Raw genomic sequence first — 57,671 nt, forward strand, 5'->3', positions numbered from 1 at the left:
GGCGCGCGGCGGCTCAGAGCGCCGATCTCGGTCGCCCACGTATCCGCGTTGACCGAGGCTATTACCCCGACGAACGCGAAGACGATCGCCGGTTGCGGCCATACGGAATATGCCGCGCAGAGCAATAGGCCCGCTCCGCCGTTCGCCCATACCTGCACCGCATCCCTCCTGCCCGTCTTCGCATAGTTGCGCTCGGCGGACGATTTGCTGCGGTGCCGCCGCTTCCATTTGGACCACAGCGAAGAAGAAACGAAGAAAGCGAGCAGAACGCCATACCAAAGCGGGCCTCCCAATCCGACATAGGCGGTGCCCATCGCGAGCGCAGACCAGGCGCCGGAGCCCGACAGCGACCGCAGCCGGTAAGCCAGTCCCGCAACCGCTCCGCTGCCCGCCGCTCCCGCAACCCAGCGCGCCCAATCCGACTGAAGCCATTCAAAAACATATTCGCTCATTTTGCATTGCTACCCCTTTCGAAAGCTATTCGCCCGTTTTTCAGCAAGCAGCAGGAAAATCCGACAATCATGTCGAATAAACAGAAAAAAATTCCAGCTATTCGTTCGTTTTGCGACTTTTTACTACACTTTCAAAGCTGATCCCTTATGCAGATCGGTTTTTTTAGGCACACCTACAACCTTCACCTCAACCCGCAAAAGTTCATCCATTCTGTCGTAAAAGGAGTGTTCGTTTTGTCGTTACCGGAAAAACCAGACCTGACATTACTGCCTGATGACATCAGGCCGGAGCAGCTGCTCGGAATCGTTTTCGATTACACCGCCCAGATTGCTTCCGAGTGCCGGCTCGGTCGGGTACTTTCCTTATTAGCTGATATGGGATGTGAAATGATCGCGGCGGAACGCTGCAAAATCTGGCTGATCGATAAACGAAGCCGGGAGCTTTACACAATCGGCCAATCCCATTTCGAACAGACCCGCATCCCGCACGGAAGCGGAATCGTCGGTTATGCGGTCGCCACAGGTGAAATTGTCGTTACGGATCACGCCAAAGCAGCCCCCCGGCGCAATGCCCAAAACGACCGCAGAACAACGTGCCAGCCGACGAAAGGCATGATTATTATTCCGTTCTCCGGTGCCGACGGTCAGCCGCTCGGCGCTTTTCAGGCCATCAATAAACGGACGCCATCCGGCACCTTCTCCAAAGCGGACGCCAGTCTGCTCAGCCTGGCCGCCTCATATGCCGGCAAATCGCTTGAATCGGTCATCCTGCAAGAGGAGATTGCGGCGACGCAGCAGGAAATCTTATATATTATGGGACAAGTCGGCGAAACCGGCAACCATGTGAGACGTGTGGCGGAATATTCCTATTTGCTGGCGCTCGGGCTGGGACTTCCGAAGGGAGATGCGGAACGGATCAAAGTGATCTCCCCGATGCACGATATCGGGAAAGCCGCGATTCCGGACGCGGTGCTGAACAAACCCGGCAAGCTTACCGACGAAGAATACCGCATCATGCAGAGGCACGCCGAAATCGGATACAAGATGCTGATCAGTTCGCAGCGGGAGCTGATGCGGACGGCGGCCCTCGTTGCCTACCAGCATCATGAGAAATGGGACGGTACCGGCTATCCGCAGCGGTTGAAAGGTGAAGATATTCATTTGTACGCCAGAATAACGGCCGTCGCCGACGTCTTCGACGCGCTCGGAAGCGACCGCGTGTACAAAAGAGCATGGGAAATGGATCAGATTTTATCCTTGTTCCACAGCGAGCGGGGCAAGCATTTCGACCCTGATGTCGTCGATGCGCTGATGAAGCAGCTGCAGCCTGTTCTGGAAATCCGAAGCCTGTATCAAGACTAACTTAAGCCGATCCTGAAGACCGGCAGCAGCCGGCTCGCCCTAGGCCGCCAAGCTGCGAAACGGCAGCAGCCGGGCAGCGGCACCGGATCGCCTTAACAATCTCCTTCCGCCCTGCTTACAGCTGGGGCACGCTGCGCAGCGCGGCTCGCCAAAGATCCGGATGATTCGTGCAAATCATCAGTCCCGGATCCATTAATGCATACTTGCGGATGAGACGCACTTCATTTAATGTCCAAACCATTGTCTGAATGCCCTCGCGGTTTAGCCGTTTCAGCCGTTCTTTGTTGATCGCTCCGTAACCGATGGACAAAAACCGGCATCCGAGCGTATTCAGCCTATCCGGCAGCCGATCGCTCCAACGATCGACGATGAGCCCGCACGTCACGTCCCGGGACAAGCTTCTGACCTTGTGCAGCGCTTCGGCGCTGAACGACGTAATGACGCAATTCTGCTCCATATTAAGGCGGCGGAGAAGCTCGACCACCTTATTTTCCAGATCGGGATAACGTTTCCCGTCGGTCTTCAACTCAATATTAACCCGGACTTTTCCGGAAGCCATCAGCAGCGCTTGTTCCAGAGTAGGCATTTTTTCCCCAGTGAACTCCCGTGAGAACCATCTTCCCGCATCCAATTTGGACAGCTGCTGCGCTGTATATTTACTTACTTCGCCGCTGCCGCTCGTCGTCCTGCGCAGCTTGGCATCGTGAATGAGCATCGGAATCCCGTCCCGTGAAATCCGGACGTCAATTTCAATCCAGTCCACATCCGGCGCATCCGCCGCCAGCCGGATCGCAGACAGCGTGTTTTCCGGCGCGGCTCCGGACCAGCCCCTGTGTGCTACACACGGGTTTCTCATGCAAATTTTCGACCGCCTTTCCTGATGTGAAATACGTACGGCGTTCGTGCTGGTCAGCGGGACGCCAGCACGCCGTCTCGGTCAAATGCGGCGTTAATCGACAATTTCGACAGCCGGGCAAGCAGTGCGGCACCGTCCTCCGCGTTCATCGGAACCGGCTTCGATTTGTCGGCAAACATCGGATGCAGCTGCAGTCCGCACTGGCCGTCCTTTGAGCAGACGGCATCCAATACGCCGGTCTGTTTCGTTTTCACGTTGGATGTGTTATTGAAAATAAAATTGCCGAGGCTATACGCGATCCATTTGTTTTTGTAATATTCAAACCCCTGCATCACATGCGGATGGCTGCCGATGACAAGATCCGCTCCGGCATCTACAAACGTATGCGCAAGCGTTTTTTGATGCTGGACGGGATAATCCTGCCTCTCCACGCCCCAATGCACCATGACGACGACGAGATCCGCCCGCTTTCTGGCTTCCTTAATGGCTGCCACGGCCCGAGTGGAGTCGTAAGTTTCGGCAACACCGGGGCGGTATTTGTCCGCTTTCCACGACGTTTCCGGAACGACGCGGCTGACCCCGATGTAAGCCACCTTGACTCCTTTCGTTTCCAGGTATTCCGGGGCAAACGCTTCCGTATCGTTATGGCCGCCGCCGACGTGCGGAATTCCGGCTTCATCCAAATATTTCATTGTATCGAACAGACCTTCTGTCCCCTGGTCCAACGTATGGTTATTGGCCAGCGTAACGACATCGAATCCCGCTTGTTTAAGCGGGGGGAGCAGATCCGGCGAACCTTTGAATACAAACGATTTGTTTTGGGCCGGGACCCCCCGTTTCGTGATGGGGTTCTCCAAGTTGCCGGCGGTCAAATCAGGCCCCTGCAAATAAGAAAGCGCACCCTCAAACGGATATTCCAGCCCTTTTTGCCGCATCAGCTTCTCGACGGAAGAACCCATCATAATGTCGCCGACAAAAGCAAGCCTGACCGTTTCCCCCTTCGGCATGCCGCCGGAGTTCCGCCCGGGAACGCTTCCTCCGCCTTGTCCGGACCCGGAACCCCCGTCATCGGGCGCTGTTCCTGGAGCGCCGCTCTCGTTCGGCAGGCCGTCTTCCGCGGCATCGGAAGGCGATTGCGCGTTGCCGCCAGACGCCGGCGGCTCATCCCCGGCGGAACTGCTTCCGCCGCTGCCGCCACTGCCAGCACTTCCGCTGCTGTCCGGACTGCCGCTCTCGCTTCCGACGCTTCCGCTGTTGCCTGCATCGCTGCTGTTGTCTCCGACGCTTCCGCTGTTGCCGCCTGATCTGCCGGCATCGTCAGCTTGGCCGGGAGGATCCGCAGGTTCAATCGCGCCGCCCGGCGAATTGCCGTGCGTTTCATTTCTTTGATCGGCGATTCTCTCTTCCCCGGAGCCTACTGAATGCTGTTTTGTAGTTGCAACGATAACCGAGATTAAAATAATAATGGCTGCGAGCAGCGTCAAATTAACGGCCAACAGACGGCGCATGCGCCGTTTTCGTTTTTGTTTGTCGTGCCGTCTGGATTCCGATCTGGACATAGACATTACAACAGCTCCTCCTGCTCTACTGGATGATACCTGCTAAGGGAGTCAGAACCTCTCCCATTATAGCAGGTTCACCATTCGAAGCGAAGAAGAGCTGGAATTGGGCCTTCTCTATTCCCAATATAACCCACCGCAATGCGGTTAATGAACGACAGCTTCCAGCATGTCAAGCAGCGCGGCCGCCGCTTCCTTCCCTTGGCGGATGCAATCGGGCAGACCAACTCCGTCAAAGGCGGCTCCCGTTACCCAAACGCCCGGAAGCCGTTCCTGCAGCATGCTGCGGAAAGCGGCCGTACTTTCCGTGTGTCCGACGGGATACTGCGGCATGGAGCGGTGCAGACGGGTAATTTCGGTGAACAACGGTTCGGCCGTTATCCCCATCGTTTCCTGCACATCGCACCGAACCGACGCGATCAGCTCGTCATCCGGCAAATCCACGACCTGCTCGGTGCCCGCCCTCCCTACGTAACAGCGCAGCAGCACTTTATCCTGCGGACTCGTATGAAGCCATTTCGCCGATGTCCACGTACAAGCCGTAATGTTCATGCCTTCCGAACGGGGAACAAGAAATCCCGAACCGTCAAACTCCAGTCCGAGCGCCGTTTTCTCGAACGCCATCACAACGTTGGCCACCGATACGTAGCGGACCGCTCGAAGCGCGGATACATCCGTCCACTCCTCCAGCAGATCGGCCGCGTTAAAAGCCGGTGCCGTTACAATGATGCCGTCCGCAGCGAGCGTTTCCCCGCTGTCCAGCATCACAGAGTACCGTGCTCCGCCGCCAGCGCCGGCACCCGGACGGATCTGCGTAACGTTAACGCCCAGCTTGCGGGTTACGTCCGCCAAAGCGCGGTCGAGTCCGTCCACTAGCGTGCCAAGCCCGTTTTTGTACGTTATAAAGACGCTTTTTCCGGCTTCTGCAGCTCGGGCCGATTGGCCGCTTGAACGGTCTTCCGGCTGAAGCGAGTCTGCTGAGGGAACCACCGCAGCTGCCGGCGTCGCATTCCCACGCAAGCGCCGCATGCCGCGAATCAGGCTGCCGTGCTCCTGCTCCGCCTTTTGAAACTGCGGAAAGGTAGCGCGCAGACTTAATTCCCGCAAATTGCCGGCATAAATGCCGGCGAGCAGCGGCTCGGCTACCCGGTCCACCATCTCCGGACCGAGCCGCCGCTCCAGAAATCCGCCGAGCGATTCGTCCCCCTGCTCTTTGCGGGGAGGAAGAAGCAGATCCATCGTCGCCCGCAGCTTGCCGCCGAAGCTGATCAGTTCCGACTTTAGAAACGATTCGACATCAGTCGGAATGCCGAGCATCAGTCCCGGCGGCATCGGATGCATCGTTCCTTCCCGGAAAATATAAGTATGTTTCGCGTCCGGATTCGTCGTCGTCAGCTCGTCCTCAAGCCCAAGTTCCCGCGTCAGCTCAATAATCGGCAGCTTGCGCGCCAAAAACGAATCCGGCCCCTTCTCGATCACAAATCCGTCCTTGGCGAGCGTTTCGATCTTGCCGCCAAGCCGCGGCAACCCGTCCACGATCGTAATATCCGTTTGGCGGCCTCTTTTTGCCGCCTCCCGCTGCAAATAAAAAGCGGAGCTCAGTCCGCTGATCCCCCCGCCAATAATGACGATCCGCTCCATACGTCCGCTGCTCCGCATATTTCTCATTCCTTCCGTTATCTCTCAAGCATATGCTGTCTTTCAAGCATCCGCCGTATTGCATCCGCCGTATTTCAAGCATACACCGCACTAAGCTTTCGCCGTTTTCCCGTCCTCCGCCATAACCGATTCCGCCAGCGTTTCCATGTAAAGCGGGTCGGAATTAAGCATTGCAATCCGGTCCAGCTGCATGCCAAGCTCCGCAGCCTCCGCTTTCGCTTCAATGTCCAAATCGTACAGCACTTCCAGGTGATCCGATACGAAGCCGATCGGAGCAGCCAGAACCGCACGCTCTCCTTCTTCCGCAAGCTCCTTCAGCGTATCGAGTATATCCGGCCCGAGCCAAGGCTCCTTTGTCCGGCCCGCGCTTTGCCACGTAAACTGCCAACGGTTCGGCAGGACGCCTGCCGCTTCCGCTACCGCCGCCGCCGTCTCGTTCAGCTGCCGCTCGTAAGGATCGTTCAGCTCGCGAATTTTTTCCGGCAGGCTGTGCGCACTGAATAGCACCTTCACGGGATGCGCCGCCCCCTGACCGTTGTCAACCAGCTTTGCTAAACCGCCCAGCACACGTTCGGCCAGCGCCTGGATCAGCTTCGGATGCAGATGGTACTCTTCCACAAATTCCATTTCCACCCCAAGCCGCTCCGCCGCCTCCCGCGCGCGCTTAATGTAGGCGCCCACGCTCATAACCGAATAATGCGGCGCAAGCACGATGCCAATTGCCCGGGAAATACCTTCTTTTGCCATCGATTCCACGCCGTCTTCAATGTAAGGGCGCGCATGCTTTAGTCCCTGATAGCAGCGGTATTGCCCCGGCGCGAGCTGCTCCAGCTTGTCCTGCAGGCTCCGCACCTGGCGATCCGTATTCTCGCGCAGCGGGAACACGCCTCCCACTATTGCGTTATACCGCCCTTTAAGGTCAGCAAGCTGCTCGGCCGTCGGGGGATGTCCCCGGCGGATATGGGTGTAATATTGTTCCACCCCTTCCATACTTTCGGGGGTTCCATATGACATGACAAGGACGCCTGTCGGATGTTTAGACATGATTCGACTCCTTCTCCATGCGTGCGGCAATCGTTTCGGAAGAATAATGATGGATATAAGCCGTCAATTGTTGCAGCTTGTCAAGCGACGCTTCCGGAAACAAGCCGTGACCCAGGTTGAAAATAAATCCGGGCTGCTGAATACCTTGATCGATAACCGAACGCGCATACGATTCGATGACCGGCATCGGAGCGGTCAACACGACCGGATCCAGATTGCCCTGCACGGCAAAACGGCCGCCAAGCCGGCGACGGCCTTCCGTAATGGATACGCGCCAGTCCAAGCCGATCACATCGGCCTTCACTTGGGTCAGTTCCGGCAGCAGCTCGCCTGAGCTTACGCCCGGAAAATAGATTTTCGGCTGCGGCAGATCCGACAGCTCCGCGAAAATACGTTCGATCGTCGGCAGCACAAATGTCCGGAAATCTTCCGGCGCCAGAGATCCGACCCAGCTGTCGAACAGTTGGAACGCCTTGCCTCCGGCAGCCATATGGCTCCGCAAATAGGCGATCACCATGTCGCCGAGCTTGTCCATCAGCTTGTGCCACACATCCGGCTCCCCGTACATCAGCGCTTTCGTGCGCAAATACGATTTGGAAGGCTTGCCTTCAATTAAATAGCTGGCGATCGTGAACGGAGCCCCGGCAAACGTAATGAGAGGCACGGTAAGCTCGCGCTCCAGAATGCGGATCGTCTCGAGCACGTGGCTGAGGTCGCCTTCCACATCAATCGGGCGAAGACGCTCCACATCTTCGGCGCTGCGGATCGGGTTATGAATGACAGGCCCGACACCCGCCACAATATCAAAATCGATGCCGATCGAAGCGACCGGATTCATAATGTCGGAATACAAAATCGCCGCGTCCACGCCGAGCTTGCGCACGGGCATCATCGTCACTTCCGCGGCCAGCTCGGGCTGCCGGCATATTTCAAGCAGCGAATACTTTTCTTTTATTTTGCGGTAATCGGGATCGTAACGCCCCGCTTGCCTCATATACCATACCGGAACCCGGTCAATAGCTTCCTTCCGGGCGGCCCGGAGGAACCGGTCGTTTGCGATCATATCCGTTCCCCATTTCTGTCTGACTGTTTTCTCTCCTCCCATTATGCCCGTTTTCATATTGGCAAACAACCGTCATCCTTCTATTATCCATGACAATAGTTTGACATTCGGCGTAATTAATTACCACTCCATACAGAAAACGTAATCGGCAAGAAACGTGAAAAGCCCCCCACTTTACAAACAGTGAGAGGCGTATAGCAAAATGCCATCTTCGGTTAAATTAGGAATCAACTTTCGTTACAAAGACTCTTTCAGTTCTGAACAATCGTTATACGAATCATCGTAACCGTATTAGTTGAATTCCGGTTGGCATTCCAACAGTTTGCTTTAAATGGCGATCTTAATGCTCCTTGCTTAAATTCGCCGTCCGTTGTCATCAGCAGCCGCCAGTAACCAAAATAACGACTGCTCGGCATCCATCGTCGACTAATCCGCCATTTGAAATTTCGCTCGGCGTAAACGGCATTTTCCAGAAAAATAGCCATTTCAGTTGTGGAACCTCCTGACCACCGCGTTGTTCTCTGGTCCTCTCTTCGAACGATTTTAATGGAAAAACTCATCGGGGAAACCGCCTTTTAAGCTCTTTCCGTCATTTCAGCTTGCTTTGCCATTTTTCAAACAGTCGATCCACTTTCGATACGATTGATTTCTCCGCAACCGTTCCAAGAATTCCGTTTTGAACAATCTTCCTGCCGTTTACAATTACATCACGAATGGCATTTGGCTGCAAGGAATAAACGACGTTCGCAAACAATTCCGTTTTGGGAGAAAGCGACATGTCGTACAGATCAAGCGTAACGAAATCGGCTTTATATCCTTCCCGAATAACGCCTACCGGCAGGCGAAGCAGCTCACCGCCAACTTTCGTTCCCATGTCGAATACTTGTTTCGCATTAATGCACGTCCCGTCCAAGTGGGTAACCTTTTGCAGCAAGGAGCACATTCTCATCTCTTCGAAAACGCTGATCCGGTTGTTGCTGCATGCGCCGTCCGAGCCGAGCGAAATGCGTACGCCGGCTTTCAGCAGATCCGGAATCCGCGTCACGCCATCCGATAGAAACATGTTGCTCGAAGGACAGTAAGCCAGCGTCGCCCCGCGCTGTCCCAGCAATTGAATCTCCGCATCCTCCAGCCAGACGAGATGGATCGCGATCATTCGTTCATCGACAACGCCGAGTTTGTTAAGATAATGAACGGGTCTTAAATTGTACTTCTCGAGCGTTTCTTCCACTTCAAACATTTCTTCCGCAACGTGAATATGGAAAGGTGTGTCCAGCTCTTGCGCAAGCCGATGTCCGGCTTGGATCATTTCCGGCGAAGCGCCGTGAGGGCTGTGCGGAGCAGGATGAATGTCAACCATCGGATTGCCCTGGTATTTTACAGCCAGATCCCTGGTTCTGCGTACCGCGTCGCTTACCGTTTCCTGATAGCTTGCCGGCGCGCCGTCCCAATCGTACATCGTACGCGCAAGCACGAGGCGGATTCCAAGATCCCGGGCGGCCTGAATGACGGCCTCATCGGTCGCCGTTCCGCCGTTATGAACATAAAAGAAATCGCTGACGGTTGTCACGCCGTATTTGAGCATTTCGCCGAACGCAAACAGAGCGCCGATATAAATCGCTTCTTCATCCAGCAGAGGCGTGTATTTATAAAGTGCATTATCGCGCCACTCCAGGAAAGGGCGGTCGACCGCAATTCCTCTTAAGAGGCTTTGAAAAGAATGGTTATGGGCATTAACCGTGCCGGGAACGATTACCTTGCCGCTAAATTCGACTTGCGTAGCGCCAGCGTATTTCGCTTCCATCGCCTCTTGTTCGCCAACCTCTATAATCGTCCCGTCTTCAACCAGAATCGCTAAACCTTTCTGAAACTTCTCCTGATAATAAATTGCATCGGCTTTAAACAATTGTATCATGCAGTTTACCTCCTAAAGGCTTTGCGGCAGCAAACACCTTCTTCATAAGTCTGCTTAATCCAGACGTTGATCCAGTTCCAAAATCGTTTGCAGCAGCACGTTCGCCACTTTCTCGATATCTTCCATTCGGCTTTCTTCATCCGGACAATGGCTTTTGCCGCCGATACTCGGGACGAACAGCATGCCGCTTCTCGTAATGGAAGCCATGTGCGTCGCATCGTGTCCGGCCATACTTCCGAGCAGGTACGACGGGTAACCTAGCCGATCTGCCTGCTCCTGACTAACCCTAATGACCGTTTCATCCATCTGGGCAGGATCCTGATCCAGCATCACTATGCGCTTCACCCGCGCATGCCTCGAAACCGTTTGGATCCTTGTTTCCCAAGCGGCGATAGCCTCGCGAATTTCTTCACGGCTTTTACCGCGAATTTCTACGATAAACGAGACTTCCTCGGGAATGATATTGGCCGCGTTAGGCTTAACGGTCATTCTTCCGACCGTGCCGACAACCTCGCTGGCCGGATGCCGGCGGCAAACGTCCTCTAATGCCAATACAATTTCGGATGCGGCTGTCAGAGCGTCGTTCCGGTCTTCCATCAGAGTCGTTCCGGCGTGGTTGGCTTCACCGCTTACGATAACCTCCTCGCGGTATATCCCGGTAATGGCGGTGACCACGCCAACCGGGATATCGCGGTTTAGAAGCCGTTTCCCCTGTTCAATATGAACTTCCATAAAGGCGCTCAATTGCGCTAGGCTAAGAGCGGCGTCTTCGAAACGATCCGGATCTCCCCCGGCGCTGCGCAGCGCTTCTGTCAGCGGTTGGCCCGACGGATTCGTTACGCCGATTATATCCGTCCTCTTGAGCTTGCGGGTCACGGCCCTGCTGCCGAAGGTGGATAATCCGAACGGATTGGGCTCCTCGGCGCTGAATGAAACCAGCTCCAGCGGATGTCGAGTCCGAATGCCATGCTCGTTCAAGAGCTTCATTACCTCAAGGGCTATCAATACGCCGAGTGCGCCATCGTACTTTCCCCCGTTAGGAACCGTATCGATATGCGAGCCAAACGCGATGGATGGAAGCGCCGGTTCTGTACCAGGACGCTTCGCCCAAATATTGGCTGCCTGATCCACCCGCAGCTCCAAAGACAAGGATTCTAGTTCCTGTTTCAGCCAATCCCGGGCTGCTAATTCAGCCGGCGTAAACGTCGTCCGATCAAGTCCGCTAGATTCGTTCTTTCCATATTCAGCCAATGTAAAAATACTGTTCTCCAAACGTGCAGCATTAATTCGAAGCTGCTTGATTTCCAAGTACAACTCCTCCTTGAACCGCGATCTTCCCGTTTTTGATAACCGTATCGACCAAATTGACTGCAAAGTTGTACTGCAGCTTCTGGTAATTCGATGCTTCAAACAGAACAAGATCCGCTTTTTTGCCTACTTCTATGCTGCCGATTTGATCCGCTCTGCCAATAGCATGCGCCGCGTTGATCGTCGCTGCCGTTAACACTTCGGCAGGCGTCATCTTCATCGTCAAGCAGGCTGCATTCATGACAAAGGGCATCGACTGCGTCGGAGAAGAACCGGGGTTGCAATCTGTCGAGAGGGCAATCGCCACTCCCTCCTCAATCATCTTGCGGGCACGCGCCGGCTTCTCCATCAGGAAAAAGGCGGTTGCGGGCAGCAGGACGGCAATTGTCCCGCTCTGTGCAAGCGCCCTGATCCCTTCATCGGACGCCTGCAGTAAATGTTCAGCCGACACTGCCCCTACCTTGGCGGCCAGCTCCGCTCCGCCGAGTTGAACGATTTCATCGGCATGGATTTTCGGTTTCAAGCCGTGTTTTTTTCCGGCTTCCAGAATACGCTCGGACTGCTCGACCGTAAACACGCCTTCCTCGCAAAACACATCGCAAAACTCGGCAAGTCCTTGCGTCGCTGCGCGAGGAATCATTTCTTCAATGACCAGCTTAACATATTGATCCGGTTGTTCTTTATATTCGGCAGGCACCGCATGAGCGCCCATAAAGGTTGATACAATGTCTACCGGATGGATATCGTTCAATTTCCGGGCCGCTTCCAGCTGCTTCAGTTCGTCCTCGGTCGTCAATCCGTATCCGCTTTTGGCTTCCACCGTCGTAACGCCATGTTCAAGCAGACGGTTTAAGCGGACAAGGGATTGTTCGACCAACTCCTCCAGCGTCGCTTCCCTCGTGCTTCGGGTCGAACTGAGAATGCCACCGCCCTGCTTTAAAATATCGATATATTTGACCCCTTGCAGCCGCATTTCGAATTCTTTCTCGCGGCTGCCTGCAAATACAAGATGGGTATGGGGATCGACGAGCCCCGGTGTGACTACTTTGCCCGAGGCGTCAATCGTTGTTACCGGGCCTTCCAGCGAATCCAGGTATTGGGTCGCTTCCAAATCCGGTCCGACAAACGAAATCCGGTCGTCCTCAATGATGACGCTTCCATGCTCGATGATGCCGAGCTCGGACATCTCTTTTCCTTTCTTAGGGGCAAGGCTCGCCCCCTTAACCGTCAAAACCTGCTCAGCCGACTTCACATAAATGACCGTTTTCATCCCTTTTCGTCCCTTTATGCCAACCCGGGAATTTGAATGCCTTTTTCTTTTGCCGTCTGAATCGCCAACTCATAACCCGCGTCAACGTGGCGAACAACTCCCATGCCAGGATCCGTTGTCAATACGCGTTCAAGTCGCTTGGCGGCATCTTCCGTACCGTCTGCAACGACAACCATGCCGGCATGAAGCGAATAACCCATACCTACACCGCCGCCGTGGTGAACGGATACCCAGCTTGCTCCCGCAGCCGTGTTGACGAGCGCGTTCAGAATCGGCCAATCCGCCACCGCATCGCTGCCGTCCTTCATCGCTTCGGTTTCCCGGTTCGGGGAAGCGACCGAGCCTGCATCGAGATGATCGCGTCCGATAACGATCGGAGCTTTCAACTCCCCGGAAGCGACCATTTCATTGATAATTTTGCCGAATTTCGCGCGCTCTCCATATCCGAGCCAACAAATACGTGCAGGGAGGCCCTGAAAGGCAATCTTTTCGCGAGCCATCTTAATCCATTTGCACAAATGCTCGTTATAAGCGAATTCACGCAGAATAACTTCATCCGTTTTGTAAATATCTTCCGGATCTCCGGACAAAGCGACCCAGCGGAAAGGCCCTTTGCCTTCACAAAATTGCGGACGGATATATGCCGGAACAAATCCGGGGAAATGAAATGCATTCGTAACCCCTTCATCAAGCGCGACTTGACGAATGTTATTTCCGTAGTCGAACGCAATCGAACCTCTGCTTTGCATATCAAGCATCGCTTGGACATGAACGGACATGCTGGCTTTCGATTTGCGGACATATGCATCCGCATCTTGCTTCCGCAATGCCTCCCCTTCTTCCATCGTCATTCCGGCCGGCAGATATCCGTTAAGAGGATCGTGGGCGGACGTTTGGTCCGTAATAATGTCGGGAATAAAATTCCGTTTGATCATTTCCGGAAGTATTTCAGCCGCGTTGCCCAGCAAGCCGATTGACAGTGCTTTCCCTGCTGTTTTTGCTTCCACAGCCATAAATATCGCTTCGTCGAGCGATTCGACGAGCACATCGCAATAACGGGTTTCAATCCGTTTCTCGATCCGCGACCGGTCTACATCGATACCGATGACAACGCCATCGTTCATCGTGACCGCGAGCGGCTGCGCCCCGCCCATGCCGCCCAAGCCGGCCGTTACTGTAATCGTTCCTTGCAGCGTTCCGTTAAAATGCTGTCTTGCGCATTCTGCGAACGTTTCATAAGTGCCTTGTACAATTCCTTGGCTGCCGATATATATCCAGCTTCCGGCCGTCATTTGACCGTACATCATCAAGCCTTTTTTATCGAGCTCATGGAATTTATCCCAAGTCGCCCAGGCAGGAACAAGATTGGAATTCGCCAGCAGCACCCGCGGCGCATCTTTATGGGTTTTGAAAATGGCAACCGGTTTTCCCGACTGAACAAGGAGCGTCTCGTCTTCATTCAAATTTTTCAAGGAGGCCACGATACGATCAAATGCTTCCCAGGTTCTCGCCGCTTTGCCGATTCCGCCATAAACGACCAGCTTCTCGGAATGTTCGGCAACCTCCGGATCCAGGTTGTTCATCAGCATCCGAAGCACCGCTTCCTGTACCCATCCTTTTGCTTGCAGTTCAACGCCCCGTTGGGCTCTAATTTCTGTTCGATTTATTGTTGTCATACTTATATTTACCTCCATTAAATCTTTATTTTAAATCAATGTGCCGTATACAATAGCAGTCTGATGATCTAATCGTCCCGCAAAAAGAGTGGGAACCTGAACCGCTAGTGTTCCCTGATTTTCGGATTGCTTCCAAGCGGAAAAATCAGGGAACAAAGCATTGTTCCAGACTGGCTTCTTTAACAGAAAGCTATTAGGCTAACTCAGCCGTTCCTTCGCGCTATGCCTTTTTAAGCAGGCTTATAGAGTGCCTATTGTCGATTCGATTCGTTCCATTGCTTCATCATGCGCGACAAATGCGACCATTCGCTTCAGATCCGGATAAAATACCCGGTCCTCTGTCCATTCCGGCACATGGCTGCGAATCATGTGATGAGCAATCGCCGTTCCGGCACCGAACTGCTTCGGCTTATGAAAATCCAACCCCTGCGCAGCCGACAACAGCTCGATTGCAATCACCTGCGCTGCATTCCCTACCGCTTTCACCGCTTTTATCGCGGCCGGCGTGCCCATACTGACATGATCCTCCTGAAATGCCGATGTTGGAATGGAGTCAACGGAGATTGGATGCGATAATACTTTATTTTCCGCCACTAACGATGCCGCTACATACTGGACAATCATAAACCCGCTGTTCAAACCGCTGTTCTTGACCAGGAAAGCCGGTAATCCGCTGACATGAGGATTAACAAGCCGGTCGATTCGCCGTTCCGAGATATTGGCCAATTCAGTAACGGCCATCGTCAACATGTCCATCGTTAACGCCAGCGGCTCGCCATGAGCATTGCAGGCCGAAATCGGCCGCCCTACTCCCCCGTCATCGAAGATGAGCGGATTGTCGGTTGCGGAGTTTAATTCGATCTCCACCGTTTCAAGCGCATGAGATATTTTATCTCTACAGGCTCCATGCACTTGAGGCATAGAGCGGATGCTTAGCGCATCCTGAATACGCAAATCCTTAGAGCCTTCGCTTATTTCACTGCCGGCGATAAGCCGGCGCAAATTATCAGCAACCTGCCGCTGCCCGCGGAAAGGGCGGACCTGCTGGATCCGTTCATCAAACGCATAATAAGTTCCCTGCAAAGCTTCAAAGCTCATTGCTCCCGCAATATCGGCCCACTTCGATAACTGAATGCTGTCATAGATGGCAAGAGCACTAATTCCAATCATACAGACCGTTCCATTTACCAGATTGAGTCCTTCTTTTTCTTTCAACGTCACGGTTGGAACTCCGGCCGCCCGCATCGCTTCCGATCCAGACAGCAAATTCCCCCTGTAATTAGCCTCGCCAAGCCCAATCAACACAAGTGCGATATGGGCCATATGCGTCAGGTAACCGACTGAACCTTGAGATGGAACGAAAGGCGTTACACCTTCGTTAAGCATTTTTACAAGCGTTTCAACGGTTTCCAAGCGGATACCGGAATACCCTTGCGCGAAATTAATAATGGCTGCAAACATAATGGCGCGCACTTGATCGGTTTCCAGCGGTTCGCCAACGCCGCATGCATGGCTCATCACGACGTTTCGTGAAAGTTGCGCAGCTTCATCCGGCGTCAGACGAACGTTGACCAGGTCGCCAAGTCCGGTTGTAATGCCGTAAACCGGTTTTTGCTCCTCTACGATTTGGTCGACGAAACGACGGCATTTCATGATCTTATTTTTTACTGTTTGGGCTAGTTCTACTTGAGCTGCCTTTCTTGCGACAAGAATGACGTCATCAATACGAAGTGCCGATCCGTCAATAACAATAGTGGTCACATAATCATCTCCCGGGGCAGCTTCATCAACGTTTATAATGAATTCGCCACTTTTTCCTTGGCGGGAGACCACAGCTTCTGCAAATCAGAAAGTGTCACCCTGCCGACTGCATATCCTGCTTCATTCACAACATGGAGAGCTTCCTCACCTTCACGCAGCAAAAGCGTCAATACCGTTTTAAGATCGCTATTTTCGGAAACCGCCGCTTTCTCCGGCTTCATGTAAGGCGCATCCAGTTTTTCCATTACGTCGGTCACATTAATCAGACTAATCTGACGAATCAAATCATGCCCGCCGGTCAAATTTTTAACAAAGTCATTTTTGGGATTGAGCAATATTTCAAGCGGCGTATCATACTGCACGATGTCGCCATCTTTCAAAATAATGATTTTATCGGCCATTCGCAGCGCTTCTTCCACGTCATGCGTCACAAACAAGATCGTTTTATGCAGTTTTTTCTGGATGCTCACCAGCTCATCCTGCAATTTCGTGCGGGTAATGGCGTCGATTGCGCCAAACGGCTCATCCATCAGCATAAACGGCGGATCTGCGGCCAGCGCGCGTGCCAGTCCCACCCGCTGCTGCTGGCCGCCGGACATTTGACGCGGATACCGTTTGCGGTAAACCTTAGGCTCTAAATGGACAAGCTCCAGCAATTCATCGATTCTTGCGCTTATTCTCGCTTTATCCCAGCCAAGCATTTCCGGCACGACGGAAATATTTTGTTCGACAGTCATGTGAGGAAACAAACCGCTTTGCTGGATAACATATCCGATTCTTCTTCTTAAATCATTGAGAGAAACGGATTTCGTATCTTCCCCGTCAATCAATATTTGTCCTTCAGACTGCTCGTACAGTCGGTTAACCATTTTAAGCAGTGTCGTTTTCCCGCATCCGGAGCTTCCGAGCAAGACGATAAATTGTCCCGACTCTACAGTAAAGCTCACATTTTGGATAGCCGGCCTGTTTGAACCCGGATAAGATTTCGATACATTCCGGAACTCTATTCCGCTCATATTCTTCCTCCTAAAGGTTTTGACGAAGTCAAAACCGCTTCGTAAGCATAAGCTAGTTCTTCAGCTTAACGACAAGGTTCATTTACTTGAGCAGACCTTGCTCGGTAAGGAACGTCTTCGCCACATCTTCCGGTTCGATCTTTTCCGGACCGTCCACTTGCCAGTTCAATCCGGCCATAACGTTATCCGTCAGCAGCGCATCCACTTTATTCAAAATGTCGCCGACTTCGGGATGGCTTTTCAGCAGATCCCCGCGGATTTGCGGAGCGGCATGATAAGGAGGCCAAAACCGCTTATCGTCCTGCAATGAAACAAGGTTATAACCTGCGATTTGTCCGTCTGTTCCGAAGCCGATCGTAACGTCGACCTTATGGTCGGTCAATGCTTTATATTTCAACCCGATATCAAACAGTTTGGCTGATTTGAACTGGAAGCCCCCATAAGCTTTCTGAAGTCCCGGCAGTCCGTCAGCACGTTCTCCAAACTCAGGTATTAGCGCAAAATTCAATTCAGGGGCTTTAGCCGCAAGATCCGATAACGTTTTAAGCTGATATTTTTCCGCAACTTCCTTCGTAGTCACCAATACATAGGTATTGTTAAAGGGGGTTTGATTCAATACGTCGATATTCCAGTTCTCCTTGTAACCCTTCTTCACCGCATCATAGACCGCATTCTCATCGTTCAGTACCGAGCCTTTCAAAACGTCCTGCAGAGCTGTTCCGGTATATTCCGGATATAGATCGATGTCACCGTTCTTGAGCGCCTGGAACGCAACATCCGTGCCGCCAAGATTCAGTTTACGTTCGACATTATAGCCATTGGCTTCCAAAACTTGAGCGTAAATTTCCCCGAGAATGAATTGTTCCGTAAAATTTTTCGAACCGATTTTAATGGTGGGCTTACCGCCTTCTGCCGTTTTGTTGCCGGAACTGCCGCAAGCTGCCGCTGTAATGACCAAACAAAGCATGATACCAGTAAGTGAGAGCTTTCTAAAAAGGGATTGCATTCTTAATCTCTCCGTTTCTTTTAATTTTTATCGTTTTTTTGTTAACTGCCAGTTTTTTGTCTTGCAAACTTTTCAAAGCCGCCAAAAATTAAATCCCCTGTAAATGCGATTACGCAAATCGGTATGGCTCCGGCGAGCAGCATGGATGTCTTGGAGAGCGCAATTCCGTTTACGATAAAATCTCCCAGGCCGCCTCCGCCGATAAAAGATGCTAACGCCGCACCCGCAATGACTTCAACGAGCGCCGTCCGAATTCCGGTCAAAATAACCGGTAATGCAAGCGGAAACTCAATTTTCCAAAATATGCGAGCCGGATTCATGCCCATTCCCTGCCCCGCTTCGATGACACTTTTATCCACCTCCTTAAACGCAGTGACCGTGTTAATCAGAATGGTAGGGATGGCAAATACAGCCAATGCAATCAGAGAAGGTAAAAATCCGACGCCGACATACGGCATAAGCAGCGCCAGCACCGCCAAGCTCGGAATAACCTTTCCAAGATACAAAACGTTTAATACGACTAAGGAGGCCCGGTTTCTTTTCGATAAATATACGCCTAAAGGTATGCTGATCAGAATGCTGGCGGATAAGGCAATGAAGCTGAGCAGCAAATGAATTTTCAGCGCTTCCTGAAATACATCTGGCTTGTCCGTAATGACCCGAAGCGTATCTTCCAAAATAGTCAATCTTTCTCCCCCTTCATCTCGTTTTTAAGCTCACTTTCCATTCCAGCAATCGCAGCGATACCTCTGTCGTAACAGCCAGTATGATAACCGCGATCGTACCGGCGATGATTTTACCGGAATTGTCCTGATAAATGCCTTCAAAAATCAATTTCCCAAGTCCTCCCGCATTTATAAACGCGGCGATTGTTGCGGTACCAATCATGGAAATGGCTGCAATGCGAATACCTGCGATAATAACCGGGAGGGCAAGAGGAACTGTAATTTTGCGGAATATTCGCCATTTATCCATTCCCATCCCTTTTGCAGCCTCGAAAATGGAAGGGTCAATCCCTTTTATTCCCGCAACCATGTTCCGCACCAAAATCATTTGGGAATACAAAATTAGCGCAATAACCGCAGGTTTGAGTCCCAAGCCGAATACGGGAATCAAAAAAGAAAACAATGCCAGACTCGGAACGGTGTAAATAATACCGAAAGTCCCAATGACCGGAGCCTGCGATTTCGCAAACTTTGAAATAACAGCCGCAATCGGCACAGCGATACACACCGATAAAAAGAGTGAAATAACAACCAATACGACATGATCAACAAACAGTCCCATTACCTTGTCCAAATTTTTAACTAAATAGTTCATTATCAGCCTCCTGTCTCAAGTCTCAGCTTGAAAAAACTAACCTGACAACATTTCAGATAAAAATGAGCCTTATGTTTATTACCGTCACTAGCGGTGTTCATTTACCTGACATACGATTATAATAATTCCTAACCTCCACACCAACAATGGGTTAAAGTTGCTTATGTCTAGCACAATCTTGCTTCCCGGTAGCTGCTGGGACTGCAGCTCATCATCTTCTTAAACTTTCGGGAAAAATAATTGGCATCCTGAAAACCAACCTGTATGGCGATTTGCTGTACGGTCATTTCGGTCGTTTCTAATAGAAAAGCTGATTTTTCAATACGAATTTTAGTTAAAAAATCAATACAGCTCATACCTGTTTCCTTCTTGAACAGATGCGCAAGATAATACGCATTTACATGGCAATATTCTGCCATTTTTTTCAATGTCAGCTTTTGAGCATGGTTTTCCTTTATATATTTGATGGCAGCACGAATGATCGGTGACGCTTCAAATCCGCCGGCTTGTCCGACTTGTTTGGCAATCTCCCGCCAGTAATCACATAACTTGCTCACAAAATTGTTGTAGCGGACCGTGCCGACCAACGATTGAATGATTCTCGCATTTTCGGATAAAATTTCCGAGGCGTCTCCCCCCATATCAACCGCCAAGCGCGACAGGGACATTATAAGATCGAGCGCTTCGGACTTGAACATATCGACATTAAATTTGTACGAATGAGCCGCCCTTTCCAGCAATATTTTCAGATGATTTACAGATCCTTCCTCATCGCCGATCCGTACCCTTGCCAGCAATTCCATCTTTTCCTCGGGCGTAATCGGATTTGTTAATTTGGGCTCGCGCGCTGTTTCTTGATCAAATTGATAAACGATCCGATTCCCCTGAAAAAACCGGTTGACCATCGATTTCTTGGCCTCTTCATAGGAATGAAAGAGCATATATGGATTATCATAACGCGAGCCAATGCCAACTGATACGGAAAAGCCTTGCGTATCAATAATATTCTGAATTTTCCGGACGATTGACATGGGGCGTTTATCCAGGTTGAGCTGCGGATTATGTGCCTGCTGCAGTTCAAGCAGAACAGCCATAATGCCTTCTTCGGTCCATACCCATAGAAAAGGCTCTGAGATCGATTTGACTATCGCTTGGACTAATGTTCTGCCGATTTCAATTCTCCATTCAATCGGCATCCCTACTGCAAGCTCCGGATAACGGTCGATGGAGACGACCAGAACCGTATTGGGATTTGCATCAATTTCTAGCGCTCTGCGCATATCATCGTAAGCCGCTTCATGTACGAGTGTTCCGGTAATAAGAAGTTGAGCGAACGCAGCTTGCGCAGTTTTGAATGTCATAAGCCTCACCTCTTAAGCAGTTTTTGTGTGTTCATAACGGCAATATTTTATTAAAGGATGCTTTACGTAGAGTATACACAATTCAAAACAAATTCAACGGGTTTCAGAGCAGCACAAACAGACCAACGGCGTCCCGTTGGCCCAGTTACATTCCACTACTCCCCTCTGCTTGCCGCTAATACTGCAGCCTGCATATATCAGCGGTATTAGCCGGCGCCGCTTATTTTACGATCGCTATCGCAAGGCCGTCGTAAGCGGGCAGCATAGCGCCCATCAGGCGCTCATCCGTCGCGATCGCCTCGTTAAAGCTCCGCATCGCCTGCACGGATGGCCCTTCCCGCTTCGGATCGACCACCCTGCCGCGCAGCAGCGTGTTATCGGCGGCAATAACCGCGCCCGGACTTGCAAGCTCGATCGCACGCTCCAAATAGTACGGATAGTTGCCTTTGTCGGCGTCGATAAAAAAGAAATCGAACTTCTCCCCCGCTTCCGCCAGCCGGGCCAAGCTTTCTACCGCGTCGCCGACGATATAATCGACGATGCCGCCGTATCCTGCGGCCGTCATATGCACCATCGCCGTCTGCGCGTAATCCTCCAGCAGCTCAAGCGATGTGAGCCGTCCGCCTTCGCCTAGCCCCCGTGCCAGACAGATGCCGCTGTAGCCCCCAAGGCGCCGATTTCCAGTATCCGTCTCGCTCCGCTCATTCGCACCAGCATCGTAAGCAGTCGGCCGTACCCGGCCGACACCGAAATTTCCGGCATCCCCTTGGCGCGGATTCCCGCTTCGACCCGCATAAGGTCGGGATCCGCCGGATGCAGCCCTTCCGTATATTGTTCAGGTGTCGGTATCGTCATTTATTTTATCTCCTTTATCAGACGTTCAATCCGGGCGAAGCGCTGACCGTTGCGGCTAGCGCGGCTTGGCGAGCGGATTGCGCAGCCTCGCGTGCGGCTAGCCAGCTTATGCGTGCGCTTAGCGACGCTTATTCACGCGCCTAGCACGAGTAAATCGTTCGATTAGCGAAGACTATGCTAGCGCCTAGCCACTGCTAATGCATGCACATGGCGCGGCTTTTGGCTGCGTCTCGCCCGGGTCATATGTAGTCTCTGTGATTCAGCTCTGACAGACTCCCTGCAGCGCCGCCGCCTTGTGTAAGCTCCCGGGTTATCCTATACTTGATTGTATGATTTTCACCGGGGAGTTACAACCGCCGGAATGAAGCGGATGGAGTGAACGATGTGCAGCAATTGGAATTGATCGCGACTTCGCCAATGGGGCTTGAAGCCGTCGTGGCGCGGGAGCTGAAACAATTAGGATATGAGAATGTAAAGACGGAGAACGGACGGGTCACTTTTTTCGGCGGACCGCAGGACATATGCCGGACTAATCTGTGGCTTCGCACCTCGGACAGAGTGCTTGTGAAGATGGGCCAATTCAAAGCGACGACATTTGAGGAGCTGTTTGAAGGCACGAAGGCGCTCGACTGGCCGGACTGGATACCGGGAGATGCAGAATTCCCGGTGGAAGGACGGTCGCACAAGTCACAGCTTTCCAGCGTCCCGGCCTGCCAGAGCATCGTCAAGAAAGCGGTCGTGGAAAAAATGAAGGAGCGCTACGGCACCGAATGGTTTCCCGAAGACGGCGCACGCTTCGTGATTGAAGTCTCGCTGCTGAACGATACGGCGCTGCTTACGCTTGATACGACAGGTCCGAGCCTGCATAAGCGCGGCTACCGCAAGCTGGTTACGGAAGCGCCGCTGAAGGAAACGATGGCCGCGGCGATGGTGCTGCTCAGCCGCTGGCGTCCCGAACGTCCGCTGTACGATCCGTTTTGCGGATCGGGCACGATACCGATCGAGGCGGCCATGATCGGCTGGAATGTGGCGCCGGGGCTGCGCCGCACGTTTAATAGCGAGCAGTGGCCTATTATCGGCGAAGAGCTTTGGGAGCAGGCGCGCGAGGAGGCGTTTGACAGCGTGCGCGACGACATTCCGCTGCAGATCAGCGGCTCCGATATCGATCCGGAGGCGATCGATGTCGCAAATGCGGCACTGGGGAAAGCCGGCTTCGCCAAAGAGATCAAGCTGCGCGTGCTGCCCATTTCCAAAGCAAAGCCGGAAGGACGCTACGGCTGTATCGTGACGAACCCGCCGTACGGCGAGCGGCTCGGCAACGATAAGGAAGCGGAGAAGGCGCTGCGGGAGCTCGGGTTGATGACGGCCATCCTGTCGGACTGGTCGGCATTCGCCCTCAGCCCCAACCGCTCCTTTGAACATTTCTTCGGCAAGCCATCCGATAAGAAACGGAAGCTGTTTAACGGCAGAATCGAGTGCAACCTGTTTCAATATTTAGGCCCGCTTCCGCCGCGCAGTCCCGAGTAGAAAGCAGATAATCCGGCGATTAAGCTTTATGCGTGAATGGAGCTGTCCCGATTGGTTCGAATCGGATGAACATAGGCTTTAATAACCTAGAAACGGGGCCGTCTCATTGCAGCATTCAAACGACGGTACGATGGCGGTGGATGCATTACTTTCGATGATCAGCTTCTCGCTAGGCGTAGGTAGAAGGAAACATCGGGTAAGATTGGACGATGTGCGTTACAAAAAGCAGAAAATAAATAAAAATACGAACGAACCGGCCAAGGATAGCCCTTGATCGGTTCGTTTTTGCTTTTGAAGCTGCCCGAGTATCGCCTCGCCGAGCATTGGAGCTGCGCGCGGTGCAAAAAAATCGCATTATAGCCGATGTTCAATCCGGCTGCTGCAGCAAAAGCCGCGCCGCGAGGCAACCTTTTATGCCGATTACTGTCCTATAATTGGGACCGGAGGCCAGGCCGCAGCGGACGAGTTACGATTGCTGCTGCGTCGCCAGCTGCCAGCTAACGCCGAACCGGTCCTCCACCCTCCCGAACAGCGTTCCCCAAAACATCCGTGCAAGCGGCATTTTTACACTGCCCCCTTCGGACAACGCTTCAAATGCACGTGCCGTTTCTTCGTCGCTCCCAAACTCCAGCGTCAAATCAATGCCATTGCCCCGCTCGACCGACTCCGCATCGGCCAAGTAAAACAGCTGTCCGGCAGCTTGAAGCTGCAGATGCATGACCCGGTCCTTCATGCTTTCCGCGGCTCCCGGCATCTCGCCGAACGTCTTTACGTCGACAATCTCCCCCTGAAGTGCTGCGGCATAAAAAGCCGCCTGCTCACGAGCGTCCTCGGTGAAAATGTAAGGCCGTAAAAGTGCTGCCGCCATAAGTAAGCCCCCTTGGAAAGGAAAAATCATCCAATATCCGAATAGAGATGTGGTCATACTCCGTACATTCAGATGACAAAAAGCGGTTTTAAGCCCGCTCCTAACGCCCGATGCTTAAAACCGCTTTTCGTTTTATTATTCCGTTACCGATGCTTAAAACCGCTATTTCGTTTCACTATTCCATTACTTGAAGCTAATAGCCGCTCTTTCATTTCATTGCTCCGTTTCTTGAAGCGGATCCCGCCCGCCTGACCGGCAAGCTGCGCATTCATCCTTATTTCTTCTTCTTCAGAAACGTCTTCGCTTTCTGGACCGCTTCATCTTCCGTCGGGGCCGTCACATAGCGGCCGTTAATGAAAATGAACGCCTTCTTGGCGCAAGGTCCGCAGTAGGACTTGCAGCCGACGCGAATTTCCGCATCCGGATCAAGCTTCTGAAGCTTAGGCAGCATCGTCTTAATCCGGATATGTTTGCATTTATCACAGATCCGTATATCGTTAGCCATTATGTTCTCCCGTCTTGAGCCGGGCCACCGGTTCCCGGCTGTTAATGATCGCCGTGGTTGCCTTTGGACGGGTTCGTAATCAAGAAGCCCTCGTTCGGCACATACAAGTAATCGATTTTGACGCCGTCCAGAATGTCGACGCCTTTCTCCAGCAGGACGTTAATGTCCTTATCGGTAGCCACCACTTCATCCTTATCCGACGGTTCGTCGATGCCGAGACCGTAATGGGCATGGGTTCCATGAGAGTGGGTTACGTAAACACGAACCATACAGCCTGCATGTTCGGGCTTGTCCAGCTCTTCGCGAAGCTTTTTGGCTGCGTTGCGTGTAATTTTTGCGTTCATTTCAGAAATCCTCCGTTCACCTTATCTATTCGCCGGTCGAGCAAATTGTATTATAGAGACTCCATTAATATAAAAAGGACGCTCCAATCTATTTTAAAGAAATTTCCCGCAAAGTTCAACCGGCACCGGAGCCGTACTTTCGTTCCATTCTGCGGGTAAACCACTCGGCTACAATCATCGTCACCGCGATGTCGTCGAACGGCAGCAGAGGCAGCAAATCCGGCAGCACCCAATACAGCAGCACGGGAACGAGAAAAAGCAGCTTGTCCGCGATCGTAACGCCCGGCGCCGTTATGATTCGGTAAATACGGACAAACACATGTCTCCAGTGGCGGAGCGACAGCAGCTTGCGCATGGATGATCACCCTTTTCGTAAGTCTTATCGTCCCTAGCCTCTCCATTATAACATAACTGCCGCCGCATCCCTTATTTCAGAGAGGCCGCCGCTTTCAACGCTTCCACAAGCAGCGGTTTGATCCGGCTGTAGATCGCTCCCGCCTCTTCGACGGGCAGCGGATTAACGCCCCGCCCCGCTTCAATCGTGAACCCCGGCCGGTTAAACCGCTGAATGAACCAGTCTTTAAAGCCCGCGTCGCTTTCGGTTAGTTTCACCGGGTTATAACCTGAAGCGCCGGCCAAGCGGAGGGCGATGCGTTCGGACACAGGCGGCTCAAGCCCTCGATAATTCCAGTAAATTTCCTCGCCCTGCGTATGAAGCGCGACAACCATATCGAAATTTTCCGCTTCCGTAAAGTCCGCCAGCGCCCGCGCTTCCGGCTCGCTAAGCGGAGCTGAACCGGGATAATCGCGCGGTCCGGGTCCATTCAGTCCTCTGCGGCGGACCTCATCTTCCCAATGCGCGGGGAACTGATCGTTCAAATCGACCCCGTTCAGATTGGCCTTCCAATCGTGGAACGAACCCTCGTGTCCATGCCAGCGCAGAAGATCCGCATATAGCGGTGAAGCGGGATCCGGACCGCTCAGGACGAGCTCTACGCCGTCCGGATTGACCATCGGCACGAGCCATACCTTCACCTGCTTTGCCAGCACTTCAGCCGGCAGCATTTGACCGTGCTGCGCATGTCCCCCAGCTTCCGGCAGCGCCGCCTCCGCAAGCTCATAAGCAAACCGCATTAGCAGAAGCGACGTGATCCATTCGTTCGCATGCACCGAGGCGTTAATTTGCAGCAGCGCCGGGCCGGAGCCGAAGCGGATGGCGCGGATCGGCCTTCCCGCAACGCTGTATCCGATCGTCTTTACTTCCAGAAACGGATTCCGGCGCTGCAAATATTCGACATCGGCTTCAAGACGTTCCGGTCCGTATTGCAGCGAGTCCCATTCCTTGCCGCCAGCTTTACCGGTACCGTGATCCATCGGCACATCCCCCTTTATCGACGTGTATAAGCCCCCAATTATTTCTTGGTCTACGGCCGTATGCAACGCAGGTAACACGCGCTTAGGTGTTATAGTGTATGCGGACAACAAGAAGTCCCATGCGATACGGAATCACCGGCAGCCTCTATATCAAGCAAAAACAGCTATCGCCGTCCCATTTATAGTAGAGATTCGCTTCGCACAGAAATATCAGAGAATATTTGAACAAAAGCCGGACTCCTTCTTCATTAGAGGAGTCCGGCTTTGCCGGCTAACCAATGCGAGGCACCTGCCAAACGACCGGCGTCAGCTCGATCTGCTCCCCCAGCCACTGCTGGGCGATCGCCTTGAACATGCGCGGATCCCCGCTGCAAAAAAACTGGTGAACCGGAACCTCCTCGCCGCCGGACAGCCGGTTGCTTTCATGCAAAATCGTGCTTACTTCGCGCGCCGTTTCGTTGGCGGAGCTGATCAGTTTAACTCCCCGCCCCATCACCTCGGATATCGTTTCATACAGAAACGGGTAATGGGTGCATCCGAGAATTAGCGTATCCATCGGAAGTTCACGAAGATGGCCGATCGAACCGAGAACCGTTTCATAGGTTTCATCCGATCGAAAGTTGCCCTGTTCCACAAGCGGGACAAACTTTGGACAAGCGAGGCTTACGACCTGAATGTTGGGCTTGATTCGTTTAAGCGCCGTCTCATAAGCGTTGCTGCGAATCGTCCCTTCTGTGCCGATAACACCAACGACGCTCGTATGCGACACGTTAATCGCGGCTCTTGCGCCGGGGTTTATGACACCTGCGACCGGAATCGATACGCGGGAACGGATATCCTCAAGAGCGACCGCTGTCGCTGTATTGCAGGCGATAATAATCATTTTCGGTTTAAACTGCATCAAATAGTCGACGATTTCCCGCGTGAAACGCAGCACTTCGTCAGCGGGCCGGGGCCCATAAGGGGTTCGTGCCGTATCACCGAAATAGATGACTTTCTCGCGCGGAAGCTGCCGCATCACTTCTTTGACGACGGTCAACCCGCCTACGCCGGAATCGAGTATGGCTATCGGTCTTTGCACAAACACACCGCTTTCTTGAACAAATTAAGATGAAGATCAGGATAGCATATGAATCCCGATAATAAAACGTACCTTCATATTAGTCCAATTGGGGACAAGGTTCAAGAAAAGAAGGCCTCACGGCTCCGCCCGTAAAAGGCGGCAGCCATGAAGCCTTCGCAGATGTTTAGTTGAATTTCGGCAGCCAGTCGCCGTGCGCCTCGATCAGATCGTCGCACAGAGCGACGATATCGTCGATGGACAGCTCAGCGGCCGTGTGCGGGTCCAGCATAGCGGCATGGTAGATATGTTCCTTGCGTTTCGTAACCGCCGCTTCGAGCGTCAGCAGCTGCGTGTTGATGTTCGTCCGGTTTAGCGCGGCCAGCTGCGGCGGCAAATCTCCGACATAAGTCGGCGTAATGCCGCTGCGGTCCACGAGGCACGGCACTTCGACGCACGCTTCGCGCGGCAGATTCGTAATGAGGCCGGTGTTCATGACGTTGCCGCCGATTTTGAACGGAACGTCGGTCTCGATCGCATCGAGAATGTAGGACGCGTATTCATGGGAACGGGTATGCTCCAAATTTTTGTTTTCGACCAGCTCGTCGCGCATTTTTGTCCATCTCTCAATTTGGTCGACGCAGCGGCGCGGATATTCATCAAGTGGAATGTTGAATTTCTCGATCAGCTCCGGATAATTGCGCTTAATGAAATACGGGTGGTACTCCGCATTGTGCTCGGAAGATTCCGTCACATAGTAGCCGAAGCGGAACATCAGCTCGTAGCGGACCATGTCCCAATGCTTGCCTTCCTCCTGCTTTTGCCGTGCGCGGCGCTTGATTTCCGGATACAGATCGACTCCGTCCTTCGACACTTCGAGCAGCCAGGCCATATGGTTAATGCCGGCGATTCTCGCTTTGACGCCTTCCTTATCGATGCCAAGCGAATCAAATAGGCCCGGAATGCAGTGCTGCACGCTGTGGCAGAGCCCGACGGTGTTTACTCCTGCGTACGTATTCATATAGTTGGTCAGTACGGCCATCGGATTCGTATAGTTTAAGAACAGCGCATCCGGACACACTTCCCGGATATCGGCAGCGAACTCATCCAGCACCGGAATGGTGCGCAGGTTGCGGAAAATGCCGCCGATGCCGAGCGTATCGGCAATCGTCTGACGAAGGCCGTACTTCTTCGGTACTTCAAAATCGGTAATCGTACACGGATCATAACCGCCGACCTGAATGGCGTTGATGACATATTTGGCACCGCGCAGCGCTTCCTTGCGGTCCGAATAAGATTTGATTCGGCAGCTGCTGCCGGACGTCTCACGAATATTGTTCAGCATAATTTCCGAATCGCGCAGACGCTCCGGATTAATATCGAACAGCGCGATTTCGAATTCTTGGAGCGACGGGGTCAGCATGCAGTCACCCAGTACATTTTTAGCAAACACCGTGCTTCCTGCACCTAGAAAAACAATTTTACTCAAGATGAATACCCTCCCGGTTCGTGGTTGATAGTTTGTAATATAAGGTTTTTCTTCTTACACTATAAAATACCGGGGACAAAACTGGCTATGGAAGGATGCCATTTAAACATGGACATTTGTCGTTTTTTCGTATACTCTGAAAATTAATGGAAGGGCTGCATAAACGTTTCGGCTGCGCATGTTGATCCGGCCCTTTGCAGCTAACAACGGAAAGGAGCGTGCCGATGTTGGAATTTCCGGAGCATTACGAGTTTAGAGTTCACATTAATCCGGTCCGGGGCGGGGAATCGGAACTAAATCTGCTGTTCAGCGGCGCGGCCAGTCCCCATCCGCTGCACCGGATCGGGCCGGCAATTCACGATTATATCCTGATCCACACCGTCGTGTCCGGATACGGAAGCTTTGAAACCGGGAACCGCAAATACCGGATAAGCAGCGGCGACACGTTCGTCATTTTTCCAAACGTGCTGTTCAGTTACGAAGCGGACGGGAAGCAGCCGTGGACGTATCTTTGGGTCGCCGTTCAAGGACGCTCCGCAATGAAGCTGCTCGCCGCCGCAGGCATTGGGCCCGACCAGCCGGTGTTCGGCGGGGCCGAGCCGGGCAAACTGGCTGTCATTTACGGATCGATCAGGAGTAGCTTGGACAATTATGCGTCCGATCCGCTGGCCGATCTGGAATCCGGCGGCTGGCTGCGGGTGCTGCTGGGTGAATTCGGACGGTTAAATGCAGGCAGCCTGCCGCCATCCGCCTCTTTGGTGACCGAAGCGGAAAAAGCTGTCGAGCAGACGGCCCGTTGGCTGCAGACCCAGTATGTGCAGCCGATTTCCGTCGAGCAGATGGCCCATTCGCTCGGCTATCACCGGACGCATCTTAGCAAAATTTTTCGCAGGATCACCGGATTGTCCCCCATGCAGTATTTGCTGCAAATCCGGATGGAACGAGCGAAGGAGCTGCTTCATACCGGACTTACGATTGAGCAGGTAGCGGCTTCTTCCGGCTATCCCGATCCGCTCTACTTTTCCCGCCAGTTCCGAAAAGCTACGGGACTGTCCCCGACGGATTACCGGCGATCATTGTCCGGCTCCGCCGGGAGCGCGCAAAACGTTAAACCCGGCAGCGATCTCCAACAAAAATAAGTTGCCAAGTTGATGATGCCGGCGGCTGGTATAAAATACAAAGAACCCCCTGACGTCTGTTGGAATGTCAGGGGGTTCAACGTTTCAGCCGGTCCGGCCAGCCGAACGCGGTTCAAGCAGCAGCAGCGCTTTATACGTTAGCCGAGCTTGTCTTATCCGCTATTATGGAATGCACAGCGGCTTCATTTTACAAGATGATTAAACCTGTTGAATTTTAATGAGGTTCGTTGTGCCGCTTGTGCCGCTCGGTACGCCAAACGAAATAACGACATAATCGCCTTCGTTCAACAGACCGGTCTTGCTGCCGCCCACAATCGCCGATTGCAGCATTTCATCGGTTGAGCTTGCTTTCTCTCCCAGCACCGGAATGACGCCGCGCAGAAGGCAAAGCTTCGCCAATACTTTTTCATTCGGCGTAATGGCAATAATCGGCGCTTGCGGACGGTATTTCGATACCATACGAGGCGTATATCCGCCTTCGGTCGGCGTCAGGATCGCCTTGGCGCCAAGGTCGAGCGAGGAGCTGACCGCCGCCTGGCTGATCACCTCTGTCGTGGTCGTCGTATGCAGCGAGCGTCTTCCGCGGAACTGGGCTTTAGCATCGATCATCGACTCGGCTTTAACCGCGATGCTTGCCATCCGCTGCACCGATTCGACCGGATATTTCCCTGCAGCCGTCTCGCCGGAAAGCATGATCGAGTCGGTACCTTGCAGCACCGCGTTGGCAACGTCGCTGACTTCCGCCCGGGTCGGACGCGGGTTAACCTGCATCGACTCCAGCATGTGCGTGGCCACGATAACCGGTTTGCCCGCCAAGTTGCACTTGGAGATCATTTCCTGCTGCAGCGCCGGAACGTCCTCCACCGGAATTTCAACGCCCAAATCTCCGCGCGCGACCATAATGCCGTCCGAAGCCTGGATAATCGCATCGAGATTGTCTACGCCTTCCTGATTTTCGATCTTGGAAATAATTTGGATATGGGCGCCGCCGTTATCCTCCAGCAATTGGCGGATTTCCATAATGTCTTCGGCTTTGCGCACAAAAGAAGCGGCAATAATGTCGATTCCCTGCTCAATGCCGAAATGGATATGACGGACGTCCCGCTCCGTTACGCCAGGCAGCGAAGTGCGGATACCCGGCAGATTGACGCCTTTGCGCGGTTTCACCGTACCGCCGTTAATGATTTCGCAGTGAACTTCAGTAGCGGATACGCTGTTCACGCGCAGCTCAATCAAGCCGTCGTCGATCAAGATCGTATTGCCTACGGCTACATCTTTAGGCAGTCCTTTATAGTTTACGGAAATGCGCTCCGCATCCCCTTCGATTTCTTCCGTTGTCAGCACAAGCGTCCCGCCCTGTTTCAATACGCAGGAAGCTTCTTTCAGCTTTCCGATCCGAACTTCCGGCCCTTTAATGTCAAGCAGCACCGGCACGAAAATTCCGGTCTCCTTGGATGCTTGGCGGACTCTGCGAATCCGCTCCGCATGATCCTCCAGCTCGCCGTGAGCCATATTGAGACGGGCAACGTTCATGCCGGCCTCCATAAGCTGCTTCAATACCGGAATCGATTCGCTGGATGGTCCCAGTGTACATACAATTTTCGTTTTACGCATGTTGCTTCCTCCTTGATTACGTTCATCATGGCTTCTAAATTTCTTTCATAGGCTGATCCTATTGTACTGCTGTTATGTACAAACCGCGATGAAATATAGTATGGTAAATGTACTATAGTACGATTAATGGAGGCCGATATGCTGACCCGATGGAAAATCGCAAAAGAGCAAGGAATGGACTGGTATGAGGAGAGAAGCGCGGAAATTCCTTCCGATCAAACCGACCTGTCGGGCCAGCTCGTGCTCGTCTCTTACGGCACTTGCGTCTATTGGATCGACAACGAAAAAGTAATTGCCGAGCGCGGAGATCTGCTGTTTATCCCCTCCACCTGCGCTTATTACGGCAAGAGCGTGCCTACGGTCGTCCACGAGAAATATACGGCCGAATTTTCCTTGCCCCGGATTTCTCCGGAAGTCCACGATGTGCAGCCGACCGGCAACCCGGGAAATAAGCCGCCTGACGTGCCTTACGCGGATGCATGGTTCAAGCGCAAGGCGGGCATGTACGATCTCATATTGGAACGGTTTAAAATTTTGCAGGCGGAGTTTCAGGAGCAAGGTCCCTATTATGAAATGCGCGGCTGCGCATTGTTGATGGAAATTATGGCGCTGTTCAACCGCGAGCTTCAGCGCGGTCCGCACGTGCCTAACAAGATCAAGCAGGTCGACCGGATGAAATCGTACATCGCATCCCATTACCGGGAAAAAGTAACCAAAGAGGATCTGGGGGCGGCGATCGGCAGAAGTCCCAATCATGCGGCGATGCTGTTCAAAGAAGTGACGGGACAAACGATCAGCGGTTACGTGCATGCCGTCCGGATGAAAACGGGGCTGTACCTGCTTACGGAATCGCTGCTGAACGTGGGGGAAATTTCCCGCTATTTGGGGTATCAAGACGTTTCTTATTTTCAAAAAATGTTCAGGCGAATCAACGGCCGCACACCGTCCGATTATTTGAAGGAACGGTCATAAACGCCGTCTTTTATCCCGTCACGCACAGACTTCAGCCCCCTTCGGACGCAGGCCAAAGAGGGCTGAAGATGATGTCAAATACCGGGCGTCTCTTTATCCTTGCTGTCCGTGCTGCCGCTTTCTGTCGCGTCAGTCTCATCGGAGATGGCGGCTGCTTTGTCAACGACTGTAATTTCCTCCGAAGTCTCAGCCTTCCCGCTTTTGTCGCGCCATTCCTTGACGGAGTTGATAACGGTGTCCGCAGCTCCCTTCGCCTTACCGGCGAACTTCCCTGCAGCATCGCTCGCTTTTTTTGCTCCTTCGGCAATGTCGCCACGCAGCTCGCGGCCGGATTTGGCCGCCAGCAGCAGCGATGCCGCCGATGCCAGCAGCCCCCCCGCGAGTACACCCCACACAAAGTTATTTTTCTTTTCTTTTACTTTTGTCATTATTAGTCGCTCCTTTCGTTGTCGGTGTGCCTTCCTTCCGTACCGGATGGTGAGGACTTTGCCCGCTCGAGCCGTTTGCTCTGCAGAAACTGCCAGGCGGTCAAGCCCGCTTCGGCGATGCCGATCGCTTCCCCGATCTGGCGGCGGTACTTGCCGGCCGCCCGCTGCGCTTCCCGCGAGGCCGACTCCGCCGTCTCGGATACGGCATCCGCGAGCTTACTGGCGGCGGCGGATGTCCGCTCGGCGGCTGTGCCGATCGAGCCGGCTGCCGAGAGCAGCGGCTCGAGCCGCTGCAGCTGCGTTTCCGCCGTGCGCAGCGTTTTGGCCGCCGGCTCCACGAGCCCGCCCGCTTCGGCAGCCAAAACCCGCAGCTCGGCAAGCGCCGCTTCCGCGGCAGTGCGAACGGCTGCGGCTGCCGCGACTGCTCTGCGCAGCGCGATCAGCAGCCCTGCGCATGCAGCGGTTATGGCGAGCGCCGCGACGGCAGCGCTAACGGCGAGGACCGTAACGTTGTTCACCGCTTCCCCCTCCATCCGGTTTGGACGATAGCCCATTTTTCTACTGACAGTATAAGCAGGATGGGCTTGGCTTGACACAACTATCTGCAAAAAAAAGACCGTCAGATTCCCCGGTTCATCCGGCTCCTCTAACGGTCGCATTCCAACGCTTTCGCTTTAATCGTATACGTGCATCTTGTGCCGCCCTTGGCCAAACATTCCCGTCGCTCCACATCCGCCTCCAGCAGCGACTCAAACAGCGATAGCTCGCAATTGCAGGCCTGCTGATACGTATCGGCCACCTGAGAGATCGGGCAGTTATACTCATGCAGCTCATAGCTGCCTGCCGCCTTCTCCTCCAGCACCGCCATATATCCCGCGGCGTTCTGGATCTCGGCCAGCTCCGCGACGCGCTCGCGGAGCGGCCTGCCGTCCATTCTCGGTTTATAGCGTCCGAGCAGCTTGTGCTCGCGCCCCTTGAACATGAGCTCAATCGCAGCTTCGTCCTTCGCGGCCGCCTCTCCAAGCAAATCAAGGGCGAGTGCGGCATAATTTTTCGGAAACAGTTCGCCTGATTGCTCCGTCAGCCCGTACCGGTGAACCGGCCTTCCGGTTCCTTGTCTGAGCGGCTGCATCCGGACATGCCCGTCCCGCTCCAGAGCGTACAAATGCCGGCGAACCGCCATTTCCGTCAAACCGAGCTGCTGCGACAAGTCGGCCGCACTCTTCGTTCCGCCGATCTTGAGCAAGTTCAAGATCGCTCTTCGGGTCGCTCCTTCTTCTCTGGACATTGTCATAGCTCACGCTCCAAATACCGCTCGACCTCATCGCGGAACTGAACCAGCAGCGGCCCCAGCCGCGCTGTCAGCGGATGCAGCTCCCGGCGCCGCCAAGCGTAATACTCCTGAACGAGCGGCCTCCGCAGCGCTACAAGCAGCAGGAGCGGCTCGGCCAAATCGCTGCCGATTACGCCCTCGTCGCGAATGATTTCAATAATGTCTGAGTAGCTGCTGGCGTCGCGCATCAAGAAGCCGTCGATCAAACAGCTGCCGACATCCGTCACGCTTTCAATGGCCAGATGCAGCGCCCGCTCCTGGGCAAGCCCTTGAAGCAAGGTGCCGTCCCATTCCCGGGAGAGGTGCTCAAACGCATCGACCGTCTCGGGAATCGCCGCGAGCCGCTGCATGATTTGCTCCCGGTTTACGTAATACATTCCGTTATGCGCCTGCCTTTAGGAATTCTTTTTTTTCGCCTTGCGTTTCAGCCAAACGATCATAACAATACTGCTGGTGAAGAATACGAACAGATACGTAATCAGCTGATAGAAGTCTTCACCCATCGCGGCATCTCCTTAAACTTCGTAGTCGACGCTAACCGACGACTCGCGGACTTCCGCCATATGGGCAATCACTTTTTGATGAACGGGGTGAACGGTATATTCGCCCAGCGCTTCCAGCGAATCGAATTTGGACACCAGCGCAATGTCGTAGGAACGTTCGGAATGAACAACGTCGGTGCCCACTTCCAAATAGCGCAGCACATCGATTTTGCCTTCCATATCCCGAAGAACGGCAGCGGTGCGCGCCACGCTTTCAGGGCTGCGGTCTTTTAACCGAAAGAATACAATATGGGTAATCATAAGTTCGCTCCTTTAAACAGGTTGAACAACCGGGGTTAGGCGCCGCCTATTCGGACGACTTCTCCTTTTGTCACATCATACCCCAAGCTGCCGGATTCGGCAATTGTAAAGAACGGCCTGCAGCCGCAATCGTTCGTCCCGGAAAAAGGGAAAAAGACGCTTCGCAATCGCGATAAGCGTCTCATTAGGCAAAGATTTCCTTATTGAAAGCGATTACTGAACAATGAGCACCGATTTCATATCCGCGTGTCCGATGCCGCACATGACGGAGCAGACCATTTCGTAACTTCCCGGCTCTTCAAATGTAATTTCCATTTCCATCTTGTCTTCCTTCAGGTCGATGCCCAGGTCGGGGATGGCCAGACCGTGGCTGCCGCTTTTGTTGACCAGGACGAGCTTGTACTTTTGTCCCGCTTTCACCGTATATTCCTTTTTGTCGAACACGAAGTCTTTGGAGGCGCTTACTTTTAACAGTTCGACTCCCGCCTCTAAGCCTGCCGTTTCGTCCTCCGGCTTCTGTGGAAGTCCGAAAGTCAGCAAGTAAAGGCTCAGCACGGAGGCAGCGAGCAGAACGACAAGCATCAACCACTTGTGCATGGAGAGCTCCCCTTTTTCCGTCAGATAAATGCGAAAAAAAATTCACCACTCGCTTTCTATATTACCGAACAGCAGGCGAAGTTCTCAATATGAATCTGGAACTCCGTTTGAAATTTTCTGATTTGGTGACAAATTGTTGAACGTTTTGTGAACATGATTTTACTTGCTTTTTTTTAGACTGGTTATCACTTCGCGGATGACATCCGGAAGCGGCAGCCCGATTCGGCCGTAGTTCTCAACAATCGAAATGAATTCATTGGATGTATAGAAATAAATGGCCGCGCCCATCGCCATATCACCGGAACCCATCAGAACGTCAACCCGGTGGGTCAGCAAAATAATAAGCAGCGCCAGTCCCTTGCGCGTTAATCCCCAGAACCCGAACACGCTGCTCAGCCCTTTGCCCTCTTTAATGGAGGCGGCCACCCCGCTTACATAATCAATTCCCATTGCGACAAGCAGCAGCGTTAACGATTCCTGCCACCCCCCAAACGCAAAGGTTACGATCGAACCAAGCAGCGCACATATGGAGTTCGCGGCAAACAGCGGCATTCCACGTCACCTCTTTTCAGCGCTTTACCTTACTATATGCGCCGAAATTAAAGGTTGACGTCACAATGCCTGCTGCGGAAAAAAACCGCTCCTTTTCGCTCCCTTAAAAAAACAGGTATAAAACGATGCCCAAATCGACCATTCTGAAATAGAAAGGAGGTGTTGGACATGGCGAAAGATGTGTTGTGCGAAGTAAACTCCTGCAAATATTGGAGCAACGGAAACAAATGCGCGGCTTCCTCTATCTATGTGGTCAGCCACCGCGGCAACCATGCACGCAATTCCGAAGAAACCGACTGCAAAACGTTCGAACCGAAGGTGTAAAGCTGCTGTTGCAAGGGAAGGGGCTCCCGCACCCCTTCCCTTTTTCTTTTTACTTATTATGACCAGTATTGATAATTATTATCAAACCTTCTTCTTCAGCGTAAATGGATGACATTGGCAAGCTGTTTAACGATACCCGCCAGCGCATGCTCCGTCTCCAAATAAAGCAGCAGCGCATGGACCATAACCGGCTTCGGCTGGCCGCCCTCCAACTCCGTCCGCAGCCCGGCTGCAGCCTCAAGCAGCTCGTCACGGCGGGAAATGCGAACCGGCAGCTTCTGAATGAGCGATTCAAGCGCCTCCAGCAGTTCCGTTCTGCGCCGGAGCATAGCCTGCTCCTGGTACTGCGACCCAGGTTGTCCGCTGACGTGAAAGGCGGATTCGCCGAGCAGCGGGCGGGCGCCGCGGCTAAGCATGCCGGCAGCGATGTCGTCCAGCCGGTCGGCTACGAATGCCGCCAATTCATCAATGGCGAGCGGTTGGTTGTTGAAAATAATGAGAAACACATATTCCTTGATAATACCGAAGTAGATGGCGACCAGATCCCAAATGAACGGTTCCGTTTCGGGCCCGTACGCCCGGAGCAGGCTGTCCTTGTAATACTGGCTTGTATTGCTGCGCAGCTCCGAGAAACGGTCGGCATATTTCTGTTTATCATGAATGGCCATCGAATGAATCTCCGACATAATAACCTTGTGGCTGATAAAAAATTCGATCTGATACGCGATCTCCCTTTCAAATTTCTCCCGCTTGGAGAGGGAAGGATCGCCGGTGATCCGCTCCACATTCTGAAACATTTGATGGTGAAGATACTCCAATATGCCGATAAACAGCTCTTCCTTGGAGGAAAAAAATTTATAAAGCGACCCTTTACCGATGCCGCAATCGTCGGCAATGTCCTGGATCGACGTCGCCTGATAGCCTTTCGTGGAAAAATAGTGGATGGCGGATTCGATGACGGTCTGCTTCGTAATACTCAATTCCCATCAGCCTTTCAAAAAAAGATTTGACATTCATCCCTCTTTTAGAGAGAATAACTTCAACGGCTCTGACTGGCAAGTTTTTTATAAAAACCTTCAGTCAAAAATGCTTGCGCATGGCCGGGAGACTATAATAAGGGAGAGAAATGAAGGCGATGTCGAAAGCGGTACCTTCTACAGCGGCGGCACCGGAATTTTCGCTTAAAGCGATTATTGCGCCGCTGCTTGCCGTCATTATCGGAATGATCATGGTCATTCTGGACAGTACGGTCGTTAACGTTGCGATTCCGACGCTCGTTTCGGATTTGAACGCCAGCTTGAAAACGATCCAATGGACCGTTACCGGCTATACGCTCGCTTTGTCGGCCGTCATTCCGCTCGCGGGATGGATGACGGACCGTTTCGGTGCAAAGCGGATTTTTCTGCTCACGATTGCTTTCTTTACGATCGGCTCCGCATTGTGCGCCATCGCCCAAACTCCGGAACAGCTTATTTTTTACCGCGTACTGCAAGGCCTTGGCGGCGGGATGGTGGCCCCGATCGGGATGGCCATGGTATTCCGTCTTGCCCCTGCCGAGAAGAGAGGCGCCGTAATGGGCATGCTGGGCGTCCCGATGCTGCTTGCGCCCGCGCTCGGACCGATATTGTCCGGCTGGCTGGTGGAATATGCCTCCTGGCATTGGATTTTCCTTATTAATTTGCCCATCGGCATTGTCGCTTTACTCGTCGGCATCCGGTTTTTGCCGAATGTGGAACGTCAGCAAACGCCGGCTCTCGATGTGCTGGGCATGATTCTCGCACCGATCGCGTTCGCCATGCTCGCTTACGGCGTAAGCGAAGGCGGCACGAGCTGGACGGCCAACACGACGCTGACGGGGCTCATTGTCGGCGGCATTGCACTTCTTCTGTTCATCTTCGTGGAGCTCCGCCAGAAACAGCCGCTGCTCGAGCTTCGAGTATTCGCTTCTACCGATTTTACCCGCGGCGTGCTGCTGCTGTGGATTGCGCAAATCGCGCTGTTCGGATCGATTCTGCTCATTCCGCTGTTTCTGCAGGAGGCAAGAGGCTACTCCGCGCTGGAGACCGGCATCATCCTGCTGCCGCAAGCGCTGGCCTCCACGATTTTTATGCCGATCGGCGGTCGCTTGTTCGACAAGGTCGGCGCCAGACCGCTGGCATTGATCGGTCTCGGCGTTATCAGCGCCTCGATGCTGATGCTCGCGCGTATCACGATTGACACGAAGCTGATCATGATCATCATTCCGCTCATCCTGATGGGGGCCGGCATGGGGCTTTCCATGATGTCGCTCAATACGCACGTACTTAACGCCGCGCCGCGCAAGCTGGTAAACCGGGTCACCCCGCTGACGACATCGGCCCAGCAGGTCGTTACCTCGTTTGCGGTTGCCGGTTTGACGGGATTTCTCACTTCCCGCATCACCGACCATATGGCAGCAGCCGGCCAGAACGCCAATCCGCTGAACGCTGCCGTCGACGCCTACGGGGATACGTTCCTGTTAACGGCCTTTATCGCGATCGCGGGCTTTCTGTTAAGCTTTATTCTCCGCAAACCGAAAGTGAAACCGGAGGAGCAGACGGGCGACAGCGCGGACAAACCGGATGCGGCCATGATGATGGGGCACTGAAAATTGCGGCGGAATAGGCGTCGTGCGGAACAGCGGTCGCTTCGCGGATCGTTCGGATCTCCGATCGCCGCCGTCCACGAATCATACCCCTTGCAGGGTTATGATTCGTGGACAAAAGCGAACGCTTACGCTTCTCCGATTCCAAACCATCCGCTCCACTCCCTCTTTTCCGGCGCACCTTCTCACCGAATTTTTTGTATGCGTCGCGTCTACAATGATGGAGGTGCTCTTTAGAACGCCCTGTCCGATCGCCAGTTCGACGGTTTTACCAATTAACAAATCCAGTAGTTTCAGACCCTTTAACCGCAACTTACGGAACTTCGTAAGTGAACTCGGGTCAATGACCGCTTCTTCCGGCGCCATCTGCAGGAAGTATTTAAACGACATATCATACCGGGAGCGCTCGACCAGATCCACATCTGATAGCTCAAAAATAGCTTTAAGGAGCAAATATTTAAACATCCGCAGAGGGTCGATGGCATTGCGGCTGTTATCCAAGCAGTAGTTTGCTTTCAGTTCGTCGTAGACGAAGGAGAAGTCCACCAGTTCGTTGATCTGCCGCAGCATGTTATCCTTAGGCACGATGAGGTCGTATAGCGCCGTGTAAGGGCTGTATGCAAATGAGATTTGAGGCTGGAACATGATCTTAATCCCCTTCGCCATTATATACTATTATTATACCACATTAACGCATTGCCGCATTAAACATTTGAACAATTAAAAAAGACTGCCGAAACAATCTCGACAGCCTGCATGTTTTCGTACTTTTGAACTTTTTCAGTGGCCCCTTAGTCCCGCTATTATTGTTTCTATTTGGCCAACGAAGAAGGCCATTTCCATGCATACCAGATAATTAGACAAAGAAGAGCGACTTCTACAACAGCGCCAAACACCATGTGCACCCAAGCCTCTCCTGTCAAATTAAACAATGTATAGGGAATATACACCGCGGCAATAATGATATTTGCCCAGCGACTTACTTTTGCCGGCAGGGCAACAGAAAGGAAAATCATAAGAGCTGGAATTGTTACCGAAATCAGTGCTATCAATAGAAAGACATATGAAATGTCAAATATAAATATTTTTCCTGCCAGAATACCTTCTATTTTGCCCGGCATATATAAGGCGAAATAATCAACATAAATATAGAGAAACATAAAACTCGCCCACAGCGTAGCAATCTTCAGTTTCGAACTGACTTTGATGTCTTCCAGTGCATTTTGTGCTTTATTTTGTGTATTCATATTAATCTCCATTCATAAATTAAAAGTTGTAATCCCTATATTCCACGTCATTTTACGATAACCATAATAATTCGATATTTTCGCATATCCTACGAAGAATTCAAGTAGTTACTTCTACATTTTAACATTTTTCATGCTCCTTTCTCAACACACTTGATAAAAACGTACCCATTATTCACAACACGCTCACAACAATAACATGGCATCCACGGTACTATAGACATTAAGATATTGCAGAAGAAAACCAAACTAACAGGGCTGAGCCATACCTTAGAGCTGTTCGTCTCGATTTACCCATACTACAACTTTGCCACCTAAATGACCTTTTTCAAGCTCTTCTAGCCCTATTGGGATCTCATGAAATTGGATTTCTTTTTCTATAACCGGCACTAAGCGTTTTTCATCCATCAGAACTGCGATAAAGGCTAGATCTTCAACACAGCGCTTTGATAATAAGCCTTTAAAGCTCTGACCATCCTTTTTGGACAACATGCCACCAAAGGCTGTAATTTGAAGAATTTGCTTGATAGATTTCCTACCAATCATGACAAATCGACCTCGAGGCGCTAAAAGCTTACGATACGTTGACAGACTATTATAGCCATTTATGGCTATAATCAGATCAAATTGAGCTTTTAGGGTGTCAAGAGGCGCCATCGAATAGTTTATAACGGCATCAGCTCCCAAATTTTTTGCTTGTTTGACATGCTTTGTACCTGTCACCGCCGTCACATAACCGCCGAAATATTTAGCTAGCTGCAGTGCATAACTCCCTACACCACCAGAAGCACCGACAATAAGAACCCGCTCCCCTTTTTGCAACTTTCCGAGATCCCTTACTCCTTGAAGGGCTGTCACGGAAGTTAGAGGTAGCGACGCTGCTTCTAAGTGACTTAAGCGCTTTGGTTTATGGACCAGTAGTGTTTCTTTGACGCTGACATAATCTGCAAAGGCGCCAAACCCTGCATCCGCTAAATCTCCATACACTTCATCGCCAACTTTAAACCGCGTCACACCCTTGCCCATCTCAGAAACAATCCCAGAGACATCTGTGCCCTTTATGATGTGCTTAGGGTGAAAGATCCCTGAACTTAAGCGCATCATCATCGGTTTACCCCTTAGAAGACGCCAATCCGGAGCATTAAGGGATGTTGCCTTCACATGCACAAGCACCTCATCGTCTTTAGGCGTAGGCTTTTTCACTTCAACTAGTTTTAACACACTAGCAGGTCCATATATTTCTTGTATAATTGCTTTCATTGACTCTCCTTCCACTGAACATAGATTAAACATAACGAATTGTGTAAGGCCTCACTACCTACTAAAGTATGGTTTCTTAAAAAAAATAAATAAGTAAACATCTTCCAAAATGAAAAAACCACCCCTGTCTGGCATGGTGGCTAATGGTTACACTTAGCATGCAAAATCCAAACAGATGGTGGCGCCATCTAAAGTAAAGAAAGCGAAAAATTGATTTCTCCTTTGAATTGAAGCTCAAACAGCCCCCATCTTAGGAGGGGAGAGAGAGAAATATCTGCTGTTTAAGACTTTAGCCGGCAATGCGCTGGCAGCGAGGCTGACCATGGCATGAATGGCTCTAGCGCCTGCGGATCGAGCTGACCTGTTAGCTGAGGCAGCTGTTCAAAGAGAAACTTCAAGTAGTCGAATGGCTTGAGTCCATTTTCCTTTGCAGTTTCGACAACGCTGTAAATGTTAGTACTGGCCTTTGCGCCTCGCGGGGTGTTAGCAAAGAGCCAATTTTTCCGGCCTATTACAAAAGGTTTAATCGACCGTTCGCTTCTGTTGTTGTCGATCTCGAGTCGTCCGTCAGCAAGGTATGCCGCCAGCTTTTCCCATTGATTTAAGCTGTAGGCGATTGCTTGTCCTGTCAAACTCTTAGGTAACGTTCGGGACCGCTGTTGCTTCAGCCAATTTTGGTAAGCTTCGATCACAGGAAGGCTTCTTTCCTGCCGTGCGGTATAGCGTTCCTCTGGCGATGCTTCCTTCAGATCCCGCTCAATGGCAAAGAGTTCATTACAGAACTTCAGGCCTTGCTTCGCTACCGTTTCCGGATTGTTCCTTGCCTCTGGCGGCGCCGCCTTTAAAGCCTCGTCATATTTACGCCGTGCATGTGCCCAGCAGGCGACAAGTGTCACATCGGCCACTTTGTGATACCCTGTGTAACCGTCGACATGCAGATAGCCTTTGAATCCAGCCAAAAAGTTTCGCGGATGCTCGCCTCCTCGGGTTCTCTGGTAATCGAACACAACAGCTGGGTCTTCTCCGCGTCCGCTGCGATATAACCAAAGATAGGATTTCGATTCGGCCGATTTGCCTGGCTCGTGCAGCACTTGTAACGTGGTCTCATCAGCATGTAAGATATCTTTCTTCAGCAAGTATTCTTTAATGGCGATAACCACTGGCGTCAGCCACTTCTCCACTCCGTAGATCATCCAATTCGCCATCGTTTGCCGGGACAATGTGAAGCCTAGACGAGCAAAGTGCTGTTCTTGCCGATAAAGCGGTAAGCTTTCCACATATTTCTGGCACATCACATGCGCCAGAATTGACGGCGAAGCTAGGCTCCCCGGGTAGACAGGCTTTGGCATCTGTGCCGTGATGATAGGTGTATGAATGTCATTGCACTCGCATGATCGGCAGGAGTAAACCTGCCTCACGTGGCGGATGACCTTGACTTGAGGCGGCACAATGGCGATCTCGCTGCGTGTCTCGGTGCTCATTTCATGGAGCGAACCGCCACAGCACGAACAGGCCTGATCCGACTCATTGAGTTCATAAGTCACCGTTTCAATCGGTAACCGATCAAAATCTACTTCACGCCTACCGGTCGTCTTCCGGCGCTCGTAGGTCACCTGCTCCATCTGTGGCTCTTGTCCTTCAGGTGTCGCAAGCACCTCGGCTTCGTTGAACAAATTCAGTTCCAATTGGTCCGGGTTCGTCTTCTCACTGGATGCAACAAAACGTTTTTGTTTCGCAAGACGGTTCTGCTCCTCATACCACCTGAGTAAAGCAGTAAGCTCAGAAATTTGCTGTTCCTGCTTAGCAATTCGCTGATTCAGTTTTTCGATTGTTGTTAAGTTTTCCGCTCGATTTTCCATATCGTATACTTTCGGAAAATGTCGCATCATCCCTGCCGCAAGGTATGGCGATACAGCGAACATTTGAGTTATACGACAGAATCAGCCGTAACTATTGGATGTGCCTGACGCTGACTAAGCGAAAGTCCATCCAGCAGCCAGCGAAGCTCGCGGGAGGTAATGGTTGCGGTACCCACGCTTTCGTTCGGCCACTGAAACGTGCCTCGTTCAAGTCTGCGGTAAAACAGCCAAAAACCGTTGTGCTCCCAGTGTAAAATCTTGATCTTGTTACATTCGCGGTTGCAGAAAACAAACAAGCATGAAGAAAAGGGATTGAGTCCAAAGCCTTCCTGCACGATTGCGGCTAATCCGTCAATAGACTTCCGCAGATCTGTTGATCCTGTGGCAAGATAGACATGCTGGACGCTGGATAATGTTAACATGGCTCTTCCAGTGACTGCACAACTTCTTTAAGCAACCGTTGGTCAAAGCCAGGACGGATCTCAATTTGGACTGAACCGATACGAACGACAAGTGAAGATTCATGGGTAATAGATTGGATTGGATCGGAAACCTTTAGCGGAACCCAGCTAGGAGTGACAGGGCCATCAGCATCTGAATAAACTACTTTTAGTTTGCGGAGCCAGTACTTCAACTGCTCTTTGGTTACTTGTTGAGCATCGCACCAAGCTGCCATTGAAAGATTACTCGTTCGATAATCCTCGATACGAGATGACCAATCCTTGCGACGTTGTTCTTTTGTTGTCATAAGGCAACCTCCAATTTAATTGGGATGCCTTCATTGTCTCATGTATATTTGGGTTCTTGAAGGTGTGCTGGGTTTGACGCTTACAATTTTTTAATAAAAGAGAAATAAATAGGGCCGATCGGGTTTGAGTATGGTGACTGGCGCCGTCAGCTCCCAATACGGCGGCTAGGCCGCTCCGAGGCAAAGACATTCCTGCCGTAAACAGGACATCCGCAGTTCTCCCAAATGCGTTATATAAACTCACATAAAAATGCTGTTGACAGCATTGAAACATTGGTTTATCATACTTTCAAGTCATTGAAGTTATGAAATATCACATTTGAATAGCGCAACATCTCTTGTATAAGCTCATTAATACGGTTTGAGCGTTTCGACCAGGCAACCCTAAATTGCCCCAGGCTACAAGAGGCCGTTGTACCGATTTCTTGTTCGAGGATGCATCTTTGCGTTCATACGGACAGGCTGTTTGTACTGCGCCTCTTGTTCCTGGGGCTTTTTGCGCTATCCCCAAACTACTCCCGAGGTGAGAATGAAGATGAACAACACGTATGCCAAGCTGAATGAAGTGATTCGTTCGGCCAAGACAGTCCAAATCATGAAAGACAATGGCACTGTCTATCATTTTAAGCTGTATCCTTTTGGGGAACGCGGAACCTATATCGCCCCTGAGCTGATGACTGAAATTACCGAGAGCCTGACCCAAAGCATTGAGGAACATTTTCCCGAATTCGATTATATCGCTTCGCCCGAGCCCGGAGGCCATACATGGGGCATGCTGGCCGCTTACAAGCTGCAGAGACCGATAAACATTTTACGACTGAGCACGGAATTATACGAGGACTTTCAGCTTTGCGTCAAACGGGAGACCGCTTATAACGAGAACTATATTTGTTTTGACGGCTTCAAGAAAAATGACCGTGTTTTGATCGTTGATGATGTGGTCAGTTCGGGAGCTACAATCCGTTCGATAGCGGTTCAAATGAAAGAGATGGGAATAGAGCTTGTCGGTGTACAGGCGATCCTCGCCAAGGGAGAGCATTACCGGCAGCTTGAGGAGGATTTCGGCATTCCGGTACGCGTTCTCAGCAAAGTATAAACACTAGAATCTAAAGGTGGACAGCCATCACGCGCTGTCACACCTCGCGCGGGCAACTGCGTGAGGTGCTTGAAGAACATTTGAATGAGCGCATGGATGAAACGCCGACCCGGCACTTTCCATGCAAAAAACGAATAGGAGTGACCGTAAATGAAAACCGAAAATACAACTGCAACACCTGAACTTCAATTGCCGCGCGACTGCACCTTTCTGCCGGAAGATTGGCACGTGCTGGCCCAATACTGGTATCCGATCGCGCAAGCAAGCGAAGTGGCCGACAAACCGGTTGGCGTCAAGCTGCTTGATGTCAAACTTGTATGCTACCGCAGCAATGGAAAGGTCGTCGTTGCCCGCGACCTCTGCTTCCATCGCGGCGCACCCTTAAGCAAGGGCTGGGTGGAGAACGGAGAAATCGTTTGTCCTTATCATGGCTTCCGCTATAACTGCGAAGGCGCCTGCACGGCTGTTCCGGCGCACCCGGATGCGAAGATTTCACCGAAGCTGAAACTGATCGTCTATCCGGCCGTTGAACGGTACGGCCTCATCTGGACTTCCCTTGCAGCAACGGAAGAAAATATTCCGGCATTGCCCGGCTGGGATGACCCGGACTATGTCAACGTACTGGTGCCAAGCTTCGACATTGCCGGTTCGGCAGGACGTCAAATGGAAGGATTTCTGGACGTATCGCACTTCGCTCATGTACACACGAAATCATTTGCGGATCCGAACAACGCTTACGTTCCCCAGTATAAAGTGAAGCGCGAGGGCAACGAGCTCCTGGCCGAATACTGGAGCACCGTCAGCAATTATGCGGTCGGATCTGCGAACAAAGCACCGGAAGGCTTCCAGTGGCTCCGTGAATTCCGTGTGTTCCCGCCGTTTGCAGCGAGACTTACGGTACATTTTCCGGATGACGGCAAGCTGATGATTTTGAACTGTGCGTCCCCGGTATCGGCCCGCTACACCCGGCTGTTCTGCCCGATTACGCGCAATTTCGATAAGCACGTGCCCGAAGAGGACACGATCAAGTTCAATTTGCAAATCTTCAGGGAAGACGCGGATATGGTCGAAGCGCAGACGCCGGAAGACCTTCCGCTTGATCTGCAGGCGGAAGCGCATATTCCGGCAGACCGCACCTCCATTGCGTATAGACAGCTCCTTACCGACCTGGGACTGGGCCGGTCGTATACATCCTAACTGGAGCATGAGGAAACCGGACAGTCGCATTCTTTATGTGCGGGAAGTGAATATGCAATAGTACGGATCAAATTCAGAACGGCCCCTCAAAAGAGGGGCCGTTGCCGTATTGCCGTAAATTTATAACGTTAAAATAAAAACGATCTTATTGGCCGAAATCGATATAAATGCCCGTTTTGTCGTCCGACACTTTGAAGCGGGGATACTTCCGGCATTCGGGGTCCTGCCGCTCGGTTTCGAGCAGCCAGTGCGCGTAAGCGGACAGCCCGTCTTCCTCGATCCGGCGGCCAAGAAGCTCCATCTCGCTGCGAGGGGCATCGTCCTTTTCTCTCGGCAAAAAAAGACCGTCCGTTATCATGAGCAGCGACCGCAGCCGAATCCGGTTGATCCGGCCATATTCCAGCAGCTCGGCAAGCTCGGGTTCGCCGCTCAGCACGGAGTAGCCGTCGAGCGTATTCATGCCGTATTTGTTTTGCAAAATCGTCGGCTTGACCTTCTCCCACAGCTGCTCGCGCGATGTGATGCCTTGACTGGCGCCGTCCTGCCACGCTTTCATGGAGCGCTTGTCGATCGCTTCCACCTGATCGCGGGTCAGCACTCTGATGTTTCCGTCCGTATAAAAAGCGATGATCATGCAGTCGCCCGCCTGCACGTATTCGATATATTTGTCATGAATGCGAACGATGGCCAAACAGCTTGTCCACAGGGACGTTTTATCGGTGAGGTCAATGCCCGCTTCGGCCATTTTGCGTCCGAGAAACTCGTTCGCTTCTACGGCCAGCTCCGCCAGCTCTTTTTGGGCTGCTTCGGCCGGTTCGAGCGACTCAAAATAATGCTTGATCCCATGCGATGCCAGATAGCCGCCCGTTTCGCCCCCGTCTCCGCGGTATGGACGCAGCGAGGTTGCTCCATCAAGTACCCCGTACATCCCGAGCCGCTCTTCGGCGACAAAGGCGTCCTCGTTCCACTCGCCCGTTCCCTGCAGCGATATCGTCTCCACTTTCAATTAAGCTGCCTCCATTTCATTTTAATGTCGCTCTTTACCTCCGTCCGTCCAGCTCCATCCGGATAAAAACGTCGTTCATCTTCTGCCACTGCGATTGATCGTCCGGCGAAGGCATTTGGGAGACAAACAGCCGTACCGAGTCCAAAATCAACCGGCTTCTCTCGTCCGAGGCCGTCAGCGACTGGGTAATATCCGGGCGGGCGGGGATTAGACTCGAGTTCGTCCACACAAGCTTCTGGGCCTCGGCTCCCTGCATATACCCCGCGAAGCTGCGCGCCGCTTCCTGTTTGGCCGGCTCGGAGGAAAACAGCATCAATGCGTGGACGTCGGGAATGACGCCCGTTTGTTCCACCTGCGGAAACCGCTGCATATGATAAGCGAATTTCCCGCCGATATATTTCTCGATCATACCCAATTTCTCCGATGATGCGATCAGCACCTGCGCCTTGCCGTTAATAAAATCGCTGACCGCTTTTTCGTGCTGAAGCGGCTCCATCATTCCGGCTTCCTGCGTCCATCTTGTCCACAGTTCCGCGAACATCCCGTTTGTGCCAGGCGACTCCGCGGAAGCGGACATGTTGACCGCATACCAGGGAATGTCGGCGTCAACGGCAATTGCCGCGCCCCCTTTGCCGTACTTTTTTTCCGTCATCTGGCTTTCATGCGTACTTGCATCCGTAAGCTCATGCCAATCCTGGAAATCGGCTGCGCCGATTCCGGCATAGGTGCGTACTTCTTCCCGGTAATAGATCATCGGAAGCGCACCCCCAACCGGAGCCGCCCATATTTGCCCGCTGAAGCCGAAGGCGTCCCTGAATGTCCGCTCCAGCAGCGATATCTGTGAGTGGTCCGCCCTTCCGTTTTCGACGGCGATCGCTTGCCCGCTCTGAGCCAGCTGGGAGATGCCGAACCGGCTGTCGACTTCGGCAATCTCGGGGGCATCGCCGGCCGATATGGACGCGAGCAGCTCCACCAGCAATTGTTCGTAGGAAGAAAATTTGCGGATGTTTACTTCCACGTCCGGATGATCTTTGTTGTATGCATCGGCGTACTCCTGCCAGCCGCCGCTGTATACCCACAGCGTAATGGCAGCGGGATTGAGCGGCTCTGACGCACGGTCATCACCGTTGTTATTCTGCGTCAAGACGATGCCCGTCGCTCCCGCGCCGAGCAGCGTCAGCACGATGCCAAACCGTATGATCCGCTTCATGATCGTATCCTCCAAACATCCCTTTAAACGGCGCGTCTTCTCAACGTTACGCTTCCTATCATAACCGAAGACGTCCGCAATGGAGAAGGCCGCTTTCTAAAGCTGCAGTCCTTTTCCGCCCAATTTGTTGGCGATCAAGAGGGACACAAGCGTCGAAAGCGTCAGTATGGAAGCGAGTGCCGCAGCCGTCCCGTAGCTGGACGTAAACACTTCACTGTAAATCGTAACCGAAATGGTTGCCGTCGCACCGACATAGAGTACAAGCGTGGAGCTCAGCTCATTGATCGACGTAATCCAGCTCAGTATGCCGCCGGACAATACGCCCGGAGCCATCAATCTGCCGGTTGTCTTGAAAAAGGTTTTCATCGGCGGAACGCCGAGACTGATCGAAGCTTCCTCCACGCTTTTATCTAGCTGATACAATATCGCCGTACTCGAACGGATCGTATAAGGAAGCTTGCGGACGACGTACGCGACGACAAGAATAATCCAAGTTCCGGTCAGGACAAGCGGCGGCTTGTTGAACGCGATAATGAGGCTGATCCCGAGCACGGTGCCCGGCATGACATAAGGAACCATGAGCAACCCGTCAAGCAGCGCGCTCAGCTTCGATTTGCGGCGAACCAATACGTACGAGACGAGCATGCCCATTACAATCATAATGACGATGGAGACAAGCGATAAGCCGTACGTGTTCATGATCGCCTTCGGTACGCGGTACAGCACTTCCCTGTAGCTATCCAGGCTGAAACCGGAATGAAATACCGGCCCCTTCGTCTTCAGGAATGACGTGACGAAAACGGTGATCTGCGGAATGACGGATACGAAGGCGACAACCAGCACCGCACAGGTTACAACAATGCGCGGCAGCGCCTTAAGCTGCTGCTCCTTCGGCGTGCGCATCCCGCTCATCGTGTACGTTTTGCGGGATACGAGATATCTCTGTCCGAACAAAATGAGCGTTGAACAGGTGATGAGAATGACGCTGAGCGTGCTGGCCATGGCCGGATTGCCGCCCGTTTCGCTGATGAACTGCTCGTAAGCGAGAATCGGCAGCGTCTTGAAGCCTTGTCCGAGCAGCATCGGCGTGCCGAAATCGGCGAACGATGTCATGAACACCATCAGTGCCCCGGCCGAAAGCGTCGGAAAAATAAGCGGCAGCGTGATGGTCAGGAACCGGTGGAATGAAGAGCGCCCCAAGCTTTCGGCCGCTTCTTCAAGCGATGTATCGATCGTTCTCAGCGCCCCGGAAACATATAGGAAAATATGCGGGTACAGCTGAAGCGTGAAGACGAACACAATACCCTTCCAGCCGTAAACGGATTGGAACGGGATGCCGAATTCATGCAGAAAACGGGTGATGAATCCGTTGTTCCCAAGCATCAAGATCCAGGAGTAAGCCCCGATGAACGGCGGCGACAGGAGCGACATAATAACGAGAATACGAATCGCGCCTTTGAACGGGATGTTGTAACGGGTAACCGCGTATGCGAGCGGGACGCCGATCAAAACCGAAAACACCGTCGTCAATGCCGATATTTTAACGCTGTTCCACAGTGCCATATAATAATATTTCAGCTTGAAAAAATGGGCGTAGTTGGCCAGCGTCAGCTTGCCCTCCGCGTTGAAGAAGCTGTTGAAAAGCAGCGAGAACAACGGATAGACGACGAAAGCGATCCAGAACAAAAAGGAGATCAGCGTCACCCATGACCAAAAATCACGCTTGCCCCTTCCAAGTCCAAGAAAGGAAAGCCTGCTGGGCCGCCGGGCTTCAACGGCTGGATTTTGCACGGTAGAGCACCTCCTCGCCGCTGCCGTCAAACAGCGTCGCCTTCTCCAGCCGCAAGTCGATATAGATCATCTGGCCGCTGTGCTTTGCCTGGTCCGGCTCCAGTGCATGCTCCTGCACTTGAATCGTCGTGTCGGCGGAAAGACGGACATCATATACCGTTTTCTCACCGAGATAAGTAACCGTCTCCACCGTTCCGGTCAGAGAAGGCCCTGCCGGGCGGTCTGTCGACAGCTTGATCCATTCCGGGCGCAGCGAGAGCACGCCTTCACCGCTGTAGGCTCTTGCAAGCGGCAGCGTTACCTCCGTACCTAGCACCCCGACCCGCGCTTCGCCCGCCTCATTGCCGGACATCTGCACCGAGACCGTAATGAAATTGGACGTTCCGATAAAATTGGCGACAAACCGGTTTTGCGGGTAGGCGTAAATTTCCGCGGGCGTTGCAATCTGCTGGATTCTGCCCTCGTTTAATACGGCAATCCGGTCGGAAACGGCAAGCGCCTCTTCCTGATCGTGCGTCACATAGACGGTCGTAATGTTAAGCTCCTTCTGCACGCGGCGGATATCCGAACGCATCTTGACACGCAGCTTGGCATCGAGGTTGGAGAGCGGCTCATCCATCAGCAGCAGTCCCGGACGGATGACGATCGCCCGCGCAAGCGCGATCCGCTGCTGCTGGCCGCCGCTCATATTGGACGGGACGCGGTCTTTCAAGTGGCTAAGCTCCACCATTTCCAGCGCTTCAAGCGCACGGGCCCTCATCTCGTCCTTCGGCACTTTGCGCGCTTTCAAGCCGTAGCACACATTTTCAAATACGGTCATATGCGGAAAAATCGCGTAATTTTGAAATACCATTCCAATGTTGCGCTCGTGGGTAGGCACATCGTTGATGATGTCGGAACCGAAATAAAGATTGCCTTCCTCCTGGCGGTAAAACCCGGCAATGGTGCGCAGCAGCGTCGTTTTTCCGCAGCCGCTCGGCCCGAGCAGCGTAAAAAATTCCCCTTCTTCGATCTTGAAATGCGCATCGTCTACCGCTCTGGCATTTCCGAAATATTTGTTCACATGATCAAAAACGATTGCAGACATGAACCATCCCTCCGGTCGAAATCCATAAATGACGCTGCCCTGCTCAGGTGAAGAACAGGGCAAGTCTTCGTTCGTTTGTCCTCTCTTACTCGACTCCCGTCACAATGTTCTGGAAGCGGCCAATAATATCGGTTTTGTTGGATGCGGCCCAGGCGAAATCGTAATCGAGCAGCTTTATTTCATCCGATTGCGGCAAGCCCTGCAGCGGGGTCGCGTCCTTACGCACCGAACGGCGGTTGAACTCTTTGCCGATCAGCTCCTGCACGTCTTTGCCGACCAGAAAATCAATGAACTTCTTGGCCGCATCCGGGTGTTTCGCTCCCTTGATCAACGCGGCCGCATCCGGAACGGAAGACGTTCCTTCGGAAGGATAGATGATGCCGACGTTGGCGCCGCCCATAATATATCGTTCCGCCGCTTCTTCCATCGTCACGCCGAGCGCGAATTCCTTGTCGGCAACCGATTTATAGACGAGACCGGAGCCGGACAATATTTTGCCGTCGAGATTTTGATAGAACTTCTTGACGAATTCCCATCCTTTGCCGTCTTCTTTGCCAAACGCCGTAAGAAACGTCGCCAGCTGCGTAAAGGAGGAACCCGATTTGGAAGGATCCGCGTACGCGATCTTGCCCTTCCATTTCGGATCGGTCAAATCGGCCCAGCCTTTCGGCTCTTCGCCCGCTTTTACCAGATCCTTGTTATACATGATGATCATCGGCAGCGCCGCAAACGGTGTATAGATATCGTTCTTATCCGTATATTGAGGAAGCAAGCTGTCGTATTCGGCCGTGCGGTACGGCTCGAAATATTTGCTGTAGGCTTCCAGCGAATCCGCTCCGCCGGCCCAGAATACGTCGCCCTGAGGCGAGGAAGCTTCCGCCTGTACCCGCTTGAGCAGGTCGCCGGTGCCGCCTGAGATCATTTCCACCTCAATGCCTGTCCGGTCCTGAAACTCCTTGATGATCGGGTTGTTGATTTCAGCGCCGTTTGGCGTGTAGAGCGTCAGTTTCTCTTTTTTGCCGCCCTGTGCGGAATCGCCGCTTCCCGAATCGCTTGCTCCGCAGCCCGCAAGCGCAGTCGTCAATGCAAGCAAACTTGCCATCCCAGCCAACTTCAGTCTCATCACTCGTCCCTCTCCCTTATATACACGTCATTTTATCTCACATCATCATTGTAGATTCCGTGCCGTCATCCCTCAATGCGAGGAAATTTCGCTTTTGTTTGAATTTTTGTCCAAAGAGGATATTGGGCGGCAGCCGTCTTAAAAAAAAGAGCCTCATTCCCGCTTGGGAACGAAGCTCTGGCCGGCCGCTCATCGCGGCCGCTAGAGAAGCGCAGTTGGAATGCCCATTCTTTTCCGGAAGTCGGACGGCGTTTCGCCGGTGCATTTGCGGAAAATTTGACTGAAATAGCGCGCGTCCTGGTACCCGACCTGATTGCCGACTTCGTACATCTTCAGCTTCGGGTTGGCCAGCAGCTCTTTCGCCCGCTGCATCCGCACATTCGTCAAGTATTCGACAAAGCTGATGCCCGCCTCCCGTTTAAACAAACGGCTGAAATAGCTTTCGCTCATATGATAACGCTCCGCAATGCTCTGAAGCGTAATAACCGCATAATGCTCGTCGATATAACGGGCGGCTTCTTCGATTCCGCTTGGCCGCCCCGGCTGCGAACGCTCTCCAAGCCGCCTGTTCCATTCGGCCAGCACCTCGCCCCACCGCTTCATCCAGCTTTGCAGCGAATCGCCGCTTTGCCAAAGCGCCCGTTCCGCTTCGGTTTCCCGGACGATCTGCTGCAGCTCGCCTTCGCCCGCCAGCGATAAGTACAGAAGCACGTTGAGCCGGTAAAACCGTCTTCCGGCTTCAAACGGACTGCCTTTATAACGAAGATTTATCCGGTCGTGCCAGCGCTGCAGCTCTCCCGTTATGGAATCCTCCGTCCCCCATTTCACCCGTTCGATCATTTCCTTCAGTTCATCCTCGCCGCCTTCGCTGAAGACGGCATCCGCTGGAGCGGCGTCCTCCAGCCACACGACCGGGTCTTTGGATTGAAACGGCGCCGGATACAGCAGCTGAAGCGTGTCGCCGAACGCCGCGCCAAGCCGGGCTAACGTTTGCTCCGGCTTGCCTATTCTGATGTAGCAGTCGCAGCCGGCTGCGGCAAGCAGCCTTTCCCGCAAGCATTCCAGCGCCAGTGCCAGCTTATCGCGCCCGCCCTTGAGGTCAAGCAGCAGCGCAGCGGTGTTGTCGTACAAGCGAACGACCGGCAGCGAGGTAACCGCCTCGATCTCCGGGTAAGTGCCGGCAATAAGCGCGGCGTTGATGTCTCCGCCTTCGGTTCCGTTATGCAGCAGTGCCAGCCTGTAGCTGCCGAACGTCGGATTGCAAGCCGTGACGACTCTTGCGAGCCGATCTTCTTCGCCTTCAACCGCCCGGCCGAGCATGACGTCGGCAAGCAGCTTCTCCAGCACAAGCGGCCGATCCGAGCGTACGAGTCCTTCCAGCCGCTCCACCGCTTCGGTGTGACGTCTCTCCTCATCCAACGCCCGGGTAACGGTCCGGATCACCCGAATCAGCTCATCCGGATCGACCGGCTTCAGCAGAAAGTCGGATGCGCCGAGCCTGACCGCTTTTTGCGCATAAGAGAAGTCATCGAATCCCGTCAGAAACAAAAAACGGATGCCCGGTTTCTCTGCGCTGACCCGCTCGGCCAGCTGAATGCCGTCCAGAGCCGGCATCCGGATATCCGTCAACAAAATATCGGGTTCCTCGGTCATGACTCCCTCCAGCGCGGACAGCCCGTCCGACGCTTCCCCGATTACCCGGCACCCGAGCTCTTCCCACGGAATCGTCTGTTTGATGCCTTCGCGCACCATCCATTCGTCTTCGGCCAAAAATACTTTATACATCGGGTATTTCCTCCAGGCTTTTCATGATGGGAAATTCAACGCGCACGACCGTGCCTTCGCCAGGCACGCTGCGGATGTCGAGGCGCTGCTCCGATTTGAAATGCACCTCCAACCGTTTGCGCACATTCTCAAGTCCGATTCCGGTATGAGAAGAACCGGAGGACGCAAGGCGCTTAAGACCGGCGGTATCGGGTGAAAGGGCTTCGGCAAAACCGATCCCGTCGTCTGCGACCTCAAAGACAACCCGGTTTCCGGTTATTCGGCCATCGATCGACAGATGACCTTTGCCGGCTTTCGGCTCCAGCCCATGCGTAATCGCATTTTCCACGATCGGCTGCAGCAGCAGCTTCGGGGAATATAACGGCTCCAGATCCGGATCGATATCGATCGCCGCCTCGAACTTGTCTCCGTATCTCATTTTCAGGATGAGCAGATAATTGCGGATTTGCCCGATATCCTCGCGGATCGGAATCATGCTCCGGTCCTTACGGATGCTGAAGCGCAGCAGTTCCCCCAGTGCGACGACAATTTTACTGATCGGATCCAGCTTATGGATCCGGGCCATCCAGTTGATCGAATCGAGCGCATTGTACAAAAAATGCGGATTGAACTGCGCCTGGATCGCCTTCATCTCGGATTGCTGCAGCATTCGCTGCTTGACCGATATTTCAAGCAGCAGCTCCTTCAGCCGGTGGATCATCCGGTTAAAGCCGCTTCCAAGCTGCCCCACCTCATCGTTGTATCTGGAGTGGAAAGCGACGTCCAAATTCCCGTTCTCGACCTGTTTCATGAGCGACTTCAGCTTGCGCAGCGGACTGGTTATGTTGTCGGACAACAGGTAAGCGAGCAGCACCGAGACGAGAATCGCCGCCGCAACGACAAGCAAGGTCAAATTGCGGATGCTTGCGCTGGCCTTTGTCAGCTCCGACACCGGGACAATGGAGACAAGCTTGAAGCCCGATGTTTCCGACGTATCGAAGATGACCATCGCCTTGCTGCCGCCGGCTTGTTTCACTTGGAAAAAGCCTTTGTTCTTTTCCAGAAGCCGCTCGGTATACGGCTCCGCGAGTTTTGTCCCCACATGCTGCTTCGAAGGGCCGGATATGATGTACCCGTTGCGGTCAAGCAGCAGCATTTGGCTGCCCGGCTGCAGTTCGGCCTTGTTATATTTGTCGGCAAGCGCGGATTCGTCGATATCGACGACCACAAACCCAAGCGGCTTATCGCTGGCGATGTTTTTGAGCATGCGGCCGCTGCTGAGCACGATGCCGTAATCGTCGGTCTTCTTCATGCTGTAGCGGGTATCCCAGACGATATTTCCTCCTGCGAGCTTCATCTTGCGGAACAGCCCCCAGTTCGGGTTGTAATCGTCGTAGCCGCCGGGCAGCAGACCGCCGGTAAAATACCGGTCGCCATTGCTGCCGATCAAATAAATGTTAATGTCCCAATCCTTGAAACCGAGAAAGGTGTCCAGCAGACCGTTCACCTTTTGCTTGTCCGCATATTTCTCGGCGACAGGACGATTGCCCGGCTTCGAGAGAACGGATTGAATTTCGTCGCTCCGGTACGCGTACATCGTCAGCTGCTCGACATCCTGCACAAAATAGTTCAGGCTGTTGTTCACCTGCGACAAACTTTCCAATATCGTCCGGCATACCTGGGACTGAACGACGCTCGACGCTTTGTCGTAGGAGAACGTGCCGAGGACGGAGATCGGAACGACGGCGAGGGCCAAAAACAGCACGACCAGCTTGGTCCTCAGATTGATGCCGAGTGCCCTTCTTTTCAGATCAGATGCAAGCTTCCCCATGGTGCTCCCCTTCCCGGCCGGCTTTATTTTCCCGTCAACCGGTTCATCAGCAAGTCCAGAAACCGCCCGCTTTCCACTTCCAGACAAACGTCCACGTTGCCGTCCTCGGCACTTACCGCCAATGTCTGACCCGTTTGCGGACGATGGTCGTATTCGACCGTAACCTTCATTTTTTTCGTCTTCACGAGTGAGCGGTCGAGAAGCAGAGAGACGGTAAGCGGATCATGCATAAACGTATGTTTCTCTTTAACAAATGCGAACCAGCGCTCCATCTGCCGCGCCAAAGCGGCGTTCAGCGGATCACCCGTCGCCTGCAGCTGTCTGCGTTCCTCATCGGTAATGACGACCTGCAGCGTAACGTCGAGTCCGACCATGACAATCGGCGCGCCGCTCCGGAATACGACAGATGCCGCTTCCGGATCACACACAATGTTGTGTTCCACGACCCTCATGTCGGCCCCGCCCGGGCCCAGTCTCGTAACGCCGCCCATCAAAATGATTTCTTTTACATATTGCGCCACCCGCGGCTCGCGAATAAGACAGGCGGCAATGTTCGTGAGCGGGCCGATCGGAACGAGCGTAATCTCGCCTGGATTGGACATTACCGTTTCAATGATGAAATCGACGGCGTGACGGTCTTCATACGGCAGCTCTTCGCCTTCTTCAAGCAGCCCTTCCCCCTCGTGTCCGGCCATCCAAATGTCCCGGTTGCCGAGCAACGGCCGATCCAGCCCCGCGTAAACCTTCACTTCTTCCCGCTTTCCGAGCTGCAGCATCTTCGCCACCATCCGAGCGCGCAGATCGGCATCGCCGTAAACGGTCGTGACGCCTTCCAGAATCAGCTCGGGGGATTTCATCGCCAGTGCAATCGCCATGGCGTCATCGATATCGCTGCCGATATCGGTATCGATAATTAAACGGCTCATAATCAGATCCTCTTTTCTCTTGCGAAATAGTCATGCGGCGGCTATATCCGCCTTCATCATGACCGCAAGGAAGGTCATCGCAGCTGCCGATGATCTTCCTTGCGGCTTGTGCAATGTAAAGATAGTATCAAATTTTGTGAAAAATGTTTACATTATTTTTTGCAGGCAAGCCCGAATTCGTGTCGATCGTTAATTGTATGAATAATTTTTTACGAAAAAATTGAGTATTGTAAAAGTTGCTGTGAGCTTTGATTGTGCAGAGTTAACATGATACACTATGAATCGGAACACGCTCTATTTAACGAATATAGAGGAGTGAAAAACATGTCGGTTGATGTTTATCTTAATTTTAATGGGAACTGTCGCGAAGCGGTGGAGTATTACGCGCAAGTGTTTGAAGCCGGGGAACCGAAAATGATGACCTTTGGTGAAGCGCCGCCGCATCCGGAGTTTCCGCTCCCGGAAGAAGCAAAGGGTTTAATTATGCACAC

General features: G+C 52.8%; 56 protein-coding genes, 2 pseudogenes and 1 riboswitch (2 of these 59 cut by a window edge). Of the genes and pseudogenes, 9 read left to right on the forward strand and 49 right to left on the reverse strand.

The window, feature by feature from the left end:
- Positions 1–452, reverse strand: partial view of a DUF92 domain-containing protein gene (locus VN24_RS00535; protein WP_045668825.1) — the 5' portion only. 421 nt of this gene lie to the left of the window's left edge; only the first 452 of its 873 coding nucleotides appear in the window; it begins with the start codon at positions 450–452; its stop codon lies beyond the left edge, outside the window.
- 234 nt (positions 453–686) lie between these two features.
- Here VN24_RS00535 and VN24_RS00540 point away from each other — a divergent pair, with 234 nt between their 5' ends.
- On the forward strand, positions 687–1,814 hold the full coding sequence (locus VN24_RS00540) for an HD domain-containing phosphohydrolase (RefSeq protein ID WP_052702714.1): 1,128 nt from the start codon (positions 687–689) through the stop codon (positions 1,812–1,814).
- 115 nt (positions 1,815–1,929) lie between these two features.
- On the opposite strand, the gene VN24_RS00545 is transcribed toward VN24_RS00540, so the two are convergent.
- The 17 genes and pseudogenes from VN24_RS00545 to VN24_RS00625 form a co-directional block, all read right to left on the reverse strand.
- Positions 1,930–2,670, reverse strand: a complete 741-nt coding sequence (locus tag VN24_RS00545; protein WP_045668826.1) for a glycerophosphodiester phosphodiesterase — start codon at positions 2,668–2,670, stop codon at positions 1,930–1,932.
- Between the two features lie 53 nt (positions 2,671–2,723).
- Positions 2,724–4,235 (reverse strand): CapA family protein, encoded by a 1,512-nt coding sequence (locus VN24_RS00550; RefSeq protein ID WP_045668827.1) that lies wholly within the window; start codon positions 4,233–4,235, stop codon positions 2,724–2,726.
- A gap of 141 nt (positions 4,236–4,376) precedes the next feature.
- Positions 4,377–5,888, reverse strand: a complete 1,512-nt coding sequence (hemG, locus tag VN24_RS00555) for a protoporphyrinogen oxidase (protein ID WP_045668828.1) — start codon at positions 5,886–5,888, stop codon at positions 4,377–4,379.
- A 90-nt stretch (positions 5,889–5,978) separates the two neighbouring features.
- The gene (gene hemH, locus VN24_RS00560; RefSeq protein ID WP_045668829.1) at positions 5,979–6,932 is read right to left on the reverse strand and encodes a ferrochelatase; all 954 of its coding nucleotides are present in this window, start codon (positions 6,930–6,932) and stop codon (positions 5,979–5,981) included.
- Positions 6,925–7,995: a uroporphyrinogen decarboxylase gene (gene hemE, locus VN24_RS00565; RefSeq protein WP_045672828.1), complete on the reverse strand. Its 1,071-nt coding sequence runs from the start codon at positions 7,993–7,995 to the stop codon at positions 6,925–6,927. Before hemE ends, hemH begins: the two co-directional genes overlap by 8 nt.
- A 251-nt stretch (positions 7,996–8,246) precedes the next feature.
- Entirely contained in the window at positions 8,247–8,480 is a 234-nt protein-coding gene (locus VN24_RS00570) for a hypothetical protein (RefSeq protein ID WP_045668830.1), read from the reverse strand.
- Positions 8,481–8,584: 104 nt separating this feature from the next.
- Positions 8,585–9,910, reverse strand: a complete 1,326-nt coding sequence (locus VN24_RS00575; RefSeq protein WP_045668831.1) for an amidohydrolase family protein — start codon at positions 9,908–9,910, stop codon at positions 8,585–8,587.
- Between the two features lie 54 nt (positions 9,911–9,964).
- Complete coding sequence (locus VN24_RS00580) at positions 9,965–11,218, reverse strand: Zn-dependent hydrolase (protein ID WP_338012212.1); 1,254 nt, start codon at positions 11,216–11,218, stop codon at positions 9,965–9,967.
- Positions 11,193–12,488, reverse strand: coding sequence for an imidazolonepropionase (gene hutI, locus VN24_RS00585; RefSeq protein ID WP_045668832.1), 1,296 nt, complete (start codon positions 12,486–12,488; stop codon positions 11,193–11,195). Before hutI ends, VN24_RS00580 begins: the two co-directional genes overlap by 26 nt.
- Before the next feature lie 14 nt (positions 12,489–12,502).
- Positions 12,503–14,164 carry a urocanate hydratase gene (gene hutU, locus VN24_RS00590; RefSeq protein WP_045668833.1) on the reverse strand — a complete coding sequence of 554 codons (1,662 nt, stop codon included), beginning with the start codon at positions 14,162–14,164 and terminating at the stop codon, positions 12,503–12,505.
- Positions 14,165–14,404: 240 nt separating this feature from the next.
- The gene (gene hutH / locus VN24_RS00595) at positions 14,405–15,925 is read right to left on the reverse strand and encodes a histidine ammonia-lyase (protein ID WP_045668834.1); all 1,521 of its coding nucleotides are present in this window, start codon (positions 15,923–15,925) and stop codon (positions 14,405–14,407) included.
- A 32-nt stretch (positions 15,926–15,957) separates the two neighbouring features.
- The gene (locus VN24_RS00600) at positions 15,958–16,941 is read right to left on the reverse strand and encodes an ABC transporter ATP-binding protein (RefSeq protein ID WP_045668835.1); all 984 of its coding nucleotides are present in this window, start codon (positions 16,939–16,941) and stop codon (positions 15,958–15,960) included.
- An 82-nt stretch (positions 16,942–17,023) separates the two neighbouring features.
- Positions 17,024–17,947 (reverse strand): ABC transporter substrate-binding protein, encoded by a 924-nt coding sequence (locus tag VN24_RS00605; RefSeq protein ID WP_045668836.1) that lies wholly within the window; start codon positions 17,945–17,947, stop codon positions 17,024–17,026.
- Positions 17,948–17,988: 41 nt separating this feature from the next.
- Positions 17,989–18,633, reverse strand: coding sequence for an ABC transporter permease (locus tag VN24_RS00610; RefSeq protein ID WP_052702715.1), 645 nt, complete (start codon positions 18,631–18,633; stop codon positions 17,989–17,991).
- Between the two features lie 13 nt (positions 18,634–18,646).
- Positions 18,647–19,267 (reverse strand): ABC transporter permease, encoded by a 621-nt coding sequence (locus tag VN24_RS00615; RefSeq protein WP_045668837.1) that lies wholly within the window; start codon positions 19,265–19,267, stop codon positions 18,647–18,649.
- Positions 19,268–19,434: 167 nt separating this feature from the next.
- Positions 19,435–20,628, reverse strand: coding sequence for a helix-turn-helix domain-containing protein (locus VN24_RS00620; protein WP_045668838.1), 1,194 nt, complete (start codon positions 20,626–20,628; stop codon positions 19,435–19,437).
- A gap of 220 nt (positions 20,629–20,848) precedes the next feature.
- Positions 20,849–21,483 (reverse strand): annotated as a pseudogene (locus VN24_RS00625) (O-methyltransferase).
- A 384-nt stretch (positions 21,484–21,867) separates the two neighbouring features.
- Here VN24_RS00625 and VN24_RS00630 point away from each other — a divergent pair.
- Entirely contained in the window at positions 21,868–23,010 is a 1,143-nt protein-coding gene (locus tag VN24_RS00630) for a THUMP domain-containing class I SAM-dependent RNA methyltransferase (RefSeq protein ID WP_045668839.1), read from the forward strand.
- A gap of 466 nt (positions 23,011–23,476) precedes the next feature.
- Here VN24_RS00630 and VN24_RS00635 read toward each other — a convergent pair whose 3' ends face one another.
- The 7 genes from VN24_RS00635 to melA form a co-directional block, all read right to left on the reverse strand.
- Positions 23,477–23,878 (reverse strand): VOC family protein, encoded by a 402-nt coding sequence (locus VN24_RS00635; protein WP_045668840.1) that lies wholly within the window; start codon positions 23,876–23,878, stop codon positions 23,477–23,479.
- A 274-nt stretch (positions 23,879–24,152) separates the two neighbouring features.
- Positions 24,153–24,383: a YuzB family protein gene (locus tag VN24_RS00640; RefSeq protein WP_045668841.1), complete on the reverse strand. Its 231-nt coding sequence runs from the start codon at positions 24,381–24,383 to the stop codon at positions 24,153–24,155.
- 41 nt (positions 24,384–24,424) lie between these two features.
- Positions 24,425–24,727, reverse strand: coding sequence for a heme biosynthesis protein HemY (locus VN24_RS00645; protein WP_045668842.1), 303 nt, complete (start codon positions 24,725–24,727; stop codon positions 24,425–24,427).
- A gap of 115 nt (positions 24,728–24,842) precedes the next feature.
- Positions 24,843–25,082 (reverse strand): hypothetical protein, encoded by a 240-nt coding sequence (locus VN24_RS00650; RefSeq protein ID WP_045668843.1) that lies wholly within the window; start codon positions 25,080–25,082, stop codon positions 24,843–24,845.
- Between the two features lie 71 nt (positions 25,083–25,153).
- Positions 25,154–26,101 carry a M14 family metallopeptidase gene (locus tag VN24_RS00655; protein ID WP_045668844.1) on the reverse strand — a complete coding sequence of 316 codons (948 nt, stop codon included), beginning with the start codon at positions 26,099–26,101 and terminating at the stop codon, positions 25,154–25,156.
- A 271-nt stretch (positions 26,102–26,372) separates the two neighbouring features.
- On the reverse strand, positions 26,373–27,182 hold the full coding sequence (gene racE / locus VN24_RS00660; protein ID WP_045668845.1) for a glutamate racemase: 810 nt from the start codon (positions 27,180–27,182) through the stop codon (positions 26,373–26,375).
- A gap of 166 nt (positions 27,183–27,348) precedes the next feature.
- On the reverse strand, positions 27,349–28,650 hold the full coding sequence (gene melA, locus VN24_RS00665; protein WP_045668846.1) for an alpha-glucosidase/alpha-galactosidase: 1,302 nt from the start codon (positions 28,648–28,650) through the stop codon (positions 27,349–27,351).
- A gap of 224 nt (positions 28,651–28,874) precedes the next feature.
- On the opposite strand from melA, the gene VN24_RS00670 reads away from it, so the two are divergent.
- Complete coding sequence (locus VN24_RS00670; RefSeq protein ID WP_045668847.1) at positions 28,875–29,789, forward strand: helix-turn-helix transcriptional regulator; 915 nt, start codon at positions 28,875–28,877, stop codon at positions 29,787–29,789.
- 198 nt (positions 29,790–29,987) lie between these two features.
- Here VN24_RS00670 and pyk read toward each other — a convergent pair whose 3' ends face one another.
- The gene (gene pyk, locus VN24_RS00675; RefSeq protein ID WP_045668848.1) at positions 29,988–31,403 is read right to left on the reverse strand and encodes a pyruvate kinase; all 1,416 of its coding nucleotides are present in this window, start codon (positions 31,401–31,403) and stop codon (positions 29,988–29,990) included.
- 138 nt (positions 31,404–31,541) lie between these two features.
- On the opposite strand from pyk, the gene VN24_RS00680 reads away from it, so the two are divergent.
- Positions 31,542–32,375, forward strand: coding sequence for a helix-turn-helix domain-containing protein (locus VN24_RS00680; protein WP_045668849.1), 834 nt, complete (start codon positions 31,542–31,544; stop codon positions 32,373–32,375).
- A gap of 74 nt (positions 32,376–32,449) precedes the next feature.
- Here VN24_RS00680 and VN24_RS26105 read toward each other — a convergent pair whose 3' ends face one another.
- The 8 genes from VN24_RS26105 to VN24_RS00715 all read right to left on the reverse strand — a co-directional run bounded on the left by VN24_RS26105 (position 32,450) and on the right by VN24_RS00715 (position 36,088).
- Complete coding sequence (locus tag VN24_RS26105; RefSeq protein WP_052702716.1) at positions 32,450–32,803, reverse strand: YtxH domain-containing protein; 354 nt, start codon at positions 32,801–32,803, stop codon at positions 32,450–32,452.
- Positions 32,804–32,805: 2 nt separating this feature from the next.
- Positions 32,806–33,321, reverse strand: coding sequence for a hypothetical protein (locus VN24_RS00690; protein WP_045668850.1), 516 nt, complete (start codon positions 33,319–33,321; stop codon positions 32,806–32,808).
- A gap of 128 nt (positions 33,322–33,449) precedes the next feature.
- A complete protein-coding gene (locus VN24_RS00695; protein WP_338012213.1) occupies positions 33,450–34,097 on the reverse strand; it encodes a helix-turn-helix transcriptional regulator in 648 nt (215 codons plus the stop codon).
- Complete coding sequence (locus VN24_RS00700) at positions 34,094–34,513, reverse strand: DUF86 domain-containing protein (protein ID WP_045668851.1); 420 nt, start codon at positions 34,511–34,513, stop codon at positions 34,094–34,096. The genes VN24_RS00695 and VN24_RS00700 overlap by 4 nt, the downstream gene beginning before the upstream one ends.
- Positions 34,514–34,651: 138 nt before the next feature.
- Positions 34,652–34,939: a Dabb family protein gene (locus VN24_RS00705; RefSeq protein ID WP_045668852.1), complete on the reverse strand. Its 288-nt coding sequence runs from the start codon at positions 34,937–34,939 to the stop codon at positions 34,652–34,654.
- A 35-nt stretch (positions 34,940–34,974) separates the two neighbouring features.
- Positions 34,975–35,124, reverse strand: coding sequence for a hypothetical protein (locus tag VN24_RS27550; protein ID WP_158453628.1), 150 nt, complete (start codon positions 35,122–35,124; stop codon positions 34,975–34,977).
- A gap of 28 nt (positions 35,125–35,152) precedes the next feature.
- Entirely contained in the window at positions 35,153–35,536 is a 384-nt protein-coding gene (locus tag VN24_RS00710) for a cupredoxin domain-containing protein (RefSeq protein WP_045668853.1), read from the reverse strand.
- A gap of 159 nt (positions 35,537–35,695) precedes the next feature.
- On the reverse strand, positions 35,696–36,088 hold the full coding sequence (locus VN24_RS00715; RefSeq protein ID WP_045668854.1) for a phage holin family protein: 393 nt from the start codon (positions 36,086–36,088) through the stop codon (positions 35,696–35,698).
- A 168-nt stretch (positions 36,089–36,256) separates the two neighbouring features.
- On the opposite strand from VN24_RS00715, the gene VN24_RS26700 reads away from it, so the two are divergent.
- Positions 36,257–36,412 carry a DUF1540 domain-containing protein gene (locus VN24_RS26700; RefSeq protein WP_082083542.1) on the forward strand — a complete coding sequence of 52 codons (156 nt, stop codon included), beginning with the start codon at positions 36,257–36,259 and terminating at the stop codon, positions 36,410–36,412.
- A 95-nt stretch (positions 36,413–36,507) separates the two neighbouring features.
- Here the strand turns inward: VN24_RS26700 and VN24_RS00720 are convergent, their stop codons facing one another.
- The gene (locus VN24_RS00720) at positions 36,508–37,392 is read right to left on the reverse strand and encodes a TetR/AcrR family transcriptional regulator (RefSeq protein WP_045668855.1); all 885 of its coding nucleotides are present in this window, start codon (positions 37,390–37,392) and stop codon (positions 36,508–36,510) included.
- A gap of 146 nt (positions 37,393–37,538) precedes the next feature.
- On the opposite strand from VN24_RS00720, the gene VN24_RS00725 reads away from it, so the two are divergent.
- Complete coding sequence (locus VN24_RS00725; RefSeq protein WP_420798590.1) at positions 37,539–39,038, forward strand: MDR family MFS transporter; 1,500 nt, start codon at positions 37,539–37,541, stop codon at positions 39,036–39,038.
- 191 nt (positions 39,039–39,229) lie between these two features.
- On the opposite strand, the pseudogene VN24_RS00730 reads toward VN24_RS00725, so the two are convergent.
- The 6 genes and pseudogenes from VN24_RS00730 to tnpA all read right to left on the reverse strand — a co-directional run.
- Positions 39,230–39,680, reverse strand: a pseudogene (locus VN24_RS00730) (transposase); the annotation flags it as partial.
- A gap of 167 nt (positions 39,681–39,847) precedes the next feature.
- The gene (locus VN24_RS00735) at positions 39,848–40,282 is read right to left on the reverse strand and encodes a DUF6326 family protein (protein ID WP_045668857.1); all 435 of its coding nucleotides are present in this window, start codon (positions 40,280–40,282) and stop codon (positions 39,848–39,850) included.
- A gap of 270 nt (positions 40,283–40,552) precedes the next feature.
- A complete protein-coding gene (locus VN24_RS00740; protein ID WP_045668858.1) occupies positions 40,553–41,542 on the reverse strand; it encodes an NAD(P)-dependent alcohol dehydrogenase in 990 nt (329 codons plus the stop codon).
- A 281-nt stretch (positions 41,543–41,823) separates the two neighbouring features.
- Positions 41,824–43,401 (reverse strand): IS66 family transposase, encoded by a 1,578-nt coding sequence (tnpC, locus tag VN24_RS00745; RefSeq protein ID WP_045668859.1) that lies wholly within the window; start codon positions 43,399–43,401, stop codon positions 41,824–41,826.
- A 68-nt stretch (positions 43,402–43,469) separates the two neighbouring features.
- Positions 43,470–43,823 (reverse strand): IS66 family insertion sequence element accessory protein TnpB, encoded by a 354-nt coding sequence (gene tnpB / locus VN24_RS00750; protein ID WP_045668860.1) that lies wholly within the window; start codon positions 43,821–43,823, stop codon positions 43,470–43,472.
- Positions 43,817–44,149, reverse strand: coding sequence for an IS66 family insertion sequence element accessory protein TnpA (gene tnpA, locus VN24_RS00755; protein ID WP_045668861.1), 333 nt, complete (start codon positions 44,147–44,149; stop codon positions 43,817–43,819). The genes tnpB and tnpA overlap by 7 nt, the downstream gene beginning before the upstream one ends.
- Positions 44,150–44,467: 318 nt before the next feature.
- A riboswitch (purine riboswitch) is annotated at positions 44,468–44,571 on the forward strand.
- Positions 44,572–44,684: 113 nt separating this feature from the next.
- Here tnpA and VN24_RS00760 point away from each other — a divergent pair.
- The gene (locus tag VN24_RS00760) at positions 44,685–45,245 is read left to right on the forward strand and encodes a phosphoribosyltransferase (protein ID WP_045668862.1); all 561 of its coding nucleotides are present in this window, start codon (positions 44,685–44,687) and stop codon (positions 45,243–45,245) included.
- Between the two features lie 150 nt (positions 45,246–45,395).
- A complete protein-coding gene (locus tag VN24_RS00765) occupies positions 45,396–46,442 on the forward strand; it encodes an aromatic ring-hydroxylating oxygenase subunit alpha (RefSeq protein ID WP_045668863.1) in 1,047 nt (348 codons plus the stop codon).
- Positions 46,443–46,587: 145 nt separating this feature from the next.
- Here VN24_RS00765 and VN24_RS00770 read toward each other — a convergent pair whose 3' ends face one another.
- The 8 genes from VN24_RS00770 to VN24_RS00805 all read right to left on the reverse strand — a co-directional run bounded on the left by VN24_RS00770 (position 46,588) and on the right by VN24_RS00805 (position 57,180).
- Positions 46,588–47,442: a protein phosphatase 2C domain-containing protein gene (locus tag VN24_RS00770; protein ID WP_238590899.1), complete on the reverse strand. Its 855-nt coding sequence runs from the start codon at positions 47,440–47,442 to the stop codon at positions 46,588–46,590.
- 40 nt (positions 47,443–47,482) lie between these two features.
- Positions 47,483–48,658, reverse strand: a complete 1,176-nt coding sequence (locus tag VN24_RS00775) for an extracellular solute-binding protein (RefSeq protein WP_045668865.1) — start codon at positions 48,656–48,658, stop codon at positions 47,483–47,485.
- A 96-nt stretch (positions 48,659–48,754) separates the two neighbouring features.
- Positions 48,755–50,449: an ABC transporter permease gene (locus tag VN24_RS00780; protein WP_045668866.1), complete on the reverse strand. Its 1,695-nt coding sequence runs from the start codon at positions 50,447–50,449 to the stop codon at positions 48,755–48,757.
- Positions 50,430–51,536, reverse strand: coding sequence for an ABC transporter ATP-binding protein (locus VN24_RS00785; RefSeq protein ID WP_045668867.1), 1,107 nt, complete (start codon positions 51,534–51,536; stop codon positions 50,430–50,432). Before VN24_RS00785 ends, VN24_RS00780 begins: the two co-directional genes overlap by 20 nt.
- 85 nt (positions 51,537–51,621) lie before the next feature.
- On the reverse strand, positions 51,622–52,659 hold the full coding sequence (locus tag VN24_RS00790; RefSeq protein ID WP_045668868.1) for an ABC transporter substrate-binding protein: 1,038 nt from the start codon (positions 52,657–52,659) through the stop codon (positions 51,622–51,624).
- Positions 52,660–52,860: 201 nt separating this feature from the next.
- The gene (locus VN24_RS00795) at positions 52,861–54,444 is read right to left on the reverse strand and encodes a response regulator transcription factor (protein ID WP_045668869.1); all 1,584 of its coding nucleotides are present in this window, start codon (positions 54,442–54,444) and stop codon (positions 52,861–52,863) included.
- Positions 54,437–56,254, reverse strand: coding sequence for a cache domain-containing sensor histidine kinase (locus VN24_RS00800; protein ID WP_045668870.1), 1,818 nt, complete (start codon positions 56,252–56,254; stop codon positions 54,437–54,439). The genes VN24_RS00795 and VN24_RS00800 overlap by 8 nt, the downstream gene beginning before the upstream one ends.
- Positions 56,255–56,277: 23 nt before the next feature.
- Positions 56,278–57,180, reverse strand: a complete 903-nt coding sequence (locus VN24_RS00805) for a nucleoside hydrolase (protein ID WP_045668871.1) — start codon at positions 57,178–57,180, stop codon at positions 56,278–56,280.
- Between the two features lie 324 nt (positions 57,181–57,504).
- On the opposite strand from VN24_RS00805, the gene VN24_RS00810 reads away from it, so the two are divergent.
- Positions 57,505–57,671, forward strand: partial view of a VOC family protein gene (locus VN24_RS00810; protein ID WP_045668872.1) — the start only. 256 nt of this gene lie beyond the right edge of the window; 167 of the gene's 423 nt are visible here — the first part of the coding sequence; it begins with the start codon at positions 57,505–57,507; its stop codon lies beyond the right edge, outside the window.

Source organism: Paenibacillus beijingensis, assembly GCF_000961095.1.
Taxonomy (GTDB): Bacteria; Bacillota; Bacilli; order Paenibacillales; family Paenibacillaceae; genus Paenibacillus_O; species Paenibacillus_O beijingensis.

What these genes read in the sequence shown, in the direction of transcription:
- VN24_RS00545 (WP_045668826.1), bottom strand. Translation starts at nt 2,670, where the DNA reads ATGAGAAACCCGTGTGTAGCACACAGGGGCTGGTCCGGAGCCGCGCCG.
- VN24_RS00550 (WP_045668827.1), bottom strand. Translation starts at nt 4,235, where the DNA reads ATGTCTATGTCCAGATCGGAATCCAGACGGCACGACAAACAAAAACGA.
- hemG (WP_045668828.1), bottom strand. Translation starts at nt 5,888, where the DNA reads ATGCGGAGCAGCGGACGTATGGAGCGGATCGTCATTATTGGCGGGGGG.
- hemH (WP_045668829.1), bottom strand. Translation starts at nt 6,932, where the DNA reads ATGTCTAAACATCCGACAGGCGTCCTTGTCATGTCATATGGAACCCCC.
- hemE (WP_045672828.1), bottom strand. Translation starts at nt 7,995, where the DNA reads ATGATCGCAAACGACCGGTTCCTCCGGGCCGCCCGGAAGGAAGCTATT.
- VN24_RS00570 (WP_045668830.1), bottom strand. Translation starts at nt 8,480, where the DNA reads ATGGCTATTTTTCTGGAAAATGCCGTTTACGCCGAGCGAAATTTCAAA.
- VN24_RS00575 (WP_045668831.1), bottom strand. Translation starts at nt 9,910, where the DNA reads ATGATACAATTGTTTAAAGCCGATGCAATTTATTATCAGGAGAAGTTT.
- hutI (WP_045668832.1), bottom strand. Translation starts at nt 12,488, where the DNA reads ATGAAAACGGTCATTTATGTGAAGTCGGCTGAGCAGGTTTTGACGGTT.
- hutU (WP_045668833.1), bottom strand. Translation starts at nt 14,164, where the DNA reads ATGACAACAATAAATCGAACAGAAATTAGAGCCCAACGGGGCGTTGAA.
- VN24_RS00600 (WP_045668835.1), bottom strand. Translation starts at nt 16,941, where the DNA reads ATGAGCGGAATAGAGTTCCGGAATGTATCGAAATCTTATCCGGGTTCA.
- VN24_RS00605 (WP_045668836.1), bottom strand. Translation starts at nt 17,947, where the DNA reads ATGCAATCCCTTTTTAGAAAGCTCTCACTTACTGGTATCATGCTTTGT.
- VN24_RS00615 (WP_045668837.1), bottom strand. Translation starts at nt 19,267, where the DNA reads ATGAACTATTTAGTTAAAAATTTGGACAAGGTAATGGGACTGTTTGTT.
- VN24_RS00620 (WP_045668838.1), bottom strand. Translation starts at nt 20,628, where the DNA reads ATGACATTCAAAACTGCGCAAGCTGCGTTCGCTCAACTTCTTATTACC.
- VN24_RS00635 (WP_045668840.1), bottom strand. Translation starts at nt 23,878, where the DNA reads ATGGCGGCAGCACTTTTACGGCCTTACATTTTCACCGAGGACGCTCGT.
- VN24_RS00640 (WP_045668841.1), bottom strand. Translation starts at nt 24,383, where the DNA reads ATGGCTAACGATATACGGATCTGTGATAAATGCAAACATATCCGGATT.
- VN24_RS00645 (WP_045668842.1), bottom strand. Translation starts at nt 24,727, where the DNA reads ATGAACGCAAAAATTACACGCAACGCAGCCAAAAAGCTTCGCGAAGAG.
- VN24_RS00650 (WP_045668843.1), bottom strand. Translation starts at nt 25,082, where the DNA reads ATGCGCAAGCTGCTGTCGCTCCGCCACTGGAGACATGTGTTTGTCCGT.
- VN24_RS00655 (WP_045668844.1), bottom strand. Translation starts at nt 26,101, where the DNA reads ATGGATCACGGTACCGGTAAAGCTGGCGGCAAGGAATGGGACTCGCTG.
- VN24_RS00670 (WP_045668847.1), top strand. Translation starts at nt 28,875, where the DNA reads ATGTTGGAATTTCCGGAGCATTACGAGTTTAGAGTTCACATTAATCCG.
- pyk (WP_045668848.1), bottom strand. Translation starts at nt 31,403, where the DNA reads ATGCGTAAAACGAAAATTGTATGTACACTGGGACCATCCAGCGAATCG.
- VN24_RS00680 (WP_045668849.1), top strand. Translation starts at nt 31,542, where the DNA reads ATGCTGACCCGATGGAAAATCGCAAAAGAGCAAGGAATGGACTGGTAT.
- VN24_RS26105 (WP_052702716.1), bottom strand. Translation starts at nt 32,803, where the DNA reads ATGACAAAAGTAAAAGAAAAGAAAAATAACTTTGTGTGGGGTGTACTC.
- VN24_RS00695 (WP_338012213.1), bottom strand. Translation starts at nt 34,097, where the DNA reads ATGACAATGTCCAGAGAAGAAGGAGCGACCCGAAGAGCGATCTTGAAC.
- VN24_RS00700 (WP_045668851.1), bottom strand. Translation starts at nt 34,513, where the DNA reads ATGTATTACGTAAACCGGGAGCAAATCATGCAGCGGCTCGCGGCGATT.
- VN24_RS00705 (WP_045668852.1), bottom strand. Translation starts at nt 34,939, where the DNA reads ATGATTACCCATATTGTATTCTTTCGGTTAAAAGACCGCAGCCCTGAA.
- VN24_RS27550 (WP_158453628.1), bottom strand. Translation starts at nt 35,124, where the DNA reads ATGAGACGCTTATCGCGATTGCGAAGCGTCTTTTTCCCTTTTTCCGGG.
- VN24_RS00710 (WP_045668853.1), bottom strand. Translation starts at nt 35,536, where the DNA reads ATGCACAAGTGGTTGATGCTTGTCGTTCTGCTCGCTGCCTCCGTGCTG.
- VN24_RS00715 (WP_045668854.1), bottom strand. Translation starts at nt 36,088, where the DNA reads ATGCCGCTGTTTGCCGCGAACTCCATATGTGCGCTGCTTGGTTCGATC.
- VN24_RS26700 (WP_082083542.1), top strand. Translation starts at nt 36,257, where the DNA reads ATGGCGAAAGATGTGTTGTGCGAAGTAAACTCCTGCAAATATTGGAGC.
- VN24_RS00725 (WP_420798590.1), top strand. Translation starts at nt 37,539, where the DNA reads ATGAAGGCGATGTCGAAAGCGGTACCTTCTACAGCGGCGGCACCGGAA.
- VN24_RS00735 (WP_045668857.1), bottom strand. Translation starts at nt 40,282, where the DNA reads ATGAATACACAAAATAAAGCACAAAATGCACTGGAAGACATCAAAGTC.
- VN24_RS00740 (WP_045668858.1), bottom strand. Translation starts at nt 41,542, where the DNA reads ATGAAAGCAATTATACAAGAAATATATGGACCTGCTAGTGTGTTAAAA.
- tnpC (WP_045668859.1), bottom strand. Translation starts at nt 43,401, where the DNA reads ATGGAAAATCGAGCGGAAAACTTAACAACAATCGAAAAACTGAATCAG.
- tnpB (WP_045668860.1), bottom strand. Translation starts at nt 43,823, where the DNA reads ATGTTAACATTATCCAGCGTCCAGCATGTCTATCTTGCCACAGGATCA.
- tnpA (WP_045668861.1), bottom strand. Translation starts at nt 44,149, where the DNA reads ATGACAACAAAAGAACAACGTCGCAAGGATTGGTCATCTCGTATCGAG.
- VN24_RS00760 (WP_045668862.1), top strand. Translation starts at nt 44,685, where the DNA reads ATGAACAACACGTATGCCAAGCTGAATGAAGTGATTCGTTCGGCCAAG.
- VN24_RS00765 (WP_045668863.1), top strand. Translation starts at nt 45,396, where the DNA reads ATGAAAACCGAAAATACAACTGCAACACCTGAACTTCAATTGCCGCGC.
- VN24_RS00775 (WP_045668865.1), bottom strand. Translation starts at nt 48,658, where the DNA reads ATGAAGCGGATCATACGGTTTGGCATCGTGCTGACGCTGCTCGGCGCG.
- VN24_RS00785 (WP_045668867.1), bottom strand. Translation starts at nt 51,536, where the DNA reads ATGTCTGCAATCGTTTTTGATCATGTGAACAAATATTTCGGAAATGCC.
- VN24_RS00790 (WP_045668868.1), bottom strand. Translation starts at nt 52,659, where the DNA reads ATGAGACTGAAGTTGGCTGGGATGGCAAGTTTGCTTGCATTGACGACT.
- VN24_RS00795 (WP_045668869.1), bottom strand. Translation starts at nt 54,444, where the DNA reads ATGTATAAAGTATTTTTGGCCGAAGACGAATGGATGGTGCGCGAAGGC.
- VN24_RS00800 (WP_045668870.1), bottom strand. Translation starts at nt 56,254, where the DNA reads ATGGGGAAGCTTGCATCTGATCTGAAAAGAAGGGCACTCGGCATCAAT.
- VN24_RS00805 (WP_045668871.1), bottom strand. Translation starts at nt 57,180, where the DNA reads ATGAGCCGTTTAATTATCGATACCGATATCGGCAGCGATATCGATGAC.